This window comes from Streptomyces sp. AC555_RSS877, from assembly GCF_019049245.1.
In the GTDB taxonomy this organism is placed as follows: Bacteria; Actinomycetota; Actinomycetes; order Streptomycetales; family Streptomycetaceae; genus Streptomyces.
In genome coordinates this window covers 113,243-156,654 of record NZ_JAGMUK010000216.1, presented here as the reverse complement: position 1 = coordinate 156,654, position 43,412 = coordinate 113,243, and the positions used below count along the sequence as shown (strand labels likewise).

Sequence of the window (43,412 nt, the reverse complement as noted above, 5' to 3'; positions counted from 1 at the left end):
GGGGGCGGGGGGGGAGGGAGTGGCGGGAGCGGCGATGAAGTGACGGGTGGGGCGGCGAGGGAGTGGCGGGAGGCCGGCGGCGAGCGGGTGAGGGGGCGCCCCGCGCTGAGCGCTGAGCGGGCGCCCCTCGCAGTCGTCAGCTCTCCTTCCGCACCGCCCCGGCCAGGATCCAGCCCTCCACCGCTTCGTACTGCCTCCTGTGCTCCTCCGCCTTCCCCCTGCCCGAAGCCACCGTCCCCAGCCATCCGAGGGCGAACCCCGCCGGGATCGACACCAGGCCCGTCGTCGTGAACGGGAACCAGTTGAAGTCGGCCTCGGGGAAGGCGGAGGCGGGGGAACCGGAGACCAGATTCGTGCCCGGCATCAGCATCAGCACCACCAGCGTGCCGCCGATGAGCGTGCAGAGCAGGCCGGTTCGGGTGTAGCGGCGCCAGAAGAGGCTGTAGACGAGGGCGGGGGCGATGGCGGAGGCGCCGATGCAGAAGGACAGGGTCACCAGGGGTTGCAGGCTGCGGTGTTGGACCAGCGTGGCCAGCACGATCGCCGCCACGCCGACCGCCAGGGCCGACACCCGCGCCAGCATCATTTCGCGGCGCTCGGACATCTCGTGCACGCGGGCCGCGAACACGTCGTGGGCGAGGGAGTTGGCGCAGGCGAGGATCATGCCGGCGACCGAGGCGAGCAGGGTGAGGAAGATCGCCGTGGTGACGGTGGTGAAGAGCAGCGTCTCCGCGGTGGAGACGTCCGTGCCGAACGCCGCCCGGGAGGCCAGCAGGTACGCCGTGTTGCCCTGCGGGTCCGCCTGCGCGATCGCCGCCCGGCCGATCAACGCCGTCGCGCCGAACCCGACGACCGTGATGACCAGGACGAACAGCACCACCGAGGACACCGCCCAGGACATCGACCGGCGTACCTGACGGGCGCTGGAGGCGGTGTACATGCGCATGGTGATGTGCGGCAGGCAGCCGCCGCCGAGGACCACGGCCAGCTGGGCGCTGATCATGTCGAGGCCGGGATGCGGACTGCCCGCGAACTGCAGCCCCGACTGCAGGAAGGCGGACCCCACGCCGCTCTGCTCCGCCGCCGTGTCGAACAGCGCGCCCGGGTCCCAGTCGAACTTGTTCATGACCAGGACGGAGACCACCGCGCCCGACCCGAGCAGCATCACGATCTTCATGATCTGGATGAGGGCCGTGCCCTTCATGCCGCCGATCGCGGCGTAGCTGATCATCATCGCGCCCAGCCCGATGATGCAGCCGGTCTTCAGCGAGTCGCCGGAGAAGCCGAGGATGAAGGCGAGGAGTTGGCCGGTCCCGGCCAACTGGACCAGCATCAGCGGCAGCAGCGCGGCGATGGTCACCACACACGCGGCCATCCGGACGCCCCGCCCCGGCATCCGCCGCGCCAGCGCGTCGCCCATGGTGAAGCGTCCCGCGTTGCGCAGGGGTTCGGCCAGCAGGAACATCAGCAGCATCAGCGACAGCGCCGTACTGAGGGCGAGGACGACACCGTCGTACCCGAACAGCGCGATCACGCCACCCGTGCCGAGCACGGTCGCGGCGGAGATGTAATCACCCGCGATCGCGAGGCCGTTGCGCATCGGGGACAGGGAGCTGTAGCCGGTGTAGAACTCGTCGAGGTCGTCCCGGTCGGGGCCGGTCATCACGCACAGCAGGAGCGTGATGGTGGCGACGGTCGAGAACGCCACCAGGGACATCGCCTGCGCGGAATCGCTGAATCCCGTCATCGCCGCGCCGCCCCCTCCCGCTTGGCGTTCACTTCGGACTCCTTGCGGATGCGGTCCGCGATCGGATCGACGTACCGCCGGGCCGTGTGCTCGTACAGACCGACCGCCAGCCAGGTGACGGGCAGTTGGATCAGGGCGAGCAGCAGTCCGGTGGGCAGTCCGTCGGCGACCGTGCTCGTCATGAAGCCCGGCGCGAACGCCGACAGGATCAGGAAGAGCGTGAAGTATCCGAGCGCGGTGAGCGTGGCGGTACGCCGCTGCCAGCGGTAGGCGCTGCGCAGGATCCGCAGGTCGCTGTGGTGCCCGAGGGCGGCATGCCGCCGGGCCCGCTGTCCGGCCGGTTCGGGCGGGACGGGTGGTTGCCACGGATAGGTGGCGTACGACGGTGACGCGTCGTGCGGTGGGTGCTGATACGGGTACGACGGTGACGGGTCGTAGGACATCCCGGTGCTCCTTGCGCGGCTCAGGAGTTTGGGGGGTGGGCTGAGCGGAGCCACGCACGCTACTCGTAGGTAGGCGTGGACGCGAGGGTTTGGCCAAACTGATTGGTCGGTACGCGCTTACTCCGCTGACCTTGGGTGTTACCCGGATTAACTCCGATTTTTGAAGGAGGCGGTGGGAGATTCAGGGCGAGGCTGAGACGGAAGCGGGTGCGGTTCTCGGTGTCGGCGCGCGTGCGAAGCCCGGTCCGTGGCCGAGGGGTACGAGGTGTCAGAGGTGTGCGAGCCGGTAGGCGAGGCCGGGGCGGCCGCCGACCGTGGTCTCGCCCTCGGCGGTGAAGCCGCTGCGTTCCAGGACGGTTCTGGATGCCGGGTTGTCGAGGGAGGCGCCCGCTGTGAGCGAGGTCAACCCGTACGTCGTCGCGGCCAGGCGGCATACCGCTGCCACCGCCGCCGTGGCCACCCCCCGGCCTGCGGCGGACTCGGCCACCCGGTAGCCCAGCACGGCCGAGCCGTCCTCCGTCACGTCCACGAGGTTGACCCGGCCGATCAGCTCGCCTTCCGCGTCCAGAATCACGTGGAAATGGCAGACACCCGCTTCCTGCTCGGCGAGCAACGCCTTGAGGCGGGCGGCGAATTCGGCGAAGTACGTGTCGCCGCGATCCGATATGAAGCGGGCGAAATAGGCGCGGTTGGTGCGCTCGAAGGACAGGAGGGCGTCCGCGTGGTCGGGGCGCAGTCGTTCCAGCTTCACCATGGGGGCAGGGTAGGGGGGCGTGGCGTTCTCCGGCATCTCTATAAACTCCGGCGGATGGGGGATGAGCAGGTTTTCTGGGGGATCGCCGGTCTCGTGACGGGGTCTCTCTGCCTCGTGCAGGCCGTCACGGCGTGGCGTACGTACCGCCTCTACACGCGGGGCCGGTGGATCGAGGCGGACGTGGTCGACGTGCGCGAGGAGCGGGAGCAGGGCGGCGACTCGAGCTTCTATCCCGTCGTGGCTTTCACGCCTCCGGACGGTCAGGCCGTCACCGTCGAGTCTCCTTCCCCGAAGTCGGGGCCCCCTGGAGCGATTTCCTTCCCGGACGGCAAGGTCCACGTTCTCTACGACCCCGCCAGGCCCCGGCGGATCGTGCTCTTCGGACATCGCGGGGACAAACTGGCCAAGTCGCTCGTCAACGCTCTCGCGTTGGCCGCCGCCACCGGGTACGTGTTCGTCGAGTTCGTCTTCTGACCGCTGGATCCGTCCGCCATGCGATCTCGTGAGGACGACCTCGACTTCCGCGACCGGGCCGGCCGGAGACGCAAATGGTGGCATCCGTCTGTGCTCGCCGTGCTCGGGCTGTCCGTCCCGGTGTCGGTCGTCGGTGTCGCGCTGTTCACGGCCGACAGCCTGAGCCGCCGGATGGGCGCTCACGCGGAGGCGATGCGCGAGCTGGACCGGATCGTCGACGCGCGCAAGGCGTGACCCCGGCAGCCCTCCCCCGCATCGCTCACTGTTCCGTCAGCACCGGAAACCGCCGCGGCGCCAGCACCAGCAGCACCACGAAGGCGATCGCCGCCGCACCCGCCGCCCCCAGGTACACGGCGTGCACCGCGTCCGCGATCGCGTGCCGGGTCGCCTCGGGCGCCGGACCGGCGTCCAGCGCCCGGGTCACGGAGTCCAGGTCGCTCGCGCCGCCGAGCCGGGCGGCCAGTACGCCGTTGGCGACCGCGCCGAAGAGGGCCGCGCCGAGGGTCTGGCCGCTCTGGCGGCAGAAGAGGACGGAGGCCGTGGCGGTGCCGCGTTCCGCCCAGTCGACCGTCGACTGGACGCCGACGAGCAGTGGGAGCTGGAACAGCCCCAGCGCACAGCCCAGCAGCAGCATCAGCAGCGCCGGCTGCCACGCCTCGCCCGGATACGGCAGGAACGGGAACGTGAACAGGATCAGCGCGGCCGTGCCGATGCCGAGCAGCGCGGTGTTGCGGAAGCCGATGCGCCGGTAGACGTGCTGGCTGAGCGCGGCCGACACCGGCCAGCTCAACGTCCATACGGAGAGCACGAATCCGGCGGTCACCGGCCCCAGGCCGAGGACGGACTGGGCGTACGTCGGCAGGAAGACGGTCGGCGCCACCATCAGCAGGCCCAGCGCGCCGAAGGCCAGGTTGACCGCGGCGATCGTCCGGCGCCGCCACACCCACCCGGGGATGATCGGCTCGGCCGCCCGGCGCTCCACCAGCACCACGACCGCCACCAGCGCGAGTCCCGTACCGAACAAGGCCATCGAGGAGGCCGACAGCCAGGGCCAGGCCACCCCGCCCTGTACCAGCGCGGTGAGCAGGACGCCGCCGCACGCGAACACCGCGAGCGCGCCCGCCCAGTCGACACGCGCGCGCGTGGCCGCCCGGCTCTCCTCCTCAGGTCGTACGTCCCGCTGCGGCTCGTGGAGGTAGCGGACGATCAGCCACAGGGCCACCGCGCCGATCGGCAGGTTGACCAGGAAGATCCACCGCCAGTCCGCGTACGCCGCCAGGACGCCGCCCACACCGGGCCCCGCGACCGCGGACACCGCCCAGACCGTGGACAGCCTGGCCTGGATCTTCGGGCGGTCCTTGAGGGGGTACAGGTCGGCGGCGAGCGTCTGGACCGTGCCCTGCAACGCCCCTCCGCCCAGGCCCTGCACGATCCGGAAGGCGATCAGCGCGCCCATGTTCCAGGCCACGGCACACAGCAGGGAGCCGAGCAGGAACAGGACCGCCCCCGCGATCAGCACCGGCTTGCGGCCGAAGGTGTCGGAGAGCTTGCCGTAGAGGGGGAGGCTGACGGTGACGGCGAGCAGATAGCCGGAGAACAGCCAGGAGAAGACCGAGAAGCCGCCGAGGTCGCCGACGATCTGCGGTACGGCTGTGGAGACGATGGTGGAGTCCAGCGCCGCCAGTGCCATCGCCAGCATCAGGGCGGCGACCACGGCACCCCGCCGGTCGGGTGAGGTGCGCCGCACGGCCTGCCGTATCGCCGGTTGCGGGTCGCCCACGCGAAGTCCTTTCCCCGTGCACCTATCTGCCGTCGGACAGCTTCCCATCCGACGCGGACGTCGCGGGAGGTTCCACGCGGACACCGCGAGAGGTCCCACGCGCATCGCGGGAGGTCCGGCGCGCATTGCGGGACGGCTTGACCCTGACGCCGCGTGAGGGTGGAGCCTGACTGGGCCGCAGGGTGGAGCGGACCCCGAGAATGCATCCACCCGGCGGTGGACTGCCCTTAGGGGTACCTCCGTACTACGGCTGGGGGAGGGTTCGTACCGTCGGAGGAGGAGATGGGGCGGGGGCTGTCCTTAACCTGGCTTTACGCCGCTGGGGAGCGGTCGGGGAGCGGCCTGGAAGGGGGCGGGGGAGCGGTCGGGTGTGGTTCACCGACCCTCCGGGGGTGGGGTTTTCCCCCGCACAAGACGGGGCCCGGCACCAGCGCGCCGGACCCGCTCCGGGCGCCAGACTCATCGACGTACCCAATCGAACGGCTCATCCGCTGAGCACCTGCTGACCGACAGATTCATCTGCTGACCGATATAGGAGACATACCGTGACATCGGCTGTGACCATCACCAGGCACGGGGGCACTGGCGGGCGTACGGCCGTTGCCGCGCGGGCGCGGCAGGTCGTGAAGGCGTACGGGTCCGGAGAGACCCGCGTCGTCGCGCTCGACCACGTCGACGTGGACATCGCCCGCGGTCAGTTCACCGCGATCATGGGCCCCTCGGGCTCCGGCAAGTCCACCTTGATGCACTGCCTCGCCGGGCTCGACACCGTGACGTCCGGGCAGATCTACCTGGACGAGACCGAGATCACGGGGCTGAAGGACAAGAAGCTCACGCAGCTGCGCCGGGACCGGATCGGGTTCATCTTCCAGGCGTTCAACCTGCTGCCGACGCTGAACGCGCTCGAGAACATCACGCTGCCCATGGACATCGCGGGCCGCAAGCCCGACAAGGAGTGGCTGGGACGGGTCGTCGACACCGTCGGGCTCTCCGACCGGCTCAAGCACCGGCCCACCCAGCTCTCCGGCGGTCAGCAGCAGCGCGTGGCCGTGGCCCGCGCCCTGGCCGCCCGGCCCGAGATCATCTTCGGTGACGAGCCGACCGGAAACCTCGACTCGCGCGCCGGCGCCGAGGTGCTGAGCTTCCTGCGCCGGTCGGTGGACGAGCTGGGCCAGACCATCGTGATGGTCACGCACGACCCGGTGGCGGCGTCGTACGCGGACCGCGTGCTGTACCTCGCCGACGGCCGGATCGTCGACGAGATGTACAAGCCGACCGCGGAGACCGTCCTGGACCGCATGAAGGACTTCGACGCCCGGGGGCGCACGTCATGACCGTCCTGAAGACCTCGATGCGCAACTTCTTCGCGCACAAGGGACGTATGGCCCTGTCGGCCGTCGCGGTCCTGCTGTCGGTGGCGTTCGTGTGCGGCACGCTCGTCTTCACCGACACCATGAACACGACGTTCGACAAGCTGTTCGCGACGACCGCGTCGGACGTCACGGTCTCCCCGAAGGAGGCCAAGAGCGACGACACTCCGCAGAACGGCAAGCCCGAGTCGCTGCCGGCCTCCCTGCTGGAGCAGGTGAAGCAGGCGGAGGGCGTCAAGTCGGCGGAGGGTGTGGTCGGTTCGTCGGCCGTGACCGTCGTCGACAGCGACAACAAGAACATGGGCTCCAGCAACGGCGCCCCGACGATCGCCGGCAACTGGACGCAGAACGACCTGCGGTCGATGGAGATCACCTCCGGACACGCCCCGCGCGGGCCGACCGAGCTGATGGTCGACGCCGACACCGCCGACAAGCACGACCTCAAGCTTGGCGACGAACTGCGCACGATCTCCGTCGCCGGTGACTTCACCGCGAAGATCGTCGGTGTCGCCACCTTCAAGGTGACCAACCCCGGTGCTTCGATCGTCTTCTTCGACACCGCGACCGCACAGCGCGAACTCCTCGGCACCACCGGCCGGTTCACGCAGTTCAACGTCGTGGCCGCGGCCGGTGTCAGCGACACGCAGCTCAAGCAGAACGTCGCTCAGGCGCTGGACGGCACGTTCAAGCTCCAGACGGCCAAGGAGAACGCCGACGAGAACCGCAAGGACGTCGGCCAGTTCATGAACGTCATCAAGTACGCCATGCTCGGCTTCGCCGGGATCGCGTTCCTGGTGGGCATCTTCCTGATCATCAACACGTTCTCGATGCTGGTCGCCCAGCGCACCCGCGAGATCGGCCTGATGCGGGCCGTCGGATCCTCCCGCGGCCAGGTCAACCGGTCCGTGCTGGTCGAGGCGACGCTGCTGGGCGTCGTGGGATCCATCCTGGGCGTCGGGGCCGGCGTCGGTATCGCCATCGGCCTGATGAAGCTCATGTCGGCGGCCGGCATGAACCTCTCCACCGACGATCTGACCATCAAGGCCACCACCCCGGTCGCCGGTGTCCTGCTCGGTGTCGTGGTCACCGTCCTCGCCGCCTACCTCCCCGCCCGCCGCGCCGGGAAGGTCTCCCCGATGGCCGCGCTGCGCGACGCCGGCACACCCGCCGACGGCAGGGCCGGCCTGGTGCGCGGCCTGATCGGGCTCGTGCTGACGGGTGCAGGCGGGTTCGCCCTCTACGCGGCCGGCACCGCCGACAAGGCGAGCGACGGTTCGCTGATGCTGGGCGCCGGCGTGGTGCTCTCGCTGATCGGCTTCGTCATCATCGGTCCGCTGCTGGCCGGCGGGGTCGTCCGGGTGATCAGCGCGGTGCTGCTGCGGCCCTTCGGCCCGGTGGGACGCATGGCCGAACGCAACGCCCTGCGCAACCCGCGCCGTACCGGTGCCACGGGCGCCGCCCTGATGATCGGCCTGGCCCTGGTGGCCTGTCTGTCGGTGGTCGGCTCCTCGATGGTCGCCTCGGCGACGAGCGAGCTGGACAAGTCGGTCGGCGCGGACTTCATCGTCCAGGGCAACCAGCGGATCGTCCCGCAGGCCCAGAAGGCGATGGAGCAGAGCCCCGGCCTGGCCCACGTCACCAGCTACAAGGAACTCAACGCCACACTCACCTCGCCCGACGGCAAGACCGACGACTCCGGCGTCACCGCCGCGGACCCGTCCTACGCCGAGGACCTGCGCCGCGCGACCACGGCGGGCACCCTGACGGCCGCGTACGGCAAGGACGCCATGTCGGTCGGCTCCGACTACGCCAAGGCGCACGGCGTGAAGGTCGGCGACACCATCGACGTCGCCTTCAAGGGCGGCGAGACGGCGAAGCTGAAGGTCGCGGCCATCACGAGCGACGACAGCGCCCTCGACCAGGGCGCGCGCTACATCAGCATCGAGACGATGCGGAAGTACGTCCCGGCCGACCAGATCCCGCCGAACACGATCATGTTCGCCAAGGCGAAGGAGGGACAGACGGAGCAGGCGTACGCGGCGCTGAAGAAGGCGCTGGACAAGTACCCGACGTACCAGGTCCGCGACCAGACCGACTACAAGCAGGAACTGAAGGACCAGGTCGGCCAGCTCCTGAACATGGTCTACGGCCTGCTCGCCCTGGCGATCATCGTGGCGGTCCTGGGTGTGGTGAACACCCTGGCGCTGTCGGTCGTCGAGCGGACGCGCGAGATCGGCCTGATGCGGGCCATCGGCCTCTCGCGGCGCCAGCTGCGGCGGATGATCCGCATGGAGTCGGTGGTGATCGCCCTGTTCGGCGCGCTGCTCGGCCTGGGGCTGGGCATGGGCTGGGGCGCCACCGCCCAGAAGCTCCTCGCCCTGGAGGGCCTCAACGTCCTCGAGATCCCCTGGCCGACAATCATCGGCGTCTTCATCGGCTCGGCCTTCGTGGGCCTGTTCGCGGCGCTGATCCCGGCGTTCCGGGCGGGGCGGATGAACGTACTGGCCGCGATCGCCACCGAGTAGCCACTGCGGACGGGGGACGCCCGGCGCCGAGAAGCCACGGGGGGCTTCTCGGCGCCGGGCCGTTGCTGTCTGCCGAGGTCCACTTACCGGCGGACCGAGTCGGGCGACGCCCACCCTTCGACCCACCGAGTCGGGTGGTGGGTGGGCATAGGCCGGGGGTCCAGGGGGCGGAGCCCCCTGGTACGCGCACACCGGCGCCGAGCACCAGGGCGACACACGTCGTCCACAGGGCGTTGTCCACAGCCCCCGCACCCGCCCGCGCAGCGACGTACGCTGGAGACCCCCCGGCCGGTCCCCGCGTCGGGCCCTTTGCGATGCCCACCCTCAGACACCCTCAGACGAAAGCCGCCCCCGAATGAGCCTGCACGGTCTGCTCGACGCCGTAGTCAAGGACCCCGCCCTCGCGGAAGCGATCACCGCGGCCGCAGACGGCAACCGCATGCACGTCGACCTGGTCGGCCCGCCCGCCGCCCGCCCCTTCGCGGTCGCCGCGCTCGCCCGCGAGGCAGGCCGCCCCGTGCTCGCGGTGACGGCGACCGGACGCGAGGCGGAGGACCTGGCGGCGGCCCTGCGCTCGCTGCTCCCGCCCGAGGGCGTCGTGGAGTACCCGTCCTGGGAGACGCTTCCGCACGAGCGCCTGAGCCCCCGCAGCGACACCGTGGGCCGCCGCCTCGCCGTGCTGCGGCGCCTCGCCCACCCCCGCCCCGACGACCCCGAGACCGGCCCGGTCTCCGTGGTCGTCGCGCCCGTACGGTCCGTGCTCCAGCCGCAGGTCAAGGGCCTCGGCGACCTGGAGCCGGTGGCCCTGCGGACCGGCCAGAACGCCGACCTGAACGAGATCGTCCAGGCCCTCGCCGCCGCCGCGTACGCGCGCGTGGAGCTCGTCGAGAAGCGCGGCGAGTTCGCCGTACGAGGCGGCATCCTCGACGTGTTCCCGCCCACCGAGGAACACCCCCTGCGCGTGGAGTTCTGGGGCGACGACGTCGAGGAGATCCGCTACTTCAAGGTCGCCGACCAGCGCTCTCTCGAAGTCGCCGAGCACGGTCTGTGGGCGCCGCCCTGCCGTGAACTTCTGTTGACGGAAGACGTCCGCACGCGTGCGCGTGCCCTCGCCGAGGAGCACCCGGAGCTGGGTGAGCTGCTTGGGAAGATCGCCGAGGGGATCGCCGTAGAGGGAATGGAGTCATTGGCTCCGGTTCTGGTCGACGACATGGAGCTGCTGCTCGACGTCCTGCCCAAGGGCTCCATGGCGGTCGTCTGCGATCCCGAGCGGGTACGCACGCGTGCCGCCGATCTCGTGGCGACCTCGCAGGAGTTCCTGCAGGCGTCCTGGGCGGCCACCGCCGGCGGCGGCGAGGCACCCATCGACGTCGACGCGGCGTCCCTGTGGGCCATCGCGGACGTCCGGGACCGGGCGCGCGAGCTGGACATGATGTGGTGGTCGGTGTCGCCGTTCGCGGCGGACGACGAACTGGACGCGAGCACGCTGAAGCTCGGCATGCACGCGCCCGAGACGTACCGCGGGGACACCGCGAAGGCGCTGGCCGACACCAAGGGCTGGCTCGCCGAGGGCTGGCGCGCGGCGTACGTGACCGAGGCGCACGGCCCGGCGGCCCGTACCGTCGAGGTACTCGGCGGGGAGGGCATCGCGGCCCGCCTGGACGCCGACCTCGCCGCCCTGAGCCCTTCCGTCGTGCACGTGGCGTGCGGCTCGATCGACTACGGCTTCGTCGACCCGGGGCTGAAGCTCGCCGTCCTGACGGAGACCGACCTCACCGGGCAGAAGGCGGCCGGCAAGGACGGCGTCCGGATGCCCGCCCGGCGCCGCAAGTCCATCGACCCGCTCACCCTGGAGGCGGGCGACTACATCGTCCACGAGCAGCACGGCGTGGGCCGCTACATCGAGATGGTGCAGCGGACAGTGCAGGCCGCGACCCGCGAGTACCTGGTGGTGGAGTACGCCCCCGCCAAGCGCGGCCAGCCCGGCGACCGCCTCTACATCCCCACCGACCAGCTCGAGCAGATCACCAAGTACGTCGGCGGCGAGGCCCCCACCCTGCACCGCCTGGGCGGCGCCGACTGGACGAAGACCAAGGCGCGCGCGAAGAAGGCGGTCAAGGAGATCGCCGCCGACCTGATCAGGCTGTACAGCGCGCGGATGGCCGCCCCCGGCTACGCCTTCGCCCCGGACACCCCCTGGCAGCGCGAGCTGGAGGACGCCTTCCCGTACGCGGAGACGCCCGACCAGCTCACCACCATCGCCGAGGTCAAGGAGGACATGGAGAAGACCGTCCCCATGGACCGCCTGGTCTGCGGCGACGTCGGCTACGGCAAGACGGAGATCGCGGTCCGCGCCGCCTTCAAGGCCGTCCAGGACGGCAAGCAGGTCGCCGTGCTCGTCCCCACCACCCTGCTCGTGCAGCAGCACTTCGGGACGTTCGGCGAGCGCTACTCGCAGTTCCCCGTGAACGTGCGCGCCCTGTCCCGCTTCCAGACCGACACCGAGGCGAAGGCGGTCCTGGAGGGCCTGCGCGAGGGCTCGGTGGACGTCGTCATCGGCACCCACCGCCTGTTCTCCGCCGAGACCAAGTTCAAGGACCTGGGCCTGGTCATCGTCGACGAGGAGCAGCGCTTCGGCGTCGAGCACAAGGAGCAGCTGAAGAAGCTGCGCGCGAACGTCGACGTCCTGACGATGTCCGCGACCCCCATCCCGCGCACCCTGGAGATGGCGGTCACCGGCATCCGCGAGATGTCGACGATCACCACGCCCCCCGAGGAGCGCCACCCGGTCCTCACCTTCGTCGGCCCCTACGAGGAGAAGCAGATCGGCGCCGCCATCCGCCGCGAACTGCTGCGCGAGGGCCAGGTCTTCTACATCCACAACCGCGTCGAGTCGATCGACCGGGCCGCGGCCCGTCTCCGGGAGATCGTCCCCGAGGCCCGCATCGCGATCGCCCACGGCCAGATGTCGGAGCAGGCCCTGGAGCAGGTGGTCGTCGACTTCTGGGAGAAGAAGTTCGACGTGCTGGTGTCGACCACGATCGTCGAGTCCGGCATCGACATCTCCAACGCGAACACGCTGATCGTGGAGCGCGGCGACAACTTCGGCCTCTCCCAGCTCCACCAGCTGCGCGGCCGGGTGGGCCGCGGCCGCGAGCGCGGCTACGCCTACTTCCTCTACCCGCCGGAGAAGCCCCTCACGGAGACCGCCCACGAGCGCCTGGCGACCATCGCCCAGCACACCGAGATGGGTGCGGGCATGTACGTGGCCATGAAGGACCTGGAGATCCGAGGCGCCGGAAACCTCCTCGGCGGCGAACAGTCCGGCCACATCGCGGGCGTCGGCTTCGACCTCTACGTCCGCATGGTCGGCGAGGCCGTCGCGGACTACCGCGCCTCCATGGAGGGCGGCGTCGAGGAGGAGGCACCCCTCGAGGTCAAGATCGAGCTCCCGGTCGACGCGCACGTCCCGCACGACTACGCCCCCGGCGAGCGCCTGCGCCTCCAGGCGTACCGGGCGATCGCCTCGGTCAACACCGAGGAGGACATCAAGGCCGTACGCGAAGAACTCGTCGACCGTTACGGCAAGTTGCCGGAGCCGGTGGAGAACCTGCTGCTCGTGGCGGGGCTGCGCATGCTCGCGCGCGCCTGTGGTGTCGGCGAGGTCGTCCTGCAGGCCAACAACATCCGCTTTGCACCGGTGGAGTTGCGGGAGTCCCAGGAACTGCGCGTCAAGCGGCTGTACCCGGGGACCGTCATCAAGCCGGCGGCACACCAGGTGCTGGTGCCGCGGCCGAAGACCGCGAAGGTGGGCGGGAAGCCGCTGGTCGGGCGGGAGTTGCTCGGCTGGGTCGGGGAGTTCCTGACGTCGATTCTGGGGTCGTAGGCCCTGTCGGGGGGCCGTCCCTGTCGGGGGCCCGTGGAGCGGGCCTCAGACGGAACGGAACAGCGTGGTCGCCAGCGTCCGGAACACCTCCTCCGGGTCCCGGTCGCCGACCGCGCCGTCCAGGTTGTGGCCGAGGAGCAGCGTGGCGAAGCCGTGGGCCAGGGACCAGGCGGCGACGCCGGCGAGGCGGGCGTCGACGCCGAAGTCCTCGGCGCGTACTGCGGAGACCGCCTCGCGCAGGGCCTCGGCGGCGAGGGCGCGGCCTGTGGTCAGTTCGAGGTCGTCGCCGCGCAGCAGTTCGGGCCTGAACATCACCTGGAAGTGCGCGGGGTGTTCGCGTGCGAAGCGCACGTAGCGGACGCCCGCGTCCTTCAGGTCCGCGGCCTGATTGAGCGTGGCCGCGAGCAGTCCGAAGCCCTCGGCCGCGATCGCCGTGAGCAGTCCGGAGCGGTCCTTGAAGTGGTGGGCGGGCGCCGCGTGGGAGACGCCGGCGCGGCGGGCGAGGTCACGCAGGCTCAGCGCGGAGGGGCCGTCGGCGGCGATCACGTCCAGCGCGGCGGTGAGGATCGCGCGGCGCAGGTCGCCGTGGTGGTACCGGCGGGGGGCGTCGTCGGTCTTCTTCGGTTCGGTGGGGCTCATGGGCAGCAGCGTACGCCCGATCTAGGCATTGACAAGTTCGGGCGGGTCCGGCAATCTTGTCAGTGTCAAGTTGCGCTGCTGGGTGGGATGCGTCGAGGAGGTACGTCATGGGGGAGTACAACGGCGGGATCGGTGCCGGTGGTGTGGAGCCGACCCGTGTGCGTCAGCTCTGGCACCTGCTGGAGCCGCTGCACGCGGTGCTGTACTACGCGCCGGAGGTCTTCGCGCAGGCCGCGGCCCTCGGGCACGACACGAAGGAGCGCTGGCCGACCTACTTCCCGTACCGCGCGGCCCCGTTGGGTGCGGTGGGCGCCGAGCGGGTGACGTCCGCCTTCTACAGCTTCAACCCGAGCATGGTCGCCGAGTATGTCGACTCGGCGTGGTCGGTGGCGAGCCCCGCGGCGATGCTGGAGGCGCGGATGCGGGGAATCGACGGGGCGTACCGCGCGATATTCGGCGACCGGACGGACGGTGCCGAACTGGCGGAGGCCGCCGCCCTCGCCCGGCGCGCCGCCGAGGCGGCGAACACCGCCGGCCGGCCCCTCGCCGCGGCCAACGCCGCACTGGAGTGGCCCAAGGCCCCGCACCTCCAGCTGTGGCACGCGGCGACGATCCTGCGTGAACACCGCGGCGACGGCCACATAGCGGCCCTGCTGGTCGCCGGCCTCGACCCCGTCGAGTCCCTCGTGTCCTTCGCCGCGATAGGCGCCGCGAGCGTCGAGCGTTTCGAGAGCCGTGGCTGGAGCGCCGCGCAATGGACGGCCGCACGGGAGCGGTTGTCCGCCCGCGGCCTGGTCGACGAGGACGGTGCGGCCACGGAGGCGGGCCGCGAACTGCGGCACCGCGTCGAACAGGACACCGACCGACTCGCCGCTGCCCCCTGGCAGTCTCTCGGGCAGGAAGGGGTCGACCGCCTGGCCGACCTGCTCGGCGACTTCTGGGTCGCGGTGCTGTCGTCCGGACTGCTGCCCTCGGAGACGACGTTGGGGATCGGAAGGGTGTGAATCCCGCGGGAGCCGGGAGCCGGGAGCCGGGAGCCGGGAGCCGGGAGCCGGGAGCCGGGAGCCGGCAGGGTGGTCGGGCGTTCACCATGCCCGCCGTGCGCGGGGAAAACAGGGAGCCGCCCGCGGTAGGTGGGTCTCCGCGGGCGGCCTCTGTTCCCTGGTGGTTCGTTGAGCCCAGACCGGGTCGCTGTGCCCGGCGGACTTCATGACTTCAGTGAGTCTCCGGCCTACGGCTGTTCGGGCCTGTCGCGATCCATACCGAGCTGGCCTTCGACCCGTCGCTGCGCTTCGTCGACCTGGCTCTCGTACTTGTTGCCCGACTTCTCGTTGGCTTTCCGTTCCGCGGCGTCGGACATGTCCTTGCCCTTGCTGCCCTTCGCCTGGTTCCTGAACTTGTCGAAGATGCCCATCCAGAGCTCCTTCCGGAGGTGACTCGCAGTCGACGATACGCCCGACTTATTCGCAATGCTCATTTTGGCCCCATATGGTCTGGACCTCTCGGCGGCTACGGTGAGACCGGCATACCCCGCCCGTGCGGAGGCGGGGACCGGGGAGACGAGGGGAGGGGCGCGGCATGACGCGTCTGAAGGGCGGGGCGAAAGCCGCCGTCGGGACCGGACTGGCGGTGTTCGCCGCCATGGCTCTCGTCGCGGGGTGCGAAGGCCTGGAAGAGGGCGGCTCTTCGACGGGCAGCGGTGCCGCGGCACCGGCACAGGACGGTCGTGCCGTCAGTCCCTTGAAGAACCCGGACGGTACCAAGCCGGGCCTCGCTCCGTTGACGAGCGAGACCGACGAGGCCGCCGCCCGCAAGCTCATCGAGACGCTGCGGACGAAGGGGCGCGGACCCCAGACGGGCTACGACCGGGACGAGTTCGGCTATGCGTGGATGGACACGGCTGACGGAGTCCCGCTGGCCCGCAACGGCTGCGACACCCGCAACGACCTACTGCAGCGCGACGGCCAGAGCCTGCGCTTCCGCTCCGGTTCCGACTGTGTGGTCATCGCGATGACGCTGCACGACCCGTACACCGGTACGACCATCCAGTGGCGCAAGCAGAAGGCCACGGAGGTGCAGATAGACCACGTCGTCCCGCTGTCCTACAGCTGGCAGATGGGTGCCGCGCGGTGGTCGGAGGACAAGCGTGAGCAACTGGCCAACGACCCGCTCAACCTGATGCCGGCCGAGGGCCGCGCCAACTCGTCCAAGGGCGACTCCGGACCCGCGTCCTGGCTCCCGCCCAACAAGCAGATCCGGTGCGCCTACGCGGTCCGCTTCACCCAGGTCGCCCTCAAGTACGAACTGGCGGTGACCGCGCCCGACCGGCAGATGATGCTGGACCAGTGCGAGGGATGAGGAGAGGGCGAGGGCGAGGGCGGGGAGACGGGACGGGGTGAGGGCGGGCCACCCGAGCCTCGGCTCCGGCGGCCCGCCTCTACTGCCGGCCCACTCCTACTGACCGCCCACTCCTACTGACGGCCAGGCCGGCATCTTGCCGGGGATTTCTGCCGCCCGTGGGGCAGGGCGCCGGTGTTCAGGCCCCGCGCTTGAACTGCTGGTTGGTGCCAGTGCCGCAGGTCCACTGGATGAGCTTGGCGTTGTCGGCGGTGGACTTGTCCGCCACGTCGAGGCACTTGCCGCTGAGGCGTGAGACGAGGCGGACCCATCCGTCACCGGCGTCCTGGAGCTGCCACTGCTGGTTGGTGCCGGTGCCGCAGGTCCACTGGATGACCGGGTTGCCGTTGGCGGTGGAGTTGTTGGCCACGTCCAGGCACTTGCCGCTGTGCCGGGCGGCCAGCTGGACGTATCCGCTGCCCATGTCCTTGAACCACCAGGCCTGGTTCATGCCGCCGTTGCAGGTGTACTGCGTGATCTGGGTGCCGTCGTCCAGGGACCTGCTGGGCACGTCGAGGCACTTGTTGCTGTGGCGTGCGGTGACTGTCTGCCATGGCCCGCCGACGCCGTCGACCTTGCCGGCCGCGGTATCGATGTTGATCTGGGCGAACCAGTCCATGGTCATGGTGGTGTCGGTGGGGAACTCCAGCGGCAGCCAGACGTACTGCGAGGCGTTGACGTTCTGGCCGAAGGAGTTGCCCCAGCGGTCGCCCAGGTAGAGGTATTCGGTGCCCGCGCTGCCCTGCACGGGCAGGACGAACGTGGTCTGGGAGCCGTACCCGGTGGAGTCTCCGACGTTCTGCAGGCTGCTCCAGGTGCCGGTGATGCTGGAGGCGGTCGCGTACATCTGCTGGTTGGGCCGCCATCCGGTGGCGCCGGAGGTGAGCAGGAAGTAGACGCCGTTGCGCTTGAACAGGGCGGGAGCCTCGCGCAGTTGCCCGGCCCAGAGCAGCTGCACCCGGGTCTCGACGGTGAGGTAGTCGGGGCTGAGGCGGTAGATGTGCAGGTCGCGGTTCTCGCGGGCGGCCGAGATCATGTAGCCGGTGCCGTCGTCGTCCGTGTAGACGGTGATGTCACGGGACATGTGGCCCAGCGGGCGGAAGCTGCCCTGCCAGGCGTAGTCGCCGTCGACGGTGTCGGAGACGGCGACGGCGGCGCGGGCCTGGGTGTAGTCGGTGGCCAGTTCCTTGTGCATCCACATGACGAACTTGCCGGTGGACGCGTTGTACATGACCTTGGGGCGCTCGATGTTGGCCGAGGTGAGCTCCGGGTCGGTGGCCTGGGTCAGGACGTGGCGCCGGAACTCCCAGGTCTTCAGGTCGGTCGAGCGGTAGGCGGAGACATACCGGAAGGAGTTGTCCTCGTTGCGGTTCTCACCGAACCAGTAGTAGAAGGAGCCGACCTTGATCACACCGCCGCCGTGGGCGTGCACCACGGCTCCGGTGGGGTCGGTGAACTGGGTTCCGTTGGAGATCGTGACGGTCGCCGCGTGCGCGGTGCCGGCCAGGAGGGCCTGGGGGACGAGGCTGAGGAGCACGGCGAGTACAAGTAGCCAGGCACGGCGCATCGAGGGTTTTTCCCTTTCACTCGGCTGCCCTGGCGCTCCCGCGAAGGGAAACAAGGCAGACCACAATCAAACAAAATTCGGCTGAATCGAACGCTGGCGCACATCAGACTGCCTGCTACGGAAGTGCGTCAAGAGTTTCGACACAGATCGGCTCGCAGGGGCGATGTCGGGCGGAGGTGTGCACGCCCGTTCTGTCCGCCCTATTGACTTCAATTCGGGCGTGTCATTACCCTCGCGCAGAATTTCGAACGTCGTTCGATATGACGAACGTGTCGAATATGGCGTGTGCGACGGAGGACACCCCCTATGCACGACCGATCCCCCAGACGCGGCAGACCCCTGGCGGCTGCCCTGTCCAGCTCGATCCTGGCGGTGGCACTGCTGGCCGGAGGGCCCGGGGCGGGTACCGCTCAGGCGGCCGACGACCCCAACGCGGTGGCTCTCGACAAGGACGCGATCCTCGCTGCCAACCAGCTCGACGAGCCGCAGTGGTACAAGGACAACATCCCGTTCCTGGACACCCCCGACAACACCATCGACGAGGTCTACTACTACCGGTGGAGCACCTACAAGCGCGCGCTCCGCTACACCGTGCCGGGCACCGGATACGTGTCGACCGAGTACGACGTGCCGATCGGCTACGCCGGGAACCCGTACACCGCGCTCCCGGACGCCACCGGCTATCACCTCCTGGACGGGCGCTGGCTGCACAACCGCGACTACGCCGGTGACTACCTGGACTTCTGGCTGCGCGGGGCAGGCAACTCGGGCGCCCGGAACTTCAGCGAGTGGATCACCAGCGCCGCGTACCAGCGCTTCCTGGTCACCGGTGACGCGGCCGAGATCAAGGCCGAACTCCCGCAGCTCATCGCGCTGTACAAGAGGTGGGACTCGAACTTCACCAGCGACGTCACGGTGAACGGCACAGCCTCCACCAGCGACCTGTACCACCAGACCCCGCTGTCCGACGCCACGGAATACACCGAGACGTCGATGCACAGCAGCGACTGGTTCGGCGGCGGTGCCGGCTACCGGCCCACGATCAACGCGTACATGTTCGGTGCCGCCCAGGCGATCAGCAAGATCGCCACCATGACGGGGGACACCGCGACCGCGACCGAGTACAACGACAAGGCCGCGTCGCTCAAGGCCGGAGTGCAGAACTCGCTCTGGGACCCGCAGCGCCAGTTCTTCATGCAGGTCTACAACACGAACAACACCAACGGCACCCTCAAGCAGACCAGGACGACCTGGCGTGAGGCGATGGGCTTCGCCCCCTGGGCGTTCAACCTGCCCGACGCGCAGTACTCCACGGCTTGGAAGTTCCTGACGGACCCGAAGCGGTTCGGGGCGGCGTTCGGGCCCACGACGCTTGAGCGGGTACACGACTTCGAGGCCGAGCAGGCCGCCGTCACCCACGCGAACACCCACGACGCGTCGACGGCCTCCAACGGCAAGTACGTCGGACAGATCGACTTCGCAGACAGCGCGGCCACCTTCACCGTGGACGCGCCCGGCGCCGGTACGTACCCGGTCACGGTCCACTACGCCAACGGCACCACCAGTACGTCGACCCACAACGTCGTCGTGAACGGCGACACCGCCACCCCGGTCACCGTCAGCTACGCCCCCACCGGCAGCTGGGGCCAGTTCTCGGAGTCGAAGTCCGTCACCGTGCAGGTCCCGATGAAGGCCGGCGCCAACACGCTGAAGTTCACCAAGGGAACGGGCTTCGCCGAACTCGACCGGATCGCGACGAATCCCTACTTCAACTACCAGGCGATCCCCGCCGAGCAGAAGCGCGACGACGCCAACTGCTGCCACTGGAACGGCCCGAGCTGGCCGTTCCAGACGAGCCAGATCCTGACCGGCATGGCGAACCTGCTCCAGGACTACCCGGCGCAGAACAACGTCACCAAGCAGGACTACCAGTCCATGCTGAGCCAGTTCGCCAAGCTCCAGCACAAGGACGGCAAGCCCTACATCGCCGAGGCCGCCAACGGTGACACCGGCGACTGGATCTACGACGGCTTCAACTTCAGCGAGCACTACAACCACTCCAGCTTCAACGACCTGGTGCTCTCCGGTCTGCTGGGCATCAAGCCCCAGGCGGGCAACACGCTGGTCCTGAAGCCGCTGATCCCGTCCGGCTGGGACTACTTCGCGGCGGAGAACGTGCCCTACCACGGGCACACCCTCTCGATCCGCTGGGACCGGGACGGCACGCACTACGGCAAGGGCACCGGCCTGCAGGTCTTCCAGGACGGCGTACGCATCCACCAGTCCGCGACGGCCGGCAACACCACCGTGAACGTGGCCGCACCCGTCACCCCGGCGCAGCCCGCGCGGATGATGAACGTGGCGGCCAACCCGCTGACCGCCGAGCAGGACTGGCTCGGCCGCACGGTCACGCAGCCCTTCCCGAAGGCGTTCGCCTCCTACACCAACACCGTCTCCAACGGTCCGCACTGCCACAGCGGCCAGACCTGCAAGCCCACCACCTTCGACGCCCCGCTGCGGGCCACCGACGGCTGGATCCGCTACGACAAGATCCCCGACAACCGGTGGACCAACTCGGGCTCCCCGAACGCCACCGACCACCTCGGGGTCGACTTCGGCGCGCCACGCAAGATCAACGAGGTCAAGTTCTACACCTACGACGACGGCGCGAACATCCGCGTTCCGGCGAGCTACACCGTCCAGTACCTGAAGGACGGCGCGTGGACGTCCGTCCCCAGCCAGGTCAAGAGCCCGGCCACACCCAGAGCGAACAACGCGAACGAGGTGACCTTCCCGACGATCACGACCTCCCAGTTCCGGGTCGTCCTCACCCCGCAGGCGGGCAAGTTCGTCGGCGTCACCGAGCTGGAGTCCTGGTACCCGGAGACACCGCCGGTGCGGATCGTCAACAAGAACAGCAACCTGGAACTCGGCATCGCAGGCTCCTCGATCGGCGCCGGAGGCGCTGTCCAGCAGCAGACGGCCAACACCACGGCCAACCACCGATGGACGGTCGTCCCCGCCGAGAACGGCTACTACAAGATCTTCAACACCAACAGTGGCCAGGTCCTCGGCATCAAGGACGCCTCCAAGACGGCCGGTGCCACTGCTCTGCAATGGGGTGACACCCTCACCGCGGACCATCTGTGGTCCGTGGTGGACGCCGGCAACGGCTACTGCAAGCTCGTCAACAAGAACAGCGGCATGGTCCTGGGCATCGACGGGATGTCCACCTCGTCCGGGGCCGCGGCCCTGCAGTGGGACGACACCGGCACCGCCGACCATCTGTGGCGGCTCGTCACCGACGACGGCGCCACACCGTTCAACCCCTAGCCGGTCTTAGCCGGTCCCAGCCGGTCTCAGCCGGTCTCAGCCGGTCTCAGCCGGTCTCAGCCGGTCCTAGCCGGTCTCAGCCGGTCCTAGCCGGTCTCAGCCGGCGGACCAGCGCCCGGAGCCGGGCCTCGGGATTCCCGAGGCCCGGCTCCGGATGCCTCACACCTGTGTACGGGGAAGGGGGCCGGGGTGCCGCGACGCGCTGGACACCGCCTAGAGCGTGCGCAGGCCCCAGAGGGAGAGCCGCGTAACCGCCCCCGAGGATCGGGCCCGCAGAGCGCAGCAGGCGCCCGCCTGGATGCCTCCACGCCCCTCGCCCTCGCCCTCGCCCTCGCCGAGAGCTTCCAACGCCTGATGCGCCGGTACGAGCGGTGAATTCGGCCGAGCTGGGACGGACGCGGCGTCGAGGCGACCCATCGCGCGTCTGCGGGCGTCCGCGCGCCCTCCGGCGTGTCGTAGGCCGCCCGCGCGACAGCTCAGCCCTGCCCGGCGGTGTGCGGCCGGTGCCGGGGGCCCGCGCGGAACCAGCCGCCGCGTGTGCAGCCGCGGGACGCGGTCATGCGCGGGCTCGGTGCTACGGGTGCCGTGCGCGCTTCGTCGAGGCCGCGAGGCCGCCGACGGCTGGGGCACGGCGAGGGGAAGGATCGGACCAGTACGGGTTTCGGTCGGGCTGACGCGCTGTCACACCACTGAGGTGCGTGCCGATGGATCGACCCGGCGTCGGCCTGTCCCATGTGGTGGTGGAGCAGGCGGCCAACGGCCCGGCAAGGTCGCGGATGTTCCTCCGGTGGTGCCCATGAACAACGCCCACATTCGGTATTTCGGACGTGGTTCGAAGTTTCGTTGCTGAAGATAGGGTCGCTCCGCGGGTGCGTCAACCCCTTTTGGCCACGGCGTTTGCCGCGGAGGGCCGGTTCCGCCGGTGTCGGTGATCGTTGCGAGCCCGGCCGTACCGGCACGTTATTTAACCGTGACGACTTCCCGCTGCAATCCTCTTGACCGCCAGGAATTGTTAGCGCTCACAATGACCTCCACGCCCAACAGTCGGCGAAAGCGACCCACCGCGGAGGTGCGACCACATGACCACAAGGCCCCGGCTCGCCTCCCCGGCAGGAAGCGACGGACCGCACGGACGGTTGCCGGCCCGTCGGTCGGCACGGCTGTCACAGGGGCCGCCGTGAACCCGTCCACGCGAGAACATCGGCACGCATTTCAGGTCTTATCGGCAGACGACAGCCAAGGAGGTACGGCCGTGGCTCAACCGCAGCTTCGGCCGCCCACCATGGCCGACGTCGCACGGCTGGCGGGCGTGTCCCACCAGACCGTGTCCCGGGTGCTGGCCGACCACCCCAACGTCCGGGACCAGACCAGGGCCAAGGTGCTGCGCGCCATCGAGGAGATGGGTTACCGTCGCAACTCCTCCGCACGAGCACTGGCCACCCGCCGCACCCGCACCCTGGGTGTGGTCGCCTCCGACACCACCCTCTACGGACCGGCCAGCACCCTGTTCGCGCTCGAGGAGGCGGCACGGGCCGAGGGGTACCTCGTCTCCACGGTCAGCGTGCGCAAGCTGACCGTCGACACCCTCTCCGAAGCCCTGGACCACCTCGGCGACGGCGGGGTGGAGGGAGTCGTCGCCATCGCCCCCCAGCGATCGGCGGTCGAGACCCTGGCCGGACTGCGGCATCCGTTCCCGGTGGTGATCGTGGGCAGCGGGACCGGCGTGGGCATCCCCTGCGTCGCCGTGGACCAACACCTGGGCGCACGGCTGGCCACCGGGCACCTCCTGGCGGCCGGTCACCGCACGGTCTGGCACCTTGCCGGGCCCGACGACTGGCAGGAGGCCGCCGACCGGGCGGCCGGCTGGCGGGCGACCCTCGAAGCGGGCGGGATCGAGCCGCCGTTGACACTGCGCGGAGACTGGAGTCCGCTGTCGGGATACCGGGCCGGCCAAGAACTGGCGGGCTGGGTGGGACGAGGGCTGACCGCGGTCTTCGTCGCCAACGACCAGATGGCGCTGGGGGTGTTGCGGGCCCTGCGGGAAGCGGGTGTGCGCACACCCGAGGATGTCGCCGTGGTCGGCTTCGACGACATACCGGAGTCGGAGTTCTTCGCGCCCCCGCTCACCACGGTCCGGCAGGACTTCTCGGCCGTGGGCAAGCACAGCATCGCCCTGCTCCTGGATCTCATCGAGGGCCGGGCACACCCCGGGGCGCCCCGGATCGCCATCGAACCCCAACTCGTCGTCCGCGCCAGCACCTTCCCTCACACCCCTCAACACACCACTCGGAGCATCACCCCTGTACCGGAGGGTGCTCCCACCTGAACCGGCACCGACCGTTTCCACCTCTTGGTGCGGTCGATATCCCGAACGATGATCGACAGGCTGGACGCAGTGTGGCCCGTCCCATCGAGTACGAGCGGTCCGTCCGGACCGGCACTTCAAAGGAGAAGAACATGCTCAACAGACGGAACTTCCTCACTGCGGCGGTCGGCGTGGCAGCTGCGGGCGGCCTCGCCGCGTGCGCCAAGGAGGACGACTCCTCCGGCTCCACCTCCGCCGGTGGCAGCAAGACGATCACCCTGGGCTTCTCCCAGGTCGGCTCGGAGAGCGGCTGGCGCAGCGCCAACACCGACTCGGTGAAGTCGGCTGCCAAGGAGGCGGGCTACAACCTCAAGTTCTCCGACGCGCAGCAGAAGCAGGAGAACCAGATCTCCGCGATCCGCAGCTACATCACCCAGGGCGTGGACGTCATAGCCTTCTCGCCGGTGGTCGTCACCGGCTGGGACGCGGTGCTGAAGGAAGCCAAGGCCAAGAAGATCCCCGTGGTCCTCACCGACCGCTCCGTCGAGACCTCCGACGAGTCCCTGTTCGTCACGCTCGTCGGCTCGGACTTCACGGACGAGGGCCGGCGCGCGGCCAAGATCCTGGAGAAGGTGCTCGAGAAGGCCGGCCACAAGGGCGCCGTCAAGATCGCACAGCTGGAGGGCACCACCGGTGCCGCCCCCGCGATCGAGCGAGCCAAGGGCTTCAAGGAGGTCATGGACGCCGACCACGCCGACGACTGGAAGATCGTCGTCAGCCAGACCGGTGACTTCACCCGCGCCGGCGGCAAGCAGGTCATGGCCGCCTTCCTGCAGTCCAACCCGGACATCAACGTGCTCTTCGCGCACAACGACGACATGGGCATCGGCGCCATCCAGGCCATCGAGGCGGCCGGCAAGAAGCCCGGCAAGGACATCCTGATCGTCACGATCGACGGCGTGAAGGACGGCTTCGTGGCCATGTCCGAGGGCAAGATCAACGCCATCGTCGAGTGCAACCCGCTGCTCGGCCCCCAGCTGATGGAGGTCGTCCAGAAGGTCAAGGACGGCGAGACGGTCGAGCGCTGGATCAAGACCAAGGAGAGCGACTTCATGCAGGACCAGGCCAAGGCCGCGCTCCCCACTCGCAAGTACTGACCGACCGCACCCACCGGCAGGGAGCCCTCCGCCGACCGAATCCCTCGGTCCAGGGGGCTCCCTGCGGGCCTGAACGAAATCCATGAGGAGCGCTGCCATGGCAGAGCCGCTGCCCGTCCTGGAGATGACGGGCATAGTCAAAGAGTTTCCGGGGGTACGGGCTCTGTCGGGTGTCGACTTCCGGCTCTTCCCCGGCGAGATCCACGCCCTGATGGGCGAGAACGGGGCCGGGAAGTCCACCCTCATCAAGGTGCTGACCGGCGTCTACTCGCTGGACGGCGGCACGGTCACCCTCGACGGGCAGGCCGTGCGGATCGACAGCCCGCTGCAGGCGCAGCAGGCCGGCATCAGCACGGTCTACCAGGAGGTGAACCTCTGCCCCAACCTGTCGGTGGCGGAGAACATCTTCATCGGACGTGAACCCACCCGCGCCGGCCGCATCCTGTGGAAGAAGATGCGCAAGGACGCGGCGGAGCTGGTCGACCGGCTCGGCCTCGACATCGACGTGACCGCGCCCCTGTCCTCGTACCCGCTGGCCGTACAGCAACTGGTCGCGATCGTACGGTCGGTGGGCACCGGCGACAGCGACGGCGCGGGCGCCGGCACCAAGGTGCTGGTCCTGGACGAGCCTACGTCCAGCCTCGACCGCGACGAGGTCCTCGAACTGTTCCGCCTGATGCGGCAGCTCAGGGACGAAGGCGTCGCGATCCTGTTCGTCTCGCACTTCCTGGACCAGATCTACGAGATCTGCGACCGGATGACCGTCCTGCGCAACGGCACCCTCGTCGGCGAGCACATGGTCGGCGACCTCGACCAGGTCGGCCTCGTCCAGCTGATGATCGGCAAGGCCCTGGACCAGCTGGAGGAGCTGCACGACCACCAGCTGCGCGCCGATGTCGGCGAACCGCTGGTGCGCGCCGACGGCCTCGGCAGGACCGGCGCCATCGCCCCCTTCGACCTGGAGATCAAGAAGGGCGAGGTCGTCGGACTGGCCGGCCTGCTCGGCTCCGGGCGTACCGAACTCGCCCGGTTGCTCTTCGGCGCCGACCAGCCCGACAGCGGCAAGGTCAGCATCGGCGGCAAGCCGGTCTCGATGAGCGCCCCGAACGACGCGATCGGCGCGGGCGTCGCGTTCTGCTCGGAGAACCGCAAGGCCGAGGGCCTGGTGCCCGACCTGACGGTGCGGGAGAACATCATCCTCGCCCTGCAGGCCTCGCGCGGCTGGACCCGGCCCATCCCGGCCGCCCAGCGCGACGAACTCGTCGCCAAGTACATCAAGGCGCTGGACATCCGCCCCGCCAACCCCGAGGCCCGCGTCGGCCAGCTCAGCGGCGGCAACCAGCAGAAGGTACTGCTCGCCCGCTGGCTCATCACCCAGCCGAAGCTGCTGATCCTGGACGAGCCGACGCGCGGCATCGACGTCGGCGCGAAGGCGGAGATCCAGAAACTCGTGGTCTCGCTCTCCGAGGAAGGCATGTCCGTGCTGTACATCGCGGCCGAGCTGGAGGAGGTGCTCCGGCTCAGTCACACCATCGGCGTGCTGCGCGACCGCAAGCTGGTCGCACAGATCGCCAACGGGCCCGAGATCACCCCCACCCGGATCCTGGAGACCATCGCGAGCGGAGAACACCAGTGACCACCACCCCCCGATGGCGAGCGCTGACGCAGCATCACCTGTTCTGGCCGGTCGCCGTGCTGGTCGTCCTGCTGCTCATCAACGTTCCCTTCACCCCCGACTTCTTCGCGATCAAGATGACGGACGGCCACCTCTACGGCAGCCTCGTCTCGATCGTGCTGTTCGGATCGCCCCTCATCCTGGTGGCGGTCGGCATGACCCTGGTCATCGCCACCGGCGGCATCGACCTCTCGGTCGGCGCCGTGGTCGCGATCACCGGCGCACTGACCTGTTCCTACATCAGCGACCAGGCCGACCAGAGCGCCCTGTCCGGGGTGCTGCTCGCGATGGGCCTGGGCCTGCTGGCCGCGGTCGTCTGCGGCCTCTGGAACGGCTTCCTGGTCGCCCGGATGGGCATCCAGCCGATCATCGCCACGCTGATCATCATGGTCGCCGGACGCGGTGTCGCCCAGCTGATCACCGACGGCCAGATCATCACGATCAACAGCGAGCCGTACAAGCTCATCGGCGGCGGCTACTGGCTGACCCTGCCCTTCTCGATCTTCGTGGTGGCCGCGGTCGTCGCCATCACCGTCGCCCTGACCCGCCGCACGGCCCTCGGCCTGCTCGTCGAGTCGGTCGGCGGCAACGCCGAGGCCAGCCGCCTGGTCGGCATCAGGTCCCTGCGCATCAAGATCATGGTGTACGTGTTCTGCGCGCTGTGCGCGGGCATCGCCGGCCTGATGATCAGCTCCAACACCTCGGCCGCCGACGGCAACAACGCCGGCCTGTGGATCGAGCTGGACGCCATCCTCGCCGTCGTGATCGGCGGCACCTCGCTGCTGGGCGGCCGGTTCTCCATCGGCGGCACGGTCATCGGCGCCCTCGTCATCCAGACCCTGACCACCACGATCTACACCATCGGCGTACCCACCCAGACCAACCTGGTCTTCAAGGCCGTCGTCGTCATCGTCGTCTGCCTGCTGCAGTCCCCGAAGTTCCGCGCCAAGGTCTTCGGCACGAAGGGCCTCAAGGGGCGCCGGTCCGCGGCTCCGACGGACACCGCCGCGACGCCCGAGGCCGCTCCCACCATGGAGGTGTCGCGATGAGCGCGACCACCAAGACCCGTCCGGCACCGGCGCCGGAAAGCCGTACGGCGTCCAAGGCCGCGCGTCTGCTCGGCGACCGGCGCCTGCCCGTCCTGGTGACGGCCGCGCTCTTCCTGGCGATGTACGTCGGCGGACTGAGCCGCTACGCCAACTACGGCTTCGGCGAACCGCAGGTCTTCCTGAACCTGTTCATCGACAACGGCTACCTGCTGGTCGCCGCCGTCGGAGCCACGTTCGTCATCCTGTCCGGCGGGATCGACCTGTCCGTGGGCTCGGTGATCGGCTTCACCACCATGTTCACGGCCTGGCTGGTGGAACGTCAGGGCCTGCCGATCCTGCTGGTGATCCCCATGGCCCTGGCCGTGGGCGCGCTCGGCGGTTTCGTCATGGGCTACGTGATCCACAACTTCGAGATCCAGCCCTTCATCGTCACCCTCGCCGGGCTCTTCCTCTTCCGGGGCCTGTGCCTGGTCATCAGCAAGGAGTCGATCTCCATCGGCGACTCCTCGGTGAGCAGCATGGCCCAGGCACAGGTGTCACTGGGCGGGGCCTTCCTGTCGATCGGCGCGATCGTCGCCCTGGTCGTCCTGGGCGTGGCGTTCTACGTGCTGCACTACACGCGCTTCGGACGCCGGGTGTACGCCATCGGCGGCAACGAGCAGTCGGCCCTGCTGATGGGTCTTCCGCAGGGCGGCACGAAGATCGCCGTGTACACCGTGAGCGGCTTCTGCTCGGCCCTGGCCGGCCTGCTGTTCACCCTGTACATCCAGTCCGGTGACCCGCTGCACGCCACCGGCATGGAGCTCGACGCGATCGCCGCGGTCGTCATCGGCGGCACGCTGCTGACGGGCGGCTCCGGCTATGTGCTGGGCACCCTCTTCGGTGTCCTGGTGCTGGGCCTGATCAAGAGCATCATCCAGTTCGAGGGCACGCTCAGCTCCTGGTGGACGAAGATCGCCACGGGTGTGCTGCTGTGCGCCTTCATCCTCATCCAGCGCGCCATGACGGCCCGGAAGAAAACCTGACCGCTCCGGGGCGCTCCCGGCCCTCTGCGCACCCGGCCGCTTGCCCCGCCTCCGCACACCTGGAGGCGGGGCAAGCGGCCGACGCATGTGGTGCGGTGCGGCGAGAGCGCCCGGCCGGATCAGCCGGCCAGGGCGTCCAGGTCCACGATGTCGCCGCTGGGGCGCTGCGCCGGGACAGGCTCGTCGAAGTCGGTGAAGGTGAGGGTGCCCGCGTCCTTGCCGGACGTGTTGTCCACCCGCAGCAGATACGGTTCGCCCTCGGTGGCGACGTACAGCGTGTAACGGTCCTTGCCGTCCTTCTCCCGCAGGACGATCGCGGGCGCACCGTCGACGGTGGTGGTCTTGCCGCGGGTCGCGTCCGAGCGGCCGTCCTCGGCGTCGCCGAGGACCGTGGCCAGGTCGCAGAAGCTCGCGATGTCCTGGGCGTCCTGGCCCTTCGCGGACATCCTGGTCCACTTGCCGGCCAGCAGCTCGACGGCCGCTTCGGTGTCCGCCTGGGATTCGCCCTCGCTCTGGGCGCGCAGGAACGCCTCGTCGTACTTCATGTAGACGGTGTCGCCGGTCTTGATCAACTCGGCCTCGCCCTGGCCGCCGACGCTCATCGTGCCGGCGCACTCGCCCTTCTTGTCCAGGGCCATGTCGATCTGGAGCGTGCCGCCGCTCTCCTCGTCGGGGATGTCGCCCTTCATGCGCAGCGACGAGGCACCCGTGGTCGCCTCCATCGCCCGCTCGGCTATCTCACCGCCGCTCAGTCCGGCGAAGGGGTCCTTCGGCGTGGCCGAAGCGCTCGACCGGGCCGGTGTGTCCGGCTTGCTGTCGGCCTTGTTCTGGTCGGGGAGGCAGCCGGTGAGTCCGGTGGTGGCCGCGGCGGCGAGGCAGAGGGCGGCAAGTGTGGTGCGACGCATGGGAATTCCTTCGTGGGGACGGCGATGGGGTGCGGTGAGCTGAGGCGGGGCCGGGCGACGAGTGGTCGCGCTTCGCGCGGTCGCACGTCGAGAGGTCGCGCGCCGAGAGACCGTGCGCCGAGTGGCCGTGCGTCGGGCACATGCGCGTCAGGCGGATGCGGTCGGGCGGATGCGCCGCGCCCCGGGCAGCAGCGGATGCCTTACGCCGCCGCGGCCGTGTGGTGTGCCGTGGCTGCGAGGCGGGGGACCGGAGTCAGGCGGTCTTCTTCCAGTCCTTGCAGCCGGCCGTCTTGAAGTAGGCGTCCGAGGAGCTGATCGTCACGACGGCCGTGCCGTTCACGTTGTTGTTGGCGACGATCGAGTCCATCGAGTGCTCGGCGTCCTTGTCGCGCTCCCAGTAGCAGGAGTCATCGGCATTGCCGGCGGACCTGTAAGTGCCGGGCGCGATGTCGGCGCCGACTCTGAACATGCCGCCGTCGCCGGCCATCCTGGAGGCGGGGGAGCCCTTCGCCTTCACGTCGACGGCCTCCCAGTCGTTGCAGTCGCTCGACTTGAAGAGCTTGTCGGTGGCCTTGACGGTCACGTAACTGGTGCCGGTGACGTTGTCGTTGGCCAGCAGCGAGTCCATCTCGCCCGAGGCGTCCTTGGCCCGCTCCCAGTAGCACAGGCCGTCGCTGTTGCCGGTGGTGCGGTAGGTGCCGGGCTTGAGGTCCGTACCGACCTCGAAGTCGCCGTCCCCCGAGAACGCGACCTTCTTCTCCGCGACCTTCGTCGTCCCCGCGTCCTTGCTCTTCTTCCCGCCGGGCTTGCTCTGCGCGGAGGCCGAAGAGCCCTTGCCGCTCTTGCTGCTCTTGCCGGATCCGCTGTCGCTTCCGCCGTCTCCGGCGTTCGCCGACACGGCGCCGATCACGACGACTCCGACGACGGCGCCCAGCGCGATCTTGCCCTTCATGCCCATGGTTGTGTCCCCTCCCCGTGACGGCGACTGCCGCCGTTCGGCTGTCGCTCGTTCGCTGGGTCAATAAGAACAGACCTTGTGAACTGAGTCAACACGATTCACGCACTGTCGTGTGTACACGGCCGTGAAGGGGTAGATCTTGAGTACGTCGGTATGCTCGGCGCCACACACACGGGACCGTGGGAAGCAAGACGACACGGGACGACGAGGGGAGCCGGCGGTGCAGGACAACGCGACAGAGGTGACCGCCGCCGGGATCGCACGGCTCGCCGGCGTGGGCCGCGCCGCCGTGAGCAACTGGCGACGCCGGCACGCCGACTTCCCCAAGCCGGTCGGCGGCACCGAGACCAGCCCGTCCTTCGCCCTTGCCGAGGTCGAGGCCTGGCTGCGCCACCAGGGGAAACTCGCCGAGGTCCCGCTGCGGGAACGCGTCTGGCAACAGCTCGCAGGACATCCCGAGGGCCCGGTCACGGCACTCACCCACGCCGGCTGTGTCCTGCTCCTGATCCACGACCGGCCCACGGTCTGGCTGGAGGTGAGCGCCGGCTCCGACGAACGGCTGGCCGCGATGCTGCCCGGCGCCCTGGAGCAGGTGCTCGTGCCGCGCTTCGGGGCGCTGCGGGGCAGGCGTGGTGGTAGCGGCGGAAGTGGCGGCAGCGGCGTCGGGGGTGCTGGCGGGCGGGGCCCGCAGCCGGGTGTGAACTCGCCGCAACCCGTGAACAGCCCAGGTGCTGTGAACACCCCGGCGACCGCTCACGCCGCACCGGCTCCCGGTGGCCCGCACACGGCAACCCCGGTTCACGACTCCAGCGCTGTGAACTCACCGGGTGCCGTGAACACCGGCGGGGGTGTCAACGCGGCCGGGGCCGTGAACACCGGTGGCGGCACGAGCCTCGCCGGAGGCGTGAACTCCGCATGGGGCGTGAACTCCGCCGGAGGCATGAATTCCGCCGGGGCCGTAAACGCCGCCACCCCCGCCATTCACGCCCCCAGCGGCCCGGCCCTCCTCCCCTCCGCCCCCCTCCTCCGCGGCGCCGCCGAGCTCGCCGCCGAGCTGGGCGCACGCCAGGCGTTCGAGTTCCTGCTCGGCCGGCACCTCGACGCCAACCCGCGCCAGTACACGCTCACCCCCGGTGAACTCGCCGGTCTCATGGCCGACCTGGCCGGCCCCGCGCGTACCGTCCTCGATCCGGCCTGCGGTACCGGCGCCCTGCTGCGCGCCGTCACTCCGCGCCCCGACCAGGAGCTGTACGCCCAGGACAGCGCCCCGGACCTCGCCGCGCTGACCGCGCTCAGGCTCGCGCTGCACGCCCGGGTGAGCGTGCGCGCCGCCGCCGGCGACACCCTGCGCGCCGATGCCCACCCGGGACTGCAGGCCGACGCCGTCCTGTGCCACCCGCCGTTCAACGAGCGCAACTGGGGTCACGACGAGCTCGCCTACGACCCGCGCTGGGAGTACGGCTTCCCGGCGCGCAACGAGTCCGAGCTGGCCTGGGTGCAGCACGCGCTCGCCCGCCTCAAGGACGGCGGCACCGCCGTCCTCCTCATGCCGCCCGCCGCGGCCTCCCGTCGTTCCGGCCGCCGTATCCGCGCTGACCTCCTGCGCCGCGGTGCGCTGCGGGCCGTCCTCGCGCTGCCGGTCGGTTCGGCACCGCCGTACAACATCCCGCTCCATCTGTGGGTGCTGCGCCGGCCCGAGAGGGCGCCCGCGCAGCCCGAGGTGCTGCTCGCCGACGCGGGGCAGTTCGCCACCGAGGGGCGCGGCGGGCCGGACTGGCGGGCGGTGCGCGACGCCCTGCTCGACGCCTGGCGTGCCTTCGACAAGGCGGGCCGCCTCCCCGAACGTCCCGGCCTGGCCCGTTCCCTGCCCGTCATCGAGCTCCTGGACGACGACGTGGACTTCTCCCCGGCCCGTCACCTGCCGCCCCCGGCGGCGGCCGACGGCGCCGAGGCGCTCAGCGCGGTGCGCGAGCGCCTGGGCGAAACCCTGCGCCTGACCGCCGACCTCACCCCGCCCCCCGCGACCCCCGCACAGCCCGCACGCTGGCCGCTCACCACCGTCGGCGAACTCGCGCGCGGGGGAGCGCTGGTGATGCGGACCGGCGGAAACGGCGGCCACGCGCGCGTGCGCGTTCTCACCGACCATGACGTCCTCGCCGGAACGGCACCCTCCGGGACGCTTCCCGAGAGCGACGAGGAGGCCGTCCTCATGGAGGCGGGCGACGTCGTGGTGCCGGTGCTCGGCGGCGGCTCGGTGACGCGCGTGATCGACGGCGCCACGGCCGGCGCCGCCCTGGGGCGCAACCTCGTACTCCTGCGCCCCGATCCCGCGGCGCTCGACCCGTGGTTCCTGGCCGGCTTCCTGCGCGGCACCGCCAACAACCGTCAGGCCAGCAGCTACGCGTCCACCGCCACGCGCCTCGACGTGCGCCGCCTCCAGCTGCCCCGGCTGCCGCTGGACGAGCAGCGGCGCTACGGAGCGCGCTTCCGAGCCCTCGACGAATTCGAGGGGGCGATCCGGCGCGCGGGCCGGCTCGGGGAGCAGCTGGTGCGCGGGATGTACGACGGCCTGACGGACGGGACGGTCGCCCCCGGCTGAGCCGGAGTGATCAGCATGACAACGGTTCGGTACAACCCAGGACCGCTTGTCCGTGTCGGCCTATACGCTCGAAGCCACAATCGTGCGACCGGCGTTGCCCGACGCCGGCCGCCTTGGTGCGCTCGCCTCGGTGCGCCCGCCTCAGACATCAGGAGCTGTCATGCATGGCCACGGCTACACGCAGCCGGTGAGGAAGCCACCTCCGACGGGGTGGCTGGTCTTCGTGCGCGTGCTGTTCGTGGCGATCTCGGTCCTCACCATCGGCATCCTGGCCTGGACGATGCTGCTGCGCCTGGCGATCGTCACGCGCAAGGGGCTCGACTGGGGTCTGTTCGTGGCCGCGGGCGTGGCCGACGTCCTCTCGCTCGTGCTGCTCGGCACCGAGCCGGGCGAGGAGGTCCACACCGTGGGCGGCTGGACCGGGATAGGACTGCTCCTGGGCACGCTCGTGGCCGCGACCGCGTACTACCTCGCGGCGGACGTACGCCACTTCCACCAGCTCCGCTACGGCGTTCACGCACCGCAGGGCGCACCGCCACACGCACCGGCCCAGACGTACGGCTACCCGCAGCACGCGACGCCAGGACCGTCGCCGTACACCGCGGCGACCGTGCCGCAGACGCCAGGGCCTCTGCAGAGGCCGCAGACGCCACCACCCCCGCAGCCGCCCCTGCCGACCTCTCCGCCGCCCCAGCGCCCCGCGCCCGCCCGCATCGACCAGGTGCGCGCCGAGCTCGACGAGCTCAGTGACTACCTGCGCCGCCAGGACGGCCACCACGACGGCAACCACGAGGGCGGAAGGTGAGCGTGGCGACGGGACGTGTCGTCGGCGGCCGCTATGAACTGTCCACCCTCATCGGGCAGGGCGGCATGGGCCAGGTCTGGACGGCCTACGACCAGCGGCTCGACCGGCGTGTGGCGGTGAAGCTGCTGCGCCCCGACAAGGTGGCCGGCCAGGAGGCGGACGAGCTGCGGCGCCGCTTCGTGCGCGAGTGCCGGGTGACCGCGCAGGTCGACCATCCCGGGCTGGTCACGGTCCACGACGCGGGCAGCGAGGGCGAGGAGCTGTTCCTCGTCATGCAGTACGTCGACGGCGCCGACCTCTCCGACCATCTCGCCGAGCACGACCCGTACCCGTGGCAGTGGGCGGTCGCCGTCGCCGCGCAACTGTGCGCCGTGCTGAGCGCCGTGCACGCCGTGCCGATCGTCCACCGCGACCTGAAGCCGCGCAACGTGATGGTGAAGCAGGACGGCACGGTCACCGTCCTCGACCTCGGCGTCGCCTCCGTCATGGACACCGACACCACCCGTCTCACCCACACCGGCTCGCCCATCGGCTCGCCCGCCTACATGGCCCCCGAGCAGGCCATGGGCGGCGCCGTAGGCCCGTACACCGACCTGTACGCGCTCGGCGTACTCCTGCACGAACTGCTCAGCGGAGACGTCCCCTTCGCGGGCTCGACGGCGCTCGGTGTGCTGCACCGGCACCTGTACGAGCCGCCGCTGCCCGTGCGCCGCATCCGCCCCGAAGTCCCCGAGCCCCTCGAAGCGCTCGTCCTGCGCCTGCTTGCCAAGGACCCGCAGCACCGCCCGGCCTCCGCGCAGGACGTGTACGAGGAGCTGTCGCTGCTCCTGCCCGCGCGCGGGATGCCCACAGGGGCGCCCCTCGACCCCACACGCCCCTTCCTGCGCCCGCACGCCCCCTGGCCGGACCGCGCGCGCACGCCCGCGCCGCAGCCCGCCCCCGCCGCACCGGTGGCGCCCGACGCCGAGAAGCCGGACGTCGCCCGGGCCGTCGACGAGGTCAAGCGCCTCCTCGGCGAGGGCCGCATCACCCAGGCCGTCGACATCCTCGGCGCGATCCTGCCCGCCGCGGCCGAACAGCACGGCGAGCACTCGCCGGTCGTCCGCACTCTGCGCAAGCAGTACGCGGCCACCCTCATGGACGACGGCCAGTACCGGCGCGCACTGCCCGAACTGCGCCGCCTCGCCGAAGAACGTGCCGCCGAGGCCGGCCAGTCCGACCCGCAGTCGCTCCGCTTCCGCTACGAGGCCGCCCAGTGCCTGGAGCAGCTCGGCGAACCGGCGGCGGCGCTCGCGGAGTACCGGGCGCTGCTGCCGTACTACGAGAACCAGTACGTGGCGGGCGACCCCGAGCTCGCCCACGAGGTCCGCCGCCGCATCGGACACCTCCTCCTCGCCCTCGGCGACCGCGCCGCCGCCCACGACACGCTGGTGCGGCTGCTGCACGACACGGAGCGGCTACGCGGCCCCGGGCACCCCCTCGCGGCGGAGATCCGCCGGACCCTGGAGTGGCTGGGACAGGTGCGTGGCTAGGTGTGCGGCTGGGTGTGCTGCCAACAGCCAGTCAGCGATTTTGCCGAACGCATAGGTGAGGCGGGATAGGTTGCGATCCGCTGCACGCGCGCCGTCTGCGCGCGCCCAGCGCGCGGCAACGCGTCGCACAACCAGTCGGTAGAACCGGTCGATACAGCCAGTCCGGTACAGCCAGTCCAGGACAGCCGGTTCGGTACAACCAGGGGTGGGTCACACACATGTCCGGGCATCGTCAGTCCACGAAGCGCAGATACCTCACGTGGGCCGTCGCGGGAACCGCCGTCGTCGCCGGAGCCGGCATCGCCGCGCAGACCTCGACGGCCGCCACGACCTGGCCCGCGCAGCGCACCTACACCGGCCGGGCCTTCGACACCTGCGCCGCACCGTCCCTCGCCGCGATGAAGGCCTGGCACACCGGCTTCTACGGCGCCGCCGCGGTCTACATCGGCGGCAAGAACCGGGGCTGCTCGCAGCCCAACCTCACCGCCTCCTGGGTGAAGTCCGTCAGCACCGTCGGCTGGAAACTCATCCCGCTCTACGTCGGCGCCCAGCCGCCCTGCCAGACGGGCTCCAGCCCCGAGAAGATCACCGCGAGCACCGCCGCCTCCCTCGGCGCGGGCGACGCCGCCGACGCCGTGGCCAAGGCTTCCGCGCTCGGCATGAAGGCGGGCAGCCCGGTGTTCCTCGACATGGAGCCGTACGACATCACGAACACGGCGTGCAACGACGCCGTCCTCACCTACGTCCGGGCCTTCGACAAGGCGCTGCGCGCCAAGACGTACCGCACCGGCTACTACGGCTTCACCGGCTCCAGCGCGAAGGCGATCGCGAAGGCCACCGACAAGACCGATCTCCCCGGCAACATGTGGTACGCGCTGTGGGACAAGCAGAACACCACGACCGCGGACTGGCCCTTCGGCGCGACCCAGTGGACGAACCACAGCCGCGGCCACCAGTACATGGTCAACAGCAAGGAGAGCCGCGGCGGCTACACGATCACGGTGGACCGGGACGCCTGGGACGGACCGGTGGCCATCACCGGCTGACGGTCGCCGGGGCCGCGGAGCCGCGGCGGTGCCGGAAGTCCTGGTGAATCGTTGGTCGAATGGGTTGGCCAGAGCTTGCCCACTGCCTACCATCGATCACCGCAAGACCTTGTGCACCGCCGCACAAACTCCTCGGGAGGCTTCCTTGCACCGCCGCCGTCGCACCGCGCTCCTCCTCTCCGCCGCGATCGTCGCGGCCCCCCTCCTCACCGCCTGTGGAAACGGTGCGCATCCCGGCGCGGCAGCCGTCGTCGGCGGCCAGCGGATCACCGTCTCCCAGCTGGAAACCCGGGTGAGCGAGGTGCGCGCGGCGCAGCGGGCGGCGGTGCCGGACGACGCCCAGTACGAGCAGGCCATCGCCAAGACCGGCACGCTCACCCGCGACACCCTGCACAACATGGTCCTGGAGCGGGTGCTGCAGCGCGCCGCCGAGGACGCGGGCGTGACCGTCAGCCGCAAGGAGATCCAGCAGATGCGCAGCGGCCTGGAGCAGCAGACCGGTGGCGCCGAGGCCCTGGAGGCGGCCTGGCTGCAGCAGTACGGCATCGCCCCCGAGCGCCTCGACGAGAACCTCCGCCTCCAGCTGGAGGCCCAGAAGCTCGCCACCCAGCTCGGCACGAACACCGGCGACCCCGCCTTCTGGAACGCCCTGGCCAAGGCGTCCAAGAAACTGAGCGTCGACCTCAACCCGCGCTACGGCGCCTGGGACGTCAACAAGAGCAGCCGCGTCGACACGAAGACGCCGTGGCTGCGCGAGGTCACGGCGACACAGACGGCATAGCAGCAGGGCGGGGATCATTCATACGATCGCACTGCACCCCTCCGCCCTGTGGATAACTGATCGCCTCGTCGGCGGCGTGCGTTAGCTTCGAATCGTGAACGCAACCAGCCCCGAAGCCGCCACCGGCCGCATCGTCCTCCTCACCACCAGCCACCGCGTTGCGCCCGGCCTGCTGTCCTGGCCCGCCTGGCAGGCACTGCAAGCCGCCGACCGGGTACTGTGCGCGGACGGCGCGCACCCGCAGCTGCCATACCTGCGCGAGGCGGGCATAGCGGTCGACGAGGCGTCGCCGACCGCCGAGGAACTGGTCGACGCGTGCGCCGGAGGGCGGACGGTGGTCGTGGTCGCCACCGGCGAGGGCGAGCCGGCCCTCACGGACGGACTGTCCCGCCTCGCGGGCTCCGGCCGCGTCCACATGCCCGAGCTGGAGCTGCTCCCCGCCTCCTACGACCTGCCGGGCGCCCGCCTCCTGGACCTCGTCCAGGTCATGGACCGCATCCGCGCAGAGTGCCCCTGGTCGTCCCAGCAGACCCACAAGGGCCTTGCGAAGTACGGCATCGAGGAGGCGTACGAACTCGTCGAGGCCATCGAGGAGGGCGACCGCGACGAACTGCGCGAGGAACTGGGCGACGTCCTGCTCCAGGTCGTCTTCCACTCCCGTATCGCGGAGGAGGACCCCGACGCCCCCTTCTCCGTCGACGACGTCGCCGGCGGCATCGTCACCAAGCTCATCCACCGTCACCCGCACGTCTTCGGCGACGAGACGGCCACGACCCCCGAGGAGGTCAAGGAGCACTGGCTGCGCACCAAGGCGACAGAGAAGCAGCGGGAGTCGGTGACGGACGGCGTCCCCCTCGGCCAGCCCGGCCTCGCCCTGGCGGCGAAGCTGGCGTCGAGAGTGCGCACGGCAGGTCTGGAAGTCCCACTGCCCCCGACCGAGGGCATCGGCTACGACCTGCTCGCGCTGGCGGTACGGGCGGAGGCGGAGGGCGTGGACCCGGAGGCGGCACTGCGCGTCGCCGCACGGGCGTACCGGGATGCGGTGCGGGCGGCTGAGGGGCTCGGCGACTAGCCCCGACGCCTCCTCGGGACTCTGACCTGCCCACCGGGCTGCTGCCGCGAAAGCAGGCGGCCAGGGCAGCCAGGGCAGCCAGGGCAGCCGAGGAAGCAGAGGGGAAGGCAAGGAACAAGCGCACAGGGCCCCCTCCGCGGACCTCATCGCCCCCCGAAGCGCTGCCCAGCCCTCAACCCCGGCCCTCACCCGGCGTCCCCCCGCCCTCACCTGGCGTCCCCCCGCCCTCACCCGGCGTCCCCCTGCCCTCACCTGGCGTCCCCCCGCCGGCTCTCCGGATACCGTCAAGGAGTGACCGACCAGCCCACCCCCTCGGACCCTGCCCCGGAACTCTTCACCTGGGAGTTCGCGACGGATCCCTATCCCGCCTACGCATGGCTGCGTGAGAACGCCCCCGTGCACAGAACCAAACTCCCCAGCGGCGTGGAGGCCTGGCTGGTCACCCGGTACGTGGACGCCAAGCAGGCCCTCGCCGACCCGCGTCTGTCGAAGAATCCGGCGCATCACGACGAGCCCGCCCACGCCAAGGGCAAGACCGGCATCCCCGGTGAGCGCAAGGCCGAGCTGATGACCCATCTGCTCAACATCGACCCGCCGGACCACACGAGGCTCCGTCGGCTCGTCTCCAAGGCGTTCACCCCGAGACGGGTCGCCGAGTTCGCCGACCGGGTCCAGGAACTCACCGACCACCTCATCGACCAGTTCGCCGAGAAGGGCAGCGCCGACCTCATCCACGAGTTCGCCTTCCCCCTGCCCATCTACGCGATCTGCGACCTGCTCGGCGTCCCCCGCGAGGACCAGGACGACTTCCGTGACTGGGCGGGGATGATGATCCGTCACGGCGGAGGGCCGAGGGGCGGCGTGGCGCGGTCGGTGAAGAAGATGCGGGGCTATCTCGCCGAGCTCATCCACCGCAAGCGGGAGGCGCTCCCGGAAACCGCAGCCCCCGGCGAGGACCTCATCTCCGGCCTCATCCGCGCCTCCGACCAGGGCGAGCACCTTTCGGAGAACGAGGCCGCGGCCATGGCCTTCATCCTCTTGTTCGCCGGCTTCGAGACCACTGTCAACCTCATAGGAAACGGCACGTACGCCCTCCTCACCCACCCCGAGCAGCGAGACCGGCTCCAGAAGTCCCTCGCCGCCGGTGAACGGGGTCTGCTGGAGACCGGGGTGGAGGAACTGCTCCGCTACGACGGCCCCGTCGAGCTCGCCACGTGGCGGTTCGCCACCCAGCCGCTCAGCGTCGGTGGGCAGGACATCGCGGCCGGCGACCCCGTTCTCGTCGTACTCGCCGCCGCGGACCGGGATCCGGAGCGGTTCGCCGATCCGGACACCCTCGACCTGTCCCGCCGTGACAACCAGCACCTCGGATACGGCCACGGCATCCACTACTGCCTGGGCGCGCCCCTCGCCCGCCTGGAGGGCCAGACCGCCCTCGCGACGCTCCTGACGCGTCTTCCGGACTTGCAACTCGCGGTGGAAACGGCCGATCTGCGGTGGCGGGGCGGTCTCATCATGCGCGGTCTGAGGACGTTGCCCGTCAAGTTCACGCCGCGTGTCTGACTCCTCCCACCTGCGTAAAGGTGACCCGCCCTCAACTCTGTGACTTTCACGTGATCTACGCGGCATTAACTTGTGACAAGTGTTCGACTGCCTATACGTTCACGGATCAACGCGGCGCCGAGCCTCACCCGCCGCGCTGATCACCGTTGTCTCGCGAAAGGTTTCCGCATGCTCTCCGGGAACGGCCGTCATCGTCGCCCCCGCCAGGCTCCGGCCCTCCTCGTGGCGGCCGGAGTGACCGGCTCCGCCATCGCGATCCCGCTCCTCGGCGCCACCGGTGCGAGCGCGGCGACCGGCACCACGTGGGACCAGGTGGCGAACTGCGAGACGGGTGGGTCCTGGAGCGAGAACGACGGCGACGGGTACTTCGGCGGGCTCCACATCGCCCAGGAGGACTGGGAGCGCTACGGCGGTCTCGACTTCGCCTCGCGCGCCGACCAGGCCAGCCGCAACCAGCAGATAGCGGTCGCCGAGAAGATTCTCGCGGACAAGGGCGTCGGCTACTGGTCCACCTGCGGGCTGCTCAACGGGCTCAGCAAGGACTCCGCGGCGGCCGACGTCGACACGGGCGTGGCGGACGGCGCGACGTCGGACGGTAGCGAATCGCCCGACTCGCCCGGCTTGTCGGACTCCTCCGAGTCGTCGGCGGACTCGTCGGCGGACGCGCCCTCGGACGTGTCGGCGTCGCCCACTCCGTCCGGCTCCGGCGCCCAGTCGGATAGTTCCGGCAAGGCCGACAAAACAGACAGGTCCGGCTCGTCGCCCGATGCGGGCTCGGGTTCCGGCGACGCGCAGAACTCGCAGGGTTCCGACAGCTCCTTCACGGGCGACACGAAGCAGGACGACTCGGACAAGTCCTGGCAGGAGGGCGGCTCTTCGGCCCTCGTGGACACCGGCTCCCTCAGCGCCGGCCGGCACCGCGGCGGCAGCGCCGACGAGACCGCCGCCGACAGCGGCGCCGACGAGGCCGGCAGCGGCACCTCCACGGGCCGTCACGCCGTCCGCGCCGACTCGTACACCGTCCGCGCCGGAGACACCCTCGCGTCCATCGCCGACTCCCTTGGCCTCCAGGGCGGGTGGCGTGAGCTCTACGCCGAGAACAAGCAGGCGATCGGCGTCGACCCGAGCGTCATCGCGCCCGGTCAGACCCTCTCTGTCGGTGTCGAATCGGGCGAAAACTAACGGGAGTTCACGTCACACTTCGCGCTGAATGTCCGTTTTGGCGAAAGTGTGGGATGACTCTCAGAAGCCTTGATCGTCTTTGAAATTCCGCGGATCGCGTGTCTACCGTCGTGACCGCTCGCCAACACGAGCCCCGGCTGCCGCAACGCCGAATCCTGCCAGCGGCCGTACGGGAACAGTCGTCGCGTCAAGCGCCGTAGGCAGGAGCGGGGGACCCAAGGTAAGTGCCGGGACCAGCAGTTGAGCTGGGTCCGGCTTGGGGTGAAGCCGTGCCGCGCACGCAACAGTGCGCAGCACGGCCGGGCAACTCAACCGGCCCGAACCCGACAGCTCACCTCGTAGGCGTCGGTGAGGGGATCCACCATGCTGTTTTCCAGCAAGGGCAAGCACCGCCGTCCGTCCAAGGCCACTCGTGCCATCGCCATCGCCGGTGTCACCGGTGCCGCCGTCGCCGCCCCGCTGATGGCGGCCGGCAGCGCCTCCGCCGCCACCGCCTCCGAGTGGGACGCCGTGGCCCAGTGCGAGTCCGGCGGCAACTGGTCCATCAACACCGGAAACGGCTACTACGGCGGCCTGCAGTTCTCCGCCTCCACGTGGGCCGCGTACGGCGGCACCCAGTACGCCTCGCAGGCCAACCAGGCCTCCAAGTCCCAGCAGATCGCCGTCGCCGAGAAGGTCCTCGCCTCCCAGGGCAAGGGCGCCTGGCCGCACTGCGGCGTGAACCTGTCGAGCTCCGCCTACAACGGCAGCACCGACACCTCGTCGAACAGCTCCAGCGGCTCCAGCAGCTCGAGCAGCGACTCCTCGGAGACCTCGACCCGTTCCTCGGAGCAGCAGGCGTCCCGTTCCGCGGACCGTCCGGCCGCGAAGAAGACCGTCACCACCCCGACCGGCAAGAAGGTCAAGAAGGGTGACGGCGAGTACAAGGTCGCCAAGGGCGACACCCTCAGCTCGATCGCCGAGGAGAACGACGTCAAGGGCGGCTGGGCGAAGGTGTTCGAGCTGAACAAGGACATCGTCGAGGACGCCAACCTCATCTACCCGGGCCAGCAGCTGCACCTGAAGTGACACGCGGCTCGTAGTCGAACCACAGCGCCCTCCTGTGCGAGGCCTCCACAGTGGAGGCCTCGTGAGGGCCACCCCCGTCCCCACGGGCTCCCCGCTCCGGTGCGTCTTCCCCCGTACGCACCGGGGCGGGGCTCTTTCATGCGGGTTGTGCGGGTTTCCGCACACGTTGCACGGGGCTCTTTGTTCCGTTCGGAAACAATTTACTCTCGGTTCTGTCCATCGGGTGGTCGACGGGCTGGCCGATCGCCCGGAGCCGGTTAGGCTCGTCTCGCAGTACCCACCGCGGTCCTGCCAGCCCGCGTCACATTGAAGAAGGAGATGCTCGTGCCGTCCATCGACGTCGTCGTAGCCCGGGAAATCCTGGACTCCCGAGGCAACCCCACGGTCGAGGTCGAGGTCGGCCTCGACGACGGCAGCACGGGTCGTGCCGCCGTTCCGTCCGGCGCCTCCACGGGTGCCTTCGAGGCCATCGAGCTCCGCGACGGTGACCCGAACCGCTACCACGGCAAGGGTGTCGAGAAGGCCGTCCTCGCCGTCATCGAGCAGATCGGCCCGGAGCTCGTCGGCTACGACGCCACCGAGCAGCGCCTGATCGACCAGGCGATGTTCGACCTGGACGCCACCGACAACAAGGGCTCGCTCGGCGCCAACGCCATCCTCGGCGTCTCCCTCGCCGTCGCCCACGCCGCCTCCGAGGCCAGCGACCTCCCCCTCTTCCGCTACCTGGGCGGTCCGAACGCGCACCTGCTGCCCGTTCCGATGATGAACATCCTGAACGGCGGCTCGCACGCCGACTCCAACGTGGACATCCAGGAGTTCATGATCGCGCCGATCGGCGCGGAGTCCTTCTCCGAGGCGCTGCGCTGGGGCACCGAGGTCTACCACACGCTCAAGAAGGTGCTGAAGAGCAAGGGCCTGTCCACCGGCCTCGGCGACGAGGGCGGCTTCGCCCCGAACCTCGGCTCCAACCGCGAGGCCCTCGACCTCATCCTCGAGGCCGTCAAGGAGGCCGGTTACACCCCCGGCGAGCAGATCGCCCTGGCCCTGGACGTCGCCGCCTCCGAGTTCTACAAGGACGGCGTCTACTCCTTCGAGGGCAAGGACCGTTCCGCCGCCGAGATGACGGAGTACTACGAGGAGCTCGTCGCGGCCTACCCGCTCGTCTCCATCGAGGACCCGCTGTTCGAGGACGACTGGGCCGGCTGGAAGGTCCTCACGGGCAAGCTCGGCGACAAGGTGCAGATCGTCGGCGACGACCTGTTCGTCACCAACCCGGAGCGCCTGGCCCGCGGTATCGACGAGGGCGCCGCCAACGCCCTGCTCGTCAAGGTCAACCAGATCGGTTCGCTGACCGAGACCCTGGACGCCGTCGAACTGGCCCAGCGCAGCGGCTTCAAGTGCATGATGTCCCACCGCTCCGGCGAGACCGAGGACGTCACCATCGCCGACCTCGCCGTCGCCACCAACTGCGGCCAGATCAAGACCGGCGCCCCGGCCCGCTCCGAGCGCGTCGCCAAGTACAACCAGCTGCTGCGCATCGAGGAGATCCTCGACGACGCCGCGGTGTACGCCGGCCGCAGCGCGTTCCCGCGGTTTCGTACTGCCTGACCAGTAGCCACAGCGCTCCGCGACTGCTGAGCACGGCAAGGGCTGACCCAAGCGGGGTCAAGCCCTAGCCAGTCGTACGTACGTCCCCGTACCCGGTCCCGTACCGTGTCCGGGGACGTACGTACGTGTGAGACGGGAGGCGGGGGAACATGGCCGTGAAGGACCGG

33 protein-coding genes and 1 riboswitch (1 of these 34 cut by a window edge) are annotated in these 43,412 nt (G+C 70.0%); of the genes, 24 read left to right on the top strand and 9 right to left on the bottom strand.

All coding sequences use genetic code 11. From position 1 onward, the window contains the following. Positions 1–136: 136 nt before the first annotated feature. The 3 genes from KUM49_RS43190 to KUM49_RS43180 all read right to left on the bottom strand — a co-directional run bounded on the left by KUM49_RS43190 (position 137) and on the right by KUM49_RS43180 (position 2,944). Positions 137–1,747, bottom strand: a complete 1,611-nt coding sequence (locus KUM49_RS43190; RefSeq protein WP_217242416.1) for a cation acetate symporter — start codon at positions 1,745–1,747, stop codon at positions 137–139. Continuing rightward, positions 1,744–2,190 (bottom strand): DUF485 domain-containing protein, encoded by a 447-nt coding sequence (locus tag KUM49_RS43185; protein WP_217242415.1) that lies wholly within the window; start codon positions 2,188–2,190, stop codon positions 1,744–1,746. Before KUM49_RS43185 ends, KUM49_RS43190 begins: the two co-directional genes overlap by 4 nt. A gap of 268 nt (positions 2,191–2,458) precedes the next feature. Next, positions 2,459–2,944 carry a GNAT family N-acetyltransferase gene (locus tag KUM49_RS43180; RefSeq protein WP_217242414.1) on the bottom strand — a complete coding sequence of 162 codons (486 nt, stop codon included), beginning with the start codon at positions 2,942–2,944 and terminating at the stop codon, positions 2,459–2,461. Positions 2,945–2,998: 54 nt separating this feature from the next. On the opposite strand from KUM49_RS43180, the gene KUM49_RS43175 reads away from it, so the two are divergent. Continuing rightward, complete coding sequence (locus KUM49_RS43175) at positions 2,999–3,418, top strand: DUF3592 domain-containing protein (protein ID WP_217242413.1); 420 nt, start codon at positions 2,999–3,001, stop codon at positions 3,416–3,418. 18 nt (positions 3,419–3,436) lie between these two features. Next, a complete protein-coding gene (locus KUM49_RS43170) occupies positions 3,437–3,652 on the top strand; it encodes a hypothetical protein (protein ID WP_217242412.1) in 216 nt (71 codons plus the stop codon). Positions 3,653–3,677: 25 nt separating this feature from the next. On the opposite strand, the gene KUM49_RS43165 is transcribed toward KUM49_RS43170, so the two are convergent. Then, entirely contained in the window at positions 3,678–5,246 is a 1,569-nt protein-coding gene (locus KUM49_RS43165) for an MFS transporter (RefSeq protein ID WP_217242531.1), read from the bottom strand. Between the two features lie 497 nt (positions 5,247–5,743). Here KUM49_RS43165 and KUM49_RS43160 point away from each other — a divergent pair, with 497 nt between their 5' ends. The 3 genes from KUM49_RS43160 (at position 5,744) to mfd (ending at position 12,979) form a co-directional block, all read left to right on the top strand. Then, positions 5,744–6,532 (top strand): ABC transporter ATP-binding protein, encoded by a 789-nt coding sequence (locus tag KUM49_RS43160; protein ID WP_217242411.1) that lies wholly within the window; start codon positions 5,744–5,746, stop codon positions 6,530–6,532. Beyond that, positions 6,529–9,093 carry an ABC transporter permease gene (locus KUM49_RS43155; protein WP_217242410.1) on the top strand — a complete coding sequence of 855 codons (2,565 nt, stop codon included), beginning with the start codon at positions 6,529–6,531 and terminating at the stop codon, positions 9,091–9,093. The genes KUM49_RS43160 and KUM49_RS43155 overlap by 4 nt, the downstream gene beginning before the upstream one ends. A gap of 355 nt (positions 9,094–9,448) precedes the next feature. Next, positions 9,449–12,979, top strand: coding sequence for a transcription-repair coupling factor (gene mfd / locus KUM49_RS43150; RefSeq protein WP_217242409.1), 3,531 nt, complete (start codon positions 9,449–9,451; stop codon positions 12,977–12,979). Between the two features lie 45 nt (positions 12,980–13,024). Here the strand turns inward: mfd and KUM49_RS43145 are convergent, their stop codons facing one another. Then, positions 13,025–13,618, bottom strand: a complete 594-nt coding sequence (locus tag KUM49_RS43145; RefSeq protein ID WP_217242408.1) for a TetR/AcrR family transcriptional regulator — start codon at positions 13,616–13,618, stop codon at positions 13,025–13,027. 107 nt (positions 13,619–13,725) lie between these two features. Between KUM49_RS43145 and KUM49_RS43140 the strand changes: the two genes are divergently transcribed. Further along, positions 13,726–14,622, top strand: a complete 897-nt coding sequence (locus KUM49_RS43140) for a hypothetical protein (protein WP_217242407.1) — start codon at positions 13,726–13,728, stop codon at positions 14,620–14,622. 227 nt (positions 14,623–14,849) lie between these two features. Here the strand turns inward: KUM49_RS43140 and KUM49_RS43135 are convergent, their stop codons facing one another. Beyond that, positions 14,850–15,032: an antitoxin gene (locus KUM49_RS43135; RefSeq protein WP_217242406.1), complete on the bottom strand. Its 183-nt coding sequence runs from the start codon at positions 15,030–15,032 to the stop codon at positions 14,850–14,852. A 164-nt stretch (positions 15,033–15,196) separates the two neighbouring features. Between KUM49_RS43135 and KUM49_RS43130 the strand changes: the two genes are divergently transcribed. Then, on the top strand, positions 15,197–15,976 hold the full coding sequence (locus KUM49_RS43130; protein WP_217242405.1) for an HNH endonuclease family protein: 780 nt from the start codon (positions 15,197–15,199) through the stop codon (positions 15,974–15,976). 178 nt (positions 15,977–16,154) lie between these two features. On the opposite strand, the gene KUM49_RS43125 is transcribed toward KUM49_RS43130, so the two are convergent. Next, the gene (locus tag KUM49_RS43125; protein WP_217242404.1) at positions 16,155–17,582 is read right to left on the bottom strand and encodes an RICIN domain-containing protein; all 1,428 of its coding nucleotides are present in this window, start codon (positions 17,580–17,582) and stop codon (positions 16,155–16,157) included. Positions 17,583–17,888: 306 nt separating this feature from the next. Here KUM49_RS43125 and KUM49_RS43120 point away from each other — a divergent pair, with 306 nt between their 5' ends. The 6 genes from KUM49_RS43120 (at position 17,889) to yjfF (ending at position 28,126) form a co-directional block, all read left to right on the top strand. After that, positions 17,889–20,915 carry an RICIN domain-containing protein gene (locus KUM49_RS43120; protein WP_217242403.1) on the top strand — a complete coding sequence of 1,009 codons (3,027 nt, stop codon included), beginning with the start codon at positions 17,889–17,891 and terminating at the stop codon, positions 20,913–20,915. A gap of 1,252 nt (positions 20,916–22,167) precedes the next feature. Next, positions 22,168–23,241 carry a LacI family DNA-binding transcriptional regulator gene (locus KUM49_RS43115; RefSeq protein WP_217242402.1) on the top strand — a complete coding sequence of 358 codons (1,074 nt, stop codon included), beginning with the start codon at positions 22,168–22,170 and terminating at the stop codon, positions 23,239–23,241. A gap of 131 nt (positions 23,242–23,372) precedes the next feature. After that, entirely contained in the window at positions 23,373–24,377 is a 1,005-nt protein-coding gene (locus tag KUM49_RS43110) for an ABC transporter substrate-binding protein (protein WP_217242401.1), read from the top strand. A 97-nt stretch (positions 24,378–24,474) separates the two neighbouring features. After that, positions 24,475–26,013 carry a sugar ABC transporter ATP-binding protein gene (locus KUM49_RS43105; RefSeq protein WP_217242400.1) on the top strand — a complete coding sequence of 513 codons (1,539 nt, stop codon included), beginning with the start codon at positions 24,475–24,477 and terminating at the stop codon, positions 26,011–26,013. Continuing rightward, positions 26,010–27,101, top strand: a complete 1,092-nt coding sequence (locus KUM49_RS43100; RefSeq protein ID WP_217242399.1) for an ABC transporter permease — start codon at positions 26,010–26,012, stop codon at positions 27,099–27,101. Before KUM49_RS43105 ends, KUM49_RS43100 begins: the two co-directional genes overlap by 4 nt. Then, positions 27,098–28,126: a galactofuranose ABC transporter, permease protein YjfF gene (gene yjfF, locus KUM49_RS43095; RefSeq protein WP_217242398.1), complete on the top strand. Its 1,029-nt coding sequence runs from the start codon at positions 27,098–27,100 to the stop codon at positions 28,124–28,126. Before KUM49_RS43100 ends, yjfF begins: the two co-directional genes overlap by 4 nt. 119 nt (positions 28,127–28,245) lie before the next feature. Here yjfF and KUM49_RS43090 read toward each other — a convergent pair whose 3' ends face one another. Together KUM49_RS43090 and KUM49_RS43085 are read right to left on the bottom strand one after the other, a co-directional pair. Next, positions 28,246–29,031 carry a hypothetical protein gene (locus KUM49_RS43090; protein WP_217242397.1) on the bottom strand — a complete coding sequence of 262 codons (786 nt, stop codon included), beginning with the start codon at positions 29,029–29,031 and terminating at the stop codon, positions 28,246–28,248. Between the two features lie 253 nt (positions 29,032–29,284). Further along, entirely contained in the window at positions 29,285–29,989 is a 705-nt protein-coding gene (locus KUM49_RS43085) for a hypothetical protein (RefSeq protein WP_217242396.1), read from the bottom strand. Between the two features lie 220 nt (positions 29,990–30,209). On the opposite strand from KUM49_RS43085, the gene KUM49_RS43080 reads away from it, so the two are divergent. From KUM49_RS43080 to KUM49_RS43030, 11 genes are all read left to right on the top strand, one after another. Further along, on the top strand, positions 30,210–32,588 hold the full coding sequence (locus KUM49_RS43080; protein WP_217242395.1) for an N-6 DNA methylase: 2,379 nt from the start codon (positions 30,210–30,212) through the stop codon (positions 32,586–32,588). 187 nt (positions 32,589–32,775) lie between these two features. Then, complete coding sequence (locus KUM49_RS43075) at positions 32,776–33,393, top strand: hypothetical protein (RefSeq protein WP_308406998.1); 618 nt, start codon at positions 32,776–32,778, stop codon at positions 33,391–33,393. 38 nt (positions 33,394–33,431) lie between these two features. Next, entirely contained in the window at positions 33,432–34,925 is a 1,494-nt protein-coding gene (locus KUM49_RS43070) for a serine/threonine-protein kinase (protein WP_302185582.1), read from the top strand. Between the two features lie 218 nt (positions 34,926–35,143). Then, the gene (locus KUM49_RS43065) at positions 35,144–35,971 is read left to right on the top strand and encodes a glycoside hydrolase domain-containing protein (protein WP_217242392.1); all 828 of its coding nucleotides are present in this window, start codon (positions 35,144–35,146) and stop codon (positions 35,969–35,971) included. A gap of 145 nt (positions 35,972–36,116) precedes the next feature. Next, entirely contained in the window at positions 36,117–36,752 is a 636-nt protein-coding gene (locus tag KUM49_RS43060; RefSeq protein WP_217242391.1) for a SurA N-terminal domain-containing protein, read from the top strand. A 94-nt stretch (positions 36,753–36,846) separates the two neighbouring features. After that, complete coding sequence (locus KUM49_RS43055) at positions 36,847–37,824, top strand: nucleoside triphosphate pyrophosphohydrolase (protein ID WP_217242390.1); 978 nt, start codon at positions 36,847–36,849, stop codon at positions 37,822–37,824. A gap of 291 nt (positions 37,825–38,115) precedes the next feature. Next, a complete protein-coding gene (locus KUM49_RS43050; protein WP_217242389.1) occupies positions 38,116–39,387 on the top strand; it encodes a cytochrome P450 in 1,272 nt (423 codons plus the stop codon). 168 nt (positions 39,388–39,555) lie between these two features. Beyond that, positions 39,556–40,569: a transglycosylase family protein gene (locus KUM49_RS43045; protein ID WP_217242388.1), complete on the top strand. Its 1,014-nt coding sequence runs from the start codon at positions 39,556–39,558 to the stop codon at positions 40,567–40,569. Positions 40,570–40,751: 182 nt separating this feature from the next. Then, positions 40,752–40,929: riboswitch (cyclic di-AMP (ydaO/yuaA leader) on the top strand. 3 nt (positions 40,930–40,932) lie between these two features. Beyond that, the gene (locus KUM49_RS43040) at positions 40,933–41,637 is read left to right on the top strand and encodes a transglycosylase family protein (RefSeq protein WP_217242387.1); all 705 of its coding nucleotides are present in this window, start codon (positions 40,933–40,935) and stop codon (positions 41,635–41,637) included. A gap of 324 nt (positions 41,638–41,961) precedes the next feature. Further along, positions 41,962–43,245, top strand: coding sequence for a phosphopyruvate hydratase (gene eno, locus KUM49_RS43035; RefSeq protein ID WP_217242386.1), 1,284 nt, complete (start codon positions 41,962–41,964; stop codon positions 43,243–43,245). Positions 43,246–43,394: 149 nt separating this feature from the next. Next, a protein-coding gene (locus tag KUM49_RS43030) for a septum formation initiator family protein (RefSeq protein ID WP_217242385.1) crosses the window boundary here: on the top strand, positions 43,395–43,412 show its 5' portion. The gene runs 459 nt beyond the window's last position; the window shows 18 of its 477 coding nt (coding positions 1–18); it begins with the start codon at positions 43,395–43,397; its stop codon lies beyond the right edge, outside the window.

Excerpts from the sequence above, each read along its gene's own strand:
- KUM49_RS43040 (WP_217242387.1), top strand. The coding sequence starts at position 40,933 with ATGCTGTTTTCCAGCAAGGGCAAGCACCGCCGTCCGTCCAAGGCCACT.
- KUM49_RS43085 (WP_217242396.1), bottom strand. The coding sequence starts at position 29,989 with ATGGGCATGAAGGGCAAGATCGCGCTGGGCGCCGTCGTCGGAGTCGTC.
- KUM49_RS43140 (WP_217242407.1), top strand. The coding sequence starts at position 13,726 with ATGGGGGAGTACAACGGCGGGATCGGTGCCGGTGGTGTGGAGCCGACC.
- KUM49_RS43120 (WP_217242403.1), top strand. The coding sequence starts at position 17,889 with ATGCACGACCGATCCCCCAGACGCGGCAGACCCCTGGCGGCTGCCCTG.
- KUM49_RS43180 (WP_217242414.1), bottom strand. The coding sequence starts at position 2,944 with ATGGTGAAGCTGGAACGACTGCGCCCCGACCACGCGGACGCCCTCCTG.
- KUM49_RS43155 (WP_217242410.1), top strand. The coding sequence starts at position 6,529 with ATGACCGTCCTGAAGACCTCGATGCGCAACTTCTTCGCGCACAAGGGA.
- KUM49_RS43190 (WP_217242416.1), bottom strand. The coding sequence starts at position 1,747 with ATGACGGGATTCAGCGATTCCGCGCAGGCGATGTCCCTGGTGGCGTTC.
- KUM49_RS43175 (WP_217242413.1), top strand. The coding sequence starts at position 2,999 with ATGGGGGATGAGCAGGTTTTCTGGGGGATCGCCGGTCTCGTGACGGGG.
- KUM49_RS43185 (WP_217242415.1), bottom strand. The coding sequence starts at position 2,190 with ATGTCCTACGACCCGTCACCGTCGTACCCGTATCAGCACCCACCGCAC.
- KUM49_RS43105 (WP_217242400.1), top strand. The coding sequence starts at position 24,475 with ATGGCAGAGCCGCTGCCCGTCCTGGAGATGACGGGCATAGTCAAAGAG.
- KUM49_RS43065 (WP_217242392.1), top strand. The coding sequence starts at position 35,144 with ATGTCCGGGCATCGTCAGTCCACGAAGCGCAGATACCTCACGTGGGCC.
- KUM49_RS43045 (WP_217242388.1), top strand. The coding sequence starts at position 39,556 with ATGCTCTCCGGGAACGGCCGTCATCGTCGCCCCCGCCAGGCTCCGGCC.
- KUM49_RS43125 (WP_217242404.1), bottom strand. The coding sequence starts at position 17,582 with ATGCGCCGTGCCTGGCTACTTGTACTCGCCGTGCTCCTCAGCCTCGTC.
- KUM49_RS43130 (WP_217242405.1), top strand. The coding sequence starts at position 15,197 with ATGACGCGTCTGAAGGGCGGGGCGAAAGCCGCCGTCGGGACCGGACTG.
- mfd (WP_217242409.1), top strand. The coding sequence starts at position 9,449 with ATGAGCCTGCACGGTCTGCTCGACGCCGTAGTCAAGGACCCCGCCCTC.
- KUM49_RS43090 (WP_217242397.1), bottom strand. The coding sequence starts at position 29,031 with ATGCGTCGCACCACACTTGCCGCCCTCTGCCTCGCCGCCGCGGCCACC.
- KUM49_RS43135 (WP_217242406.1), bottom strand. The coding sequence starts at position 15,032 with ATGGGCATCTTCGACAAGTTCAGGAACCAGGCGAAGGGCAGCAAGGGC.
- KUM49_RS43165 (WP_217242531.1), bottom strand. The coding sequence starts at position 5,246 with ATGGGAAGCTGTCCGACGGCAGATAGGTGCACGGGGAAAGGACTTCGC.
- KUM49_RS43110 (WP_217242401.1), top strand. The coding sequence starts at position 23,373 with ATGCTCAACAGACGGAACTTCCTCACTGCGGCGGTCGGCGTGGCAGCT.
- yjfF (WP_217242398.1), top strand. The coding sequence starts at position 27,098 with ATGAGCGCGACCACCAAGACCCGTCCGGCACCGGCGCCGGAAAGCCGT.
- KUM49_RS43170 (WP_217242412.1), top strand. The coding sequence starts at position 3,437 with ATGCGATCTCGTGAGGACGACCTCGACTTCCGCGACCGGGCCGGCCGG.
- KUM49_RS43145 (WP_217242408.1), bottom strand. The coding sequence starts at position 13,618 with ATGAGCCCCACCGAACCGAAGAAGACCGACGACGCCCCCCGCCGGTAC.